Raw genomic sequence first — 55,572 nt, 5'->3', positions numbered from 1 at the left:
TTCCTCCTGCTCACCGGCCTGCTTCTCCGGTTCCGGCGCGGCCTCGTCCCGAGCCCCGTCGGTTTCCTCCTGCGCCTGCTCCTGGTCACGCTGGTCCTGCTGCTTCTGCTCCTTGCGGTTGTCCGCCGCGTCCTTGCGTTCGTCGTCGGTGTCCTTCTGGGCGCCCTGGCCGGCGGTGTTCCGCTCCTGCAGGCGGTCCTGGGAGCGTTCCTGCTGCCGCCCGGCCGACTCCTCCCGGCCCCCGGCAGCGTCTTGCCGGCCGGACGCCGCGCCCTCCGTGTCACCGTTCTTGTCCTTGGCGTCCCGGTCCTGCCGGTCGCCGGACGCGCCGTCGTCCTGGTTCTGCCGGCCGCCGGGAGCCGGCCGGCCGTCGTCCTCCTGTCGGCCGCGCCCCGACCCGGGGGCGCCCGCACGCTCGTCCCCCTCCTGCCGTTCCTCGGCCGAGGCCCGCTCCCGCTCCTCCTCGACCTCCTCGACGGCACCCGGCACGGCCAGCGGGGCCGTGGCGGCATCCGACGGCAGTGGCCCGGCCTGCTCCGTCTCCTCGACAGCCACCACCAGCCGGTCGATCACCGGTGTGGGCAGCCGCAGTTCCAGCCGGTCGAGCACGATGTCCTGCACCTGGGGCGCCATCCGTGCCAACTGGAGCCGGACCCGCCCGGACCGGTCCTCAGGGTCCCCGCGCAGGGAGCGCAGGAGCGTGTTGGCCATGCGGTCGACGACGGTCGCCGGATCCAGTTGCTCCATACGGCGCTGGTCGGCATCGACCGTGGCGTACCTCAGCCAACCGGGCGTGGCCTGCCCCTGCTCGACGTCCACCTGCTCGGCGGCCGCCGGCTCCGGCTGCTCCACGAGGTCCCGCGCCGCCGCCTCCGCCTCCCGCTCGATGGCCTGCTGCGGCAGACTCACCGCCCCCAACTCCCGTCCCGCACGCAGCGCCCCGAGACCGTGCGGGTTCTGCACGGTGTGCAGGAGCTCGTGGGCGAGAAGGCGGCGCCCCTCGTCCGTGCCCGGCTTGAAGGCGCCCTCGCGGAAGAAGACGTCCTGGCCCACGGCCACCGCGTCCGCGCCGAGCAACTCGGTCAGTTGCCCGGCGTCACGGCCGGTGTGCAGCCGCACGCGGCTCAGGTCATGGCCGAGCCGTTCCTCCAACTCCCGCCGTACACCGGGGTCGAGAGGCTGCCCGGCGCCGCTGACGATGTCCTTCGGCTCGGGCGTACGGGACTTGGCGGCGCGCTCCTTGCGCTTGCGGCGGCGCTGTTCGGCGGCCTGCTCGGCATGGGCGTCCTGGGACGGGGAGGTCACCGGGTCACCTCCCCGTGGCCGCTGAGGCCTTCGTGCACCGCGCGGGCGAGTTCCTGGCCGAGGCGGCGGGCGGACAGTCCCGCCGGAAGGGGCGGCAGGCCGGCGAGGGCGTCGACGGCCAGCGCACCGTCCGCCGCCAGGGGGACCCCGTGGGCCTGGATCAGACGGGTCAGCTCCTGTTCGAAGGCCGTGGAGACGCGGGCCGGGTCCGCGCGGAAGCCGGTGAGGGCGAGTTCGCCGATCTCGACCCGGATCTCGCGGGGAGCCTCGCTCAGAGCGTTGCCGTTCACACCCATCCCCGCACCTCCCCCGGGGTCAGCGACCGCTCCAGCTTCTGGTACTCCGTGCGAGCCGCCGCCAGCATGTGCCGCATCTGCAGGCGGTCGCCCTCCTCGGCCGCGAGGAAGGCGCCGGACAGCGCGATGTTGCGGATCGAGCCGCCCGCGACGGTGAGTTGGGCGAGGAGCCCGGGGTCGATGTCCTTGACCGGGGCCCGGGACGGGAGCACACGGCGCCAGATCTCGGCGCGCTCGTGCTCGGCCGGGAAGGGGAAGTCGACGACGAAGCGGATGCGGCGCAGGAAGGCGGTGTCGAGGGCCTTCTTCATGTTGGTGGTGAGGATGGCGAGGCCGCGGTAGGCCTCCATCCGCATCAGCAGGTAGCTGACCTCCAGGTTGGCGTACCGGTCGTGGCTGTCCTTGACCTCGCTGCGCTTGCCGAACAGGGCGTCGGCCTCGTCGAACAGCAGCAGCGCGCCGCCGCGTTCGGCGGCGTCGAAGACGCGGCGGAGGTTCTTCTCGGTCTCGCCGATGTACTTGCTGACCACCTGGGAGAGGTCGACGATGAACAGGTCGAGGCCGAGTTCCTTCGCCATCACCTCGGCGGCCAGCGTCTTGCCCGTGCCGGAGCCGCCCGCGAACATCGCCGTGACGCCGAGGCCGCGGCGCAGGGTACCCGCGAAGCCCCACTCCTGGTGGACGGTGGGGCGTTGCCGTACATGCGCGACGATCTCGCGCAGCACGCCCGTCTGCCGATCGTGCAGGACCAGGTCGCCCCAGCCCGCCCCCGGCTCGATCCGGCGACCCAGCTCGTCCATGCCGATCCGGGCCTCCTCCATGCCCGCCCGCCAGGCGAGTTCGGCGGCGTCGAGGGTGTCCTCGTAGGGGAGACGGCGGCGTACGGTCGCGGCGGCGGACCGGATGACGTGCGGGGGCAGCTGGAACTGGGCGACCAGGGAACGCAGTTCGCCGTCGTCGAGGTCGGCGACGGGGTGGAACGCCTGGGCCCAGAGTTCGGTCTGCTCGTCGTCGTCGAGGCGGGGCACCGCCACCCGTGCGCCGTGCGGACGGTCCGTGCGCAGGGGGTCCTCGCTGGAGACGACGACCGGTACGGCGGCTCCGGCCAGGAACGCCTCGGTCGCCGCCCGCTGGTCGCGGTCCAGCTCGCCGACCTCGACGAGCAGCGCGGAGGGCAGCAGGATCGCCTCGCGCTGCCAGAGCCGGGCGAGCCCGTCGCGCTCGGCGGGGTCGGCCGGGATGTCCTCGGCGCCCATCGCGTACAGCCCGAGCCCGGACCGGGCGGCCGCCGCGGCGGCGATGTCGGCACGGCTGCGCAGATCACCGCCGGTCACCTCGACGAGCAGCGGCGCGTCGGGGCTCGCGCCCGTCGTCCAGCCCTCGGCGACCCGGCTCGCGGCGCCGTCGTACGACGGCGGCAGCTGTTCCGGCGTCGGGGTGCGGCGCAGGCGGCCGTGCAGGCGGGCGTCGAGGTAGGGCGAGCCCAGCAGGAAGTGCAGGATGCGCTCGTCGAGCCGTAGCCGGGAGGTCGTCAGCCGGGACTCGTCGTCGAGCTCGACGATCCGCCACCGCCGCAGCGGCGCGACGGGCGTGAGGGCGCTCCAGTGCGGTTCGGCGAGGGCGGCCAGGGCGAGCGAGAAGGTGGGGTACGCCCGCTGCGGGTCGCCGCAGGCCGCGGCGCAGCGGGCGGCGGTCGTGGGGTCCAGTTCGTCGGCGGCGGCGAGGAGGATCAGGTCGCGTTCGAAGGTGGTGAGACCGAAGCAGGTGAGGAGGGCGTCGAGGGGGGCGGTGCCGGGGGCGGCCAGGGGGGCCGGGCTCGTCGCCGGGGTGGCGTCCGCGTCCGGCTCCTGTCCGGTGCCGGCGGCGTGGGCGTCGATCCGGGACAGGACACGCCTGATCTCCTCGATCAGCTTCGCGCCCACGTCGGGTCCGCCTTCCGCGCCCGCGATGCCCGAAGCAGCCGCCGTGCCCGCCTCGTTCGTCCCCATGTGCTCACCTGCCCCCGTCGTCCCCATCTCTTGTCAGTCCTCCGTGCCCTTCCGGGGCTCCGGCTGCGGCGGCTTGCTCGCCCGGGCGGTCTTGCGGGCCCGTGCCGGAGCCTTGGCGACGGTCTTGGCCGGGGCCTTCGTGGTCTTCCTGGCAGCACCGCCAGCACCGCTGACCGGCTCGGAAGCAGCAGCAGTGACCGGCCCGGAATGAGTCGCCTTCTCCTCAACGGCTCCCGCTTCACCATCAGTTGACGGTGCGGCGGCGGTGGCCGGCCCGGCCTTCGGCTCCACCCCCGGCGGGACCGGCGCACCCGGCGCCCCGAACGGCAGCACCCGTACGCCCGTCCGCTCCACCGGCTTCGCCGGCACCGGCGTCTCCCGTCCGTCGATGAGGACCAGGGCCGCCTGGTAGACGACCGACAGGGAGTACGGCGTCTGGTGGAGCATCCCCCACAGCTTCGACGTCTCGTCGATGTCCATCACCGTGGGTGTGAACCGCACTCGCTGGGCCGCCTCTGCGAGGTCGCTGCCCACCAGGTGCGGAAGGTGACCGGTCTCCTCGATGACGTCCTTCGGCAGGATCGGTATCTCGTGCAGGGTCCGCACCACGGAGCCGATCAGCCGCTGCCCGACCAGGGTCGTCTCGTCGCCGTATGCGGTGATGAGGTAGTGCAGGTCCAGCGCGGCGGCCGGCCGCTTCACGAGCGTGCCGTCGGAGGCCCGGGTCGGCAGGTCGTTGTTGCGCATCGACGTGTTGGGGGTGACCTGGTAGAGGAACACGTTGATGGTCGGGTGGTCCGGCGCCTCCGCCGGCGGCTTGCGCGGCTCGACCTTCACGGCCTCGTCGAACTCCACGCCCACATGGGACGCGAGCAGCAGGGACAGGGCCTGGGTGACATGGGCGATGGCGAGTGCGTTGCTCATGAAGTCGGTTCCTCGGTTCCTCGGTCCGTCATGTCACTCCCGCCCCCGCGCCAGGTAGTCGGCCAGGCTCAGGGCCGCCCCCGGTCGCTCCGCCGACGAAGGCGTGCGCTTCCGTGTGCCCTGGGACGGCGACGGTCCGGCCGTCACTTCCAGCCGCCCGATCTGCACCTGCACCACTTGCTCGGGGGCCCGCGAGGGGCGCCGTGCGGCGGCCTGCCGTACGGCGTCCCGAGCTGCCGCCGTGTCCGCGGCGCTGGGGCGCAGGGCCGCGGATCCGGCGACGGGGGATGCGGCGTCCATGCCCGGGGGGACGGGCACGGACGCCGCGGTCCGGGATGCGCCCCGCTCCGGGCGCACACGGCCCGCCGCCCGCTGAACGGCGTCCGGCGCGGGCCGGGGGCCGGGCGCGACCAGTGCGACGGGACGCAGCAGCGGCGCCTCGGGCACCGCTCGCGGGGCGGGTGGCGGTGCCGGGTCGGTCGGGGCGCGTTCGGTGCGTACGACCGTCCGCTCCCGTTCCGTGTGCAGCCGCGCGGCGGGCGTCGCCGGGTACGGCCTGTCGCCCGGCCGCGCGGCGGACGGCGTGGTGGCGGGCCACAGCAGGTCGGAGCCGTCGTCCGGTTCCGGTGCGGTGGCCCGTACCGCCTCGACCCGCTCGAACGGGCCGGGCAGGCGGGGGCGTACCCGCACCACACCGGGGCGCGGACCGACGGCTGCCGGGGCGTGCCGGGCGATCAGCCGGTCGAGGAAGTCGGGAACCGGTGCCCCGTCCGCGTCAGACATCCGCACACAGCTCCAGGTAGTAGCGGCGCCGCAGCGGGCTGAGCGCCATGATCTCCGGCTCGCTCCAGCCGTACGACGTGGCGAGCAGGTGGACGTCGAGCAGCAGGTCCCTTGCCCAGGCGTCCAGTTCGGTCCACAGGTAGGAGGCGATGTCCAGCTCGGCCCGGGTGGCCGTGCCGCACTCGGGGCAGGCGATGTTGAGCGTGACGTCGGCGCCGGGGTCGGCGGCCTCGACGGCCTCGGCGATCCGGCGCTGGACCGGGACGGGCAGGTCGCCGGCGGGTACGGCCGCCCCGGCGCGCTCCGCCGAGACGAGGCATCGGGCGAGGAGGGCGGCGCGTGGGTCCGCAGCCCGGGCCGCCGCCGTCAGGTCGGCGGTCCCGGGCAGCCGGAACTCCACGTCCCAGCCGTCCTGTTGGACGCGCACCACGGAGCCGCCGGGCCCGATCCGACCGCTCAGCGAGTGCGCGAACTCCCCGGCGTCCAGGTCGAACTCCATGTCCTCCCCGCACGCCGCGCAGCCCAGCCGCACCTGCATCCGCTCCCCGAACAGGGCGCGGCGCAGCGCGAACAGGTCGGCCTCGCGCTCCCCCACCGGCAGCACCGGCAGGGTCGTGGCGTCGACGTCCGGGCGCGCCGCGCGGTGCAGCAGCAGGGCGCGCCCCGTCGGTGCCTCGGCGAGGCCCGCCTCCCAGGTGGCCAGCAGCTCGGCCGCCCCCGTGATCGCCATGTCTTCCCCCCTCACCTACCCGCTGGTCAAGCGGGGTTGAGGAACGACGGCTCCTCAGGCTCGGGCACCTCGTAGTCCCGCTCCCAGCCCTCGCACTCGAGCTTCAGCGACTGGATGGCCACCGCGTTGGCGTTGGCGTCCAACTCGCCGAGGACCTGGTACTCGCTCGGCCAGGTCCGGTACAGCTTGTGCGAGACGGCGACCTGGCCGGCCTCGTTGAGGACCTGGATGACTATGTCCTTGCGGAAGTCGGCGAGGGACACCTCGGAGCCGAGGCCCGCGCCGACCTGCCAGACCTTGTTGGCCCAGCGGTCGAACTCGGGGTCGTGGGTGACCCCGCGCTCCAGGGTGATGCCCTCGAACTCGGAGCGGCCCGGCGACTTGCGCGGGGAGGAGGGGTCGCCGCCGTGGCGGTGCTTGACGACCTCCGTGGTCCGCTTCAGCGGACTGATCTTGCTGATGCCGGCGACCGTCCGGCCGTCCCACAGGACGAGGAACTTGAAGTTCTTGTAGGGGTCGAAGCGATGCGCGTTGACCGTGAACTCAGCCATCGGATTCCTTCAGTTCTCCACGATTCCCCGCGCCTAGAGCGCGAACTGCCCGGACGTCTGCTGGATTTTGACGATCACGAACTCCGCCGGCCGGACCGGTGCGATGCCGACGAGGACGTTGACGACGCCGTTCTCGATGTCCTCGGTCGTCGTCGTGTCGCTGTCGCACTTCACGAAGTACGCCTCGCGCGGGGTGCCGCCCTTGAAGGCGCCCTGGCGGAAGAGGGTGTGCAGGTACGAGGAGGCGGCGAGCCTGATCTGCTGCCACAGGTTCTCGTCGTTGGGCTCGAACACCACCCACTGCAGGCCGCGCTGGAGGCTCTCCTCCACATGGAGGGCGAGCCGGCGCACCGGCACGTACTTCCACTCGCTGTCGAGCGCGTCGGAGCCCTCCAGCGTGCGCGCGCCCCAGACGACCGGTCCGGTCACCGGGAAGGTGCGCAGGCAGTTGACGCCGAGCGGGTTGAGCAGCCCGGTCTCGCGGTCGGTCAGGTTGACGGTGAGCGAGTGCACACCGGCGAGCCGCGCCTCGGTGCCCGCCGGGGCCTTCCACACGCCGCGCTCGGAGTCGGTGCGGGCGATGACGCCGGCGACCGCACCGGACGGCGGGAAGGAGCGCAGCCGGCCCGTGAGCGGGTCGGTGAGCTGGAGGTGCGGGAAGTACAGGCCCGCGTGGTTGCCGCGCACGGCGTCGAAGGCAGCGAGCCCGGCGCGTGCGGTGTCGACACTGGCCCAGGTGCTCGGCGCGTCGACCAGCAGGAAGATCCGGCGCTCGGCGCACAGCCGCTGGGCGGCCGAGATGACTGTGAGGGCGTCCTCGGTCTTCTCGTACGCCGCGAGCTCCGGCAGCGCCAGCAGGTTGACGTCGGCGACGCCGCGCAGCGCCTGGATGCCGCTCTTGTCGCCCTCGGAGCCGATGAGGTCGCGCGGGCCGGGTGCCTCACCGTCCTCGCCGCCCTCCAGCGGGAAGACCGGCGGGTTGACGGAGGCCTCCAGACCGAGGTCGTTGGCGCACTCGCCGAGGAAGCGGACGACGTCCTCGGGGTCGGTGGAGCCGGCGACGACCTGGATTCGGCGGCCGAAGGCGGTGACCTCGGCGCCCGCGAAGGCGTGCTTGCCGGGCGCGTCGGGCAGGGCGCGCAGCTTGCGTTCGAGCAGCAGCGCCAACTCGGCCACGCTGCACGGGGCTTCGCCGTCGCAGTCGGGGTCGTAGAGCGTGAACTCGCGCTCCACCTCGCCGATCTTGACCGTCAGGTCGACCGCGAGGTTCGGCAGCTCGTGACCGAACGGCTTGGAGACGGTGCCGGAGGGATCGGGACGGCCCTCGCCGACGACCTCGACTCGGATCAGCTTCGAGCCCGCGTTGATCACGGTCTGCGCATAGCGACCGTTCGCAGCGTCCATGGACAGGCCGGTGAAGCTCTCACGGGCCTCGCCCTTGGCGTCGTAGACGCGCAGGTTGAAGGTCTCGTCGGGGCACGGGGTGTCGTGGTCGACGGCGACCCGCAGACCGTTGCCCCAGAGGCCGGGTTCCTTGGCGTGCACTTCGAGGACGGGGCCCTCGCTGTGGCCCTCGGTGGACTTGAGGGTGACGCAGGCGGCCTTGCCGCTGCCGGCCTTGGCGACACGGACGATCACCGCGACGGTGCCGCCGTTGCCGAAGAACTGGTGGACCGCGTAGCCGACGGCGCTCTGTGCGCTCAGGCCGCCGAAGCGGCGCTCGAACTCCGTGAAGCTGGTGACGCGTACCGGCTCGTTCAGCGGACCGCGCCGGGTGTGGCCCACGAAGGCGGTCACGGACGTGGTCAGGGTCGAGATCGTGCGGGTGCTGCTGGGAAGCTCTTCGACGTAGACGCCGGGATACGTCGGCCTGGCGGCGCTCACCGCGCTCATCGGCATTCCCCCTCCTACTCCCTGTCTTGGGCACCGGACAAATGCACCAAGAGGTGGCGGAGGGAGGCATTCCCTTTCCGGCACGCGAAGACGCCCCCCACACGAGCGACGCTACGACGCACACCGCATTCAGTTCCCCCGTCTGCACCCAGGACTTGTCGGTCGCCCGGGCCAAGCAACGCGCTTGTGACTCCTGATGCTCAAGTGCTCAATCCACCTTGGGGCGTTGGAAGTTGACGGAACAAGATGCCTTCAGGCCAGCCCGGCAGGGGGTTTGGTGAAGACCCCCTCCCGGCATCCCCACATCGCGCCTGCGTGCCCCGGCCAGGTGGTTCACGGAACCTGCACAGCGCTGTCGCAGCGGAGTGCCTTGAGGGCTCCCGCCGGGACGGAATCCCTTCATCCACCTCGTTCGACTGGTCGCACGCACGTACGACCTCCCCGAGTCGCACACAACACACGGTGGCCGATTTTCCGGGGGTCGACCCCCCTGTCATGTCTTGACATGGGACCAAGGTGTCGGTCAACCCCGGCCTGGGGCCCCTCCCTCACCCCCACCTCCGAGTCCGGCAGCCTCTTCCTGCTGGAGGAGCTGTTCAAGGGCTACTTCTTCTACGGCGCACCCGACTTCAGCTTCACCACGGTGGACGTGCGCGAGGTGGCCGACGCGCACATCGCGGCGGCCGAGAACCCGGACGCGAAGGGCCGTTACATCCTCGCCGCCCCGACCATGACGTCCTTCCACGAGATGTCCCGCATGATCCGGGTCCGCCATCCCCGTGACCTGCGCCTCCCGCGCACCGCGCTTGCGCACTGGCCGGTTCGCGTGCTGGGTCCGGTGTTCGGGCTGAGCCAGGACTACGTCCGCAAGCACCTCGGCATCCGGTTCCGGGTGGACAACAGCCGCAGCGTGAACGAACTGGGCATCACCTACCGTCCGATCGAGGAGACGGTCCTCGATCACTACGAAGCGTGGCGAAGTCAGCGCACGGCGAAGTAAATCCGGTCTCTTTCTCACCCAGAGCGTCGAAGGTCACAAAAACGTATCGGACATTTCACATGTCAATCTTCACGCGGGGCTCACAAGTTGGTTAGGTTACGCATCGGACCGCACGACGACCTCCGGCGAACCCCGCCGGGACGCGCGGCCTCCGCCGAGTCCGGTGCGCGCCCGCAAGGGTCCACTGGAGCCGGGGACCCAACCGAACTTGGGGTGAATCGGCCAGCCGCCCTTCGGGGCACGGGCCGTAGGGCACACCTTCCGGACACGACCGCCCGAACCCTCCCCCAGTGCCTCAACGGCCTGGGAGGGACCCCCACCGCTAACTCGGTAGGCGGAGTACGGAAGGAGTACGTCACCCATGGCGCCGGAACGCACCGCGCGTCCGGGGGCTCTGAGCCTCCCTGGCATGCGCAATTCCGCACTCGCGTCGGCAGCCCTCACCTCTGTGGCCCTGCTCGCCCAGACGGCCAACGCAGCCCCTTCCGCCGCGGACGAGGCGCCGAGCCGCGAGGAGGTCAGCCGGCGGGTCAGCTCCCTCTACGACCAGGCCGAGTCGGACACGGGGACCTTCAACGCCACCCGCGCGGCGGCGACGGGATCGCGGGCGCGCACCGACCGGCCGACGGACACTGCGCGCCGGGCCGCCGCCGCGCCCCGTGACGACGAGAGCAGGCGCAGCGATCCCGCGCTCGACACCATCGCGCGGCAGTGGTTCGACGCCGCCCGCGCGAAGGTGGGACCGACTGTTCCGGCAGTGCTGTCGAGCGACCGGATGCCCGACCGCCCCGCCGGGACGCGGCCCGCGCGCCCGGCGAACGGCCCCGGTCAGGCACAGGAGTCCTCCCGCCGTGCCGCCCTGGAGCTGCCGGCCGCACCGGTCGCCGAGTTGACGTCCGGTGCGGCCCCGCGGACGGCTGCCGTGGCGGAGCTGACGGCCGGGCCCACTGCCGCATCTCCGGCCGCTTCGGAGGCACCGCAGCATACGACCACCGGGAGCGCCCTCGCCCTGCCCGCCCCGGCCGCCGAACCCACGGCCGAGCCGCAGCAGCGGTCCGCGCTGCGCACGACCAAGGAGCAGAACCAGCGCAAGCTCGACCGGGCACGCGCGTTGCTGTCCGCGTACGGCGCGCGGCAGAGCGCGCCGCTCGCGGCGATCGAGGCGGCGCCGGTCACCGACTCCTGGGGTGCTGCGCCGACCCAGGCACAGCCCTCGGCCGACGCACAATGGCAGACGCTGCAGGCACAGGGGCCCGCCGACCTCACCACGGTCCCAGCGGGCACGCCGGCGTGGGCCGCGCCGGCGACCTGGACCACCACGCCGGACCCGCTCACCGACCCCTTCCCGGCACTCACCACGCCGGACCCGCTCACCGATCCCCTCCCGGCACTCACCACGCCGGACCCACTCACCGATCCCCTCCCGGCACTCACCACGCCGGACCCACTCACCGATCCCCTCCCGGCAGTCACCGCGAGCCAGGCCATCGTCACGGGCCGGACCGCAGTCCCCGATCCGGCGACCACCGCCGCAGGCCCGGTTCTCGGCACGGACCCGCTCCTCGACCCGAGCGCCGCCCTCACATCAACGGGCCCGCAGGACACCCGGGCCGTGCGCGCCCTGGACTTCGCCCGCGCCCAGCTCGGCAAGCCCTGCGTCTGGGGCACGACGGGCCCGGAGGCCTACGACGGGCCCGGCCTCACCCAGGCCGCCTGGAAGGCGGCAGGCATCGCCCTCCCCCGCACCGCACCGGAACAGGCGACCGCCGGCCGAGGCATCGCCGTCACCTACGCCGAGCCCGGCGACCTGGTCCTGTTCCATGCAGGCCACGTCGGCATCTGCTCCGGGAACGGCACGATGATCCACGCCCCCGGCCCGGGAGCCTCCATACGCGAGGAGTCGATCTACTACGCCGGGGAGGCGGCGATCCACAGCGTGATCCGACCCGCCTGAGCCGCCGTCACGCCATCAGCGCGGGGCCGGCCCGCTCGTGCCCCGCACGACGAGCTTGGGATCCAACACGGCCTCGCGCGGCCCCGGTTCCGGCTTCTCCAAAACCTGGACATCGGGCAGGGCGAGGTCGACCGGGACGCCTTCTTCGGCACGCCGCGCGAGCTCGACCTCGACCTCGACGGTGTGGCCACGGCCTGCGTCTTCGCGTGGCAGGAGCGGGCCGAGGAGTCCTCTGCGTTCCTGCTGGACCGGATCCGCCAGGAGCTGAGGAAGGTGGAGCAGGCGGGGTTCGCGGCGCCCGGCTCACCCCCGCCCTTCGGACGCACGGCGGTCCGGCCTGCGCTGGGCCAGCCACAGGGCGACCTCCTCCGCGATGGGCTGCCCGGTCTCCAGCTCGACGAAGCCGAACTGGCCGCTCTGGTTGCACTCCAGGAACCACCAGATGCCGTCCTCGTCCTCGGCGAAGTCGAAGGCGGCGTACGCCAGTCCGGCGAGAGTGACGTACTCGTGCACCGCCTTGCCGATGCGGTCGGGAACCGGGACCGGCTCCCACGCGTGCCCGGTGTCGCCGTAGCGTCCGTCGACCTGGCCGGGTTCGGCGGTCTTCCGCGCGGCGAACATCCGGCTGCCGACGGCGGTCAGCCGGATGTCGGCCCGCTTGGCGACGTACTGCTGGAGCAGCGCCGGGCCGGCCGCGACGGCGGAGAAGTCCGCGTCGGGGCCGAGGAGGGTGGTGGGCAGGGTCAGCGCGGGGTCACCGGGCGGCGGCCCCGAGGCGGACTTCACGACCACGTCCCGGTACTCCTCGGCGAACTCCCTTGCCAGCCGGGGGGACGTGGTGAAGACCGTCGGCGGCACGGCGAAGCCGCTGAGGTGGGCGACCCTCAACTGCCAGGGTTTCAGGCGGGCCTGGTCGGCGTTGCGCGGATGGTTCATCCACCGTGCGGCGGCGGAGTGGAGCATCCCGTACAGCGCCTGCCGGGTCTCGGCGGTCAGCCACTCCGAGGAGTGGGCGGCGTGCGCGGCCGGTTCGCCGGGCCTGCGCACCCATATGGAGCGCAGGCCCCCCATGCTGAGCACATGTCCATTGACGGACAGGTGGCCGTCGAAGTCGCCGTGGGCGTAGTCGGCGGACAGCACGGCCTTGCCCGGCAGGTCGGCGGGGTCCAGCCGCATCACGGGCGTCCCCGTCCCGTGCAGCCTGGCCACCACCATGTCGGCGGTCACGTCCTCCTCGGACGTCAGGATCAGTACGGTCATGCGCGCACGTTCGTCAGTCGTCGAAGTGGGTCGCGGAGCCCGCGGTCGAGGTCGTCGTGCCGACCGCGAGCAGGAGGTCCGGGTCACTGACGGCGGGGCGTCCGTCGGGCAGCACGTTCAGCTGCCGGGCCGGGTCGAAGTGATACGGCGTCACGGCGAGCGAGATCCCCTTGGGAAAGGCGTACTTGAGGGTGAACGGTTGCACTTTAAACCTCCGTGGCGTGTTGTTTGAATTACCGTCACTTACGCGCCGCTTGCGTAAGGAATTCATCACTTTCCGCCACATCGGCGTGAACGTAGTCACACCCTTCACAGGAAACCCAAAGGCCTCTGAATCCGTCAGGCCTTGGGCGTACCCGCTCGCAGTTCACGCAGCAATCGCGGTGCCGCCTCGACGAGTTGATCCAGCTGGTGGTCGAGCAGCTGGAGGAACGCGTCGAGCGAGTCGGCGAGGGACTCCGGGATCTCCAGCAGGTAGCGGTAGCCGTTCTCGGCGTCCGGATCGTCGACACCGATGTCCGACTCGACGGAGAACGCCTCCGGCGACATCCCCACCACCAGGCTGCACAACATCTCGCGGCCGTCCTCGAGAGTGAGGGTCACAGCCAGGACCTGCGTCCCCGGATTGGCGCCGTACCTGGCGAACTCCCGCCACCTGACGTCCGGTTGGTGCTCCAGGAACAGTTGGTACCCCAGTTTCCGGAGCCGGTTTGCGGCACTCCACTGGGCGATGGGCAAACGCTGGGCGTCGCGATCGGCTGTGTCCACGGGCCGATCATAGGATCTGCGGCTCCGGCGCGCGCTGGTCGAGCGCCCGCGCCGGCCGGTCACCCGCTCGACCGGCCGGCGGCCTCACGGCCTTCAGCGCAACGCGCGCCTGTCCACGTGCAGCGGGGCCGAGAGCCGGATGGTGATGAACTCGTTGTCGTCCGCCCGGCCCGCCGTACGGCCGGACGAGAAGGGGAAGTTGTTGTCGTTGAGGACCGCCAGCGTGCGGTCGTCGACGAGGTTCACGTCCTCGATCGTCTGGAACGGGAAGCGGAAGGTCTTCCCGAAGCCGCCGAGCCCCTTGGGATTGGCGATGTCCAGCAGGTCGGCGACGAGGGTCTTGTCCATCAGGCCGTCGCCGTCGCGGTCCCGGGTGTCGGCCAGGTAGATGCGCTTGAACTGGGCCGTGTCGCCCTGTCCGCCGTCGCGCTCGATGACCAGGAAGCGGTGCCGGTCGACGGCGATGGCGTCGCCGATGGCGTTCGCGGTCGACTCCAGCCGATAGACGAACCGCTTGCCGGTGTACGCGCGCTTACGCAGGTCGAACTCGCTGAGGCGCAGGTCGCCGGGGTTGTCGCCGGTCACCGTGCCTTCGAGGAGCGGGTAGAGGCGACGGCCGTCCACGGAGCGGACCATGCCCTCGAAGCCCTTGCTGCTCGCTATGTTCGGCTGGGCGCCGTTCAGGTACGGGTTCTCCGGAGCCTTCACCCCGTCGAGCGCGATGGGAGCCTCCAGGAGACGGCCCTTCGCGGAGAAGTGCAGCAGCCAGGGGCCGAACTCGTCGCCCATCCAGTACGTTCCGTCCGGCATCCGCACGATGGACTCGACGTCGAAGTCGGCGCCGGTGAGCACCCGGTCGGCCCGCGTGAGCGCGAACGGCACGTGGCGGTCGGGGTCGCTCAGGTCGAACCCGCCGAGCACCTGGACCTCGCCGGTCCGCGTGTCCGGCTTGATGCGGTGGACGCGGAGCAGGAAGTCGGCGCTGTTGGCCTTGTTGCCGTACCCGTTGTCCGAGAGCACGTCGAAGGTGCCGTCACGCCGGTTCACGACACCGCTGAAGCCCTGCACCGGCTGGTGCGCGAACGGCGCCGCGATCCCGTTGAAGGGGCCGGCTCCGATCGCCGAGCCGGACGGCTCGCTGCCCGGCACGAACGTCTCGGCCGGCAGCGACGCGAAGCCGGTCAGCGTGGCCCGGCCGAAGTCCTGTCCGCCCCGGTCGGCCGCGGCGGGAGAGGCGAGGGAGACGGTCAGCACCGCGGCGCTGACCATGATCGAGGTTCTTCTCATGGCGGGCACAGTAAGAGCACGAGGTGACGGATGTGCCAACGACAGACGTCCCGCCGGTTCAGGGCGTCGGCATCCCACCACCCTGGAGCCGCTCCAGGTCGGAGGGGCGGACCTGGATGACGAGGAGGGCGATCACCGCTGCGATGCCCGTGAAGATCGCGGCCACGACGAAGGCTGCGGAGACGCCTGAGGTGAGGATCTCGTCGGCGTACTGCGACGGCAGCTGCCCGGTGCGTTCGAAGCGCAGCCGCTCCAGCGGCGTCGCCTGGGACAGGAACGCGGGGATCTGTTTGTCGGCCTCGTTGCTGCTGGCCGTGCCGAACGTCGTGACCAGGATGGACAGTCCGAGGGAGCCGCCGACCTGCTGGGTGGCGTTGAGGAGTCCGGAGGCCGCGCCGGTCTCCTGCGTGGTCACGTTGGACAGCGCCATCAGGGTGAGGGACACGAACTCCATGCCCATGCCGAGGCTGAAGACGAGCATCGGGCCCAGGATGCTGCCCAGGTAGGTGGAGTGGATGTCGGTCAGGGTCAGCCAGGACAGGCCCGCGGCGGCCAGGATCGCGCCCGTCACCATGAACGGCTTGGGCCCGTACTTCGGCAGGAGCTGCGAGGCGATCCCCGCGCCCACCGCGATGACCGCGCTCACCGGCAGGAAGGCCAGGCCGGCCTGTAGCGGGCTGAAGTCCAGCACGTCCTGCACGAAGAGCGTGAGGAAGAAGAACATGCCGAAGATCGCGGCGGCCAGGCTCAGCATCATGCCGTACGTGCCCGCCCGGTTGCGGTCGGCGAACATGTGCAGCGGCGTGATGGGCTGTCTGGAGCGCTGCTCGACCAGGACGAACAACAGCAGGAAGACGACGGCCGCCCCGAACGCGGTCAGGGTGAACGCGTCCCGCCAGCCGTCCTGCGCGGCCCGGATGAACCCGTACACCAGCAGCACCATGCCGATGGTGGAGGTCAGCGCGCCGGCGATGTCGAAGTGCCCGGGGTGGCGTTCGGACTCCCGGATCCAGCGCGGGGTGGCGAGCACGATCAGCAGCCCGATGGGCACGTTGACGAACAGCACCCAGCGCCAGTTGAGCCACTCGACCAGCATGCCGCCCGCCAGCAGTCCGATCGCGCCGCCGCCCGCCGAGACCGCGGCGAACACGCCGAACGCCCGGTTGCGTTCAGGCCCTTCACGGAAGGTCGTACTGATCAGGGCGAGGGAGGTCGGGGACGCGATGGCGCCGCCGACACCCTGCAGGGCGCGGGCGGCGAGGAGTTGCCACGAGTTCTGGGACAGTCCGCCGAGCAGCGAGGCGAGGACGAAGAGCAGCACGCCGAAGACGAACACGCGTCGTCTGCCGAGGATGTCTCCCATCCTGCCGCCGAGCAGGAGCAGTCCGCCGAAGGTGAGCGTGTAGGCATTGACCACCCAGGACAGGCTCGTCGTGGAGAAGTCGAGCGAGCTCTGGATCTCCGGCAGGGCGATGTTCACGATGGTGATGTCGAGCACCACCATCAGCTGGCACGAGGCGATGACCAGCAGCGCCATACCGCTGCCACGGCCCTCGCTCCGCTCCGTGTCCTGCGGGGTGGTCCGTGCTTGGGGTGTCGGCTCGGGATTGCTCATGGCATCGCGCCGTGACGGGGGTTCGGTGGCTGGTCCCGCCACCATTCGACGGTACGCCGCTGCCGGACGGGCCTCCAGTCGATCACAGGGCCGGGCGAAGCCACCGCGGCACACGCAGGTCAGCGAGCGACGCGGATCAGGCCCGTCAGATAGCGCCACAGCGAGGAGCGCTGCCGCGCCGACCGGTCCGGCAGCATCGCGTCGTCCGATGCCGATGCGGGTGCCGGTGCCATGTCGGGCGCCGTGCCCGGTGAGGTGATCAGGTCGTCGGCGTAGGCGGTGACGGCCGCCTACAGCCGCTTGGCCGGCGGGTTGCCGGGGTCCTGGAACGGCTTGAGCGCCGCGTCCCACGCCGTGCGCAGCGTCTGGTGTCCGGGGCCGCCCTGGTCAGTACGTGGTTGACCTCCAGGGACGGCCCGAGCGGCCAGTCGCCGGGCAGTTCGCCGTCGGTGCGAGCCCGCCAGTTCTCCAGCCCCTTCGGCCAGCCGTCGTCGTCCTGGAGCACCCGCAGCGCTTCGCGGTAGCCGCGGACGAGCCAGGCGGACACTCCGAGCAGGTCGACCGGTGCGACGGGCCCGTGTTGCTGTCGCAGGCGGTCGTACACGAGCGAGGGGCGCGTGTCGTAGTCGCGGGTCAGCAGGGGTTCGGGAGTCATCTCCTCCAAGCGCGTGCCGTCGACGTCCACGGATCCGCTCTCGCCCACCGGGGATTCCATCGCCCCGCCGCCCTCCGACACTCCCCGCACCGGCGTACTACCAGCCAGTAGCCGACGACGCTCGGGACCCTTCCCCAGCGCTCCCGCACGGGTGCTCGACGCGGGCGGCGGACGTCAGCCGCCCGTCGGCGGGATGTTCTGGTTGGCGTGGAAGAAGTTGTCCGGGTCGTAGGTCTGCTTGGTCGCGGCAAGGCGGTCGAAGTGGCCGCGGTAGGTGGCCCGGACGCGGTCCGTGCTCTCGGCCTCGCCGATGAAGTTGACGTAGGAACCGCCCATGGAGTGCGGGTGCAGGTCGGTCCAGTAGTCGACGCTCCACTGCCGGATCAGATCGGCGTTGGCGGGGTCCGGGTCGACCCCTGCGATCACTCCGGACCAGACGGCGTCCCGGTAGGCCCAGGCCGTGTCGTCGGGGCCGACCTCGTGGGCCGCCGCGTCCACGGGGTACAGGTGCATCAGCGACAGCGCGGTCGGGATGTTCTCGCCGTACTTGTGGTGCACCTCGATCGCCGCGTCGGAGATCGAGTCGAAGAAGTCGCCGCGCCAGTACCACTGGTAGCCCTTGGGGATCAGCTCGTCGAACATGCCCTGCAGCGCGGGGTAGGGCATGGGTGTGGTGAAGTGGAAGGCGGGCGGCGCCGGTTCGTTCACCGCGGTCAGCGTCTGCTCCAGGCGGTCGCCCTGCATGTCACCCGTGTAGCACCAGACGACGCCGCACATCTTCTGCCCGTGGATCGGCTCGGGGAACGGCGGCCCGGGCGGGATCACGAAGACGGTGAAGAAACCGTACAGGTCCTGCGGCGCCGCGGGCAGGAACTCGCGGTACCAGCGCAGCACTTCGGGTGTGCGGTCGACCGGCCACACCGTCACCGCGACCCCGACCGTGTCCACCGGGTTCAGCCGGAAATTGAACGACGTGACGACGCCGAAGTTCCCGCCGCCGCCCCGCAGCGCCCAGAACAGGTCCGGGTGCTCCTCCTCGGAGGCGGTGACGAACGTTCCGTCGGCGAGGACGACGTCGGCGGACTGGAGGCTGTCGATGGTCAGGCCGTACTTGCGGGTGAGATAGCCGTGGCCGCCACCGAGGGTGAGGCCGCCCACGCCCGTCATCGAGATGATGCCGGCCGGCACGCCCAGGCCGAAGGTGTGGGCGGCGTGATCCAGGTCCCCCAGCTGCGCGCCGCCGGCGACCTGTGCCGTCATCGCGGCGGGGTCGACGCGCACCCCGCGCATGGTCGACAGGTCGAGGACGAGCGCGTCGTCGACCAGGCACAGGCCCGGTCCGCTGTGGCCGCCGCCCTTCACCGCGAGCTCGGCCCCGGTCTCCCTGGCGAAGGAGAGCACGGCCCGCACGTCCGCCGCGTCCACGCACTGCGCGAAGGCCGCGGGGCGCCGGTCGATCATGGCGTTGTAGATGCTGCGGGCCGCGTCGTAGCCCGGGTCCCGTTCCGTGATGACGGGCCCCCGCACTGCCTCACGCAGACTTTCGAGTGCCGTTCCATTGATGCCGCCCATGACCGGACCCCTCTGTGTGGCTACGGTGAGCCGCGGACGGATGACGGCGCTTGACGTCCGGGCGGGCAGCGGGGGCGTGGTGCGCGGGTCCGTTCGCACCTCGTGTCGATGTCGGCAGGGCACAGCGGCCCCGCCACATCTCAGTCTTCACCCAGCGATGGACGGCCGCACGTCGGCGGCAGGCGTAGGTTTCCTCGGCCGCCGGTGTCAGAGCAACTCCTCGGCGGACCTCGCCCCTTGATCGCGCAGCCACGCGACCAGCGTGGGGTGACCCGAGCGCTCGGCGGCGTCCAGCGGGGTCAGCCGGTCGTAGCCGATCCAGTTGACGTCACCGCCGCGTCGCAGCAGGTAGTCGGCCATCCCCTGCTGTCCGCCATGGCAGGCGCACCACAGGGCGGCGGTGACGTCCTGCGCGGCCGGCGGCTCGGACTCGGACGTGAAGCATGCGGCTACCCGGTCGGCTTCGCCGAGGGCGGCGGCCTGCCACAGGTTGGCGCGGGCGCCGCGTGCCACCAGCCGCCGTGCGCTCCGCCACTGCCCGAAGGCCACCGCGTCCGCCAGCGGCGTGCCGTCGCCGATGACCCCGCCGTCGGCCTCGATGTCCGCGCCGAGGTCGAGGAGGGTGTCGAGGACGGGCACGTCGTCACTGCTTGCCGCCCAGTGCAGCGGCGTCTCGCGGTGCGCGCCGGTGAACCGGGCGTTGACGTCCGCGCCCGCGTCGACCAGCGCGGTCACCGTGCGGGGACCGCCCGGCACGTGGCCGGGCCAGTCGGTGGCGACGTGCAGCAGGGTCCGAGTGCTCTTCATGTTGCCCACCCGCGCCGTCGCCAGTCCCGGATGCGCGGTGAGCAGGTCCTGCAACGCCGCCACGTTGCCCGTCCGGATCGCTTCGACGGAAGCACGGGCCAGCGGAGCGGTCGTATCGATCAACATCGGGTCACCTCCCAGGTCCCCACCTGCATAACACGCCCGACTGACAACGCCTCGCCCGGCTCCGCACGGCGGCCCTGCCCCGCAGCCTCCGGGCACCCCTCTGTTACGCTCCCCGGGCCTCCCGCGGGGGAAGTCCGGTGAGAGTCCGGCGCTGACCCGCAACGGTGTGCGTGGGGACCTGTGCGGTCCGTCGCGTGAGCCCGATCGCCCGTGGTGGGTGCGACCCGTTGACTGCTCGCCGCGGACTGCGAGAGGGGACCGCGCGGCCTGCACGGTCGTACGGGCTGCCTCCCTGCTCGACGTTCACAGGCGGCCCCAGGCGAAGGACCGCCCGCCCGTGCACCGAAGTCCGCTCCGGACGCCGCTACCGAGATCCGGCCCGTCACGGCTGTCCGTGGTGTCCCTCGTCCCCGGCCTGGTCCTGCTCCTGCTCGTCTCTCTCCTGTGCGGTGTGGGGCTCGGAGCCGCCGGGATCGGGTGGGGTGAGGTCCTGCGGCTGCTCGGGGCCGGGCTGACCGGCGGGACCATCGCCGGCCAGGACGTCGCCGCGTACACGATCGTCTGGGAGATCCGGCTGCCGCGCGTCGTGCTCGGCGCGGTCGTCGGGGCCGGGCTCGCGGCCGTCGGCGTGGCGGTGCAGGCGATGGTGCGCAACGCGCTCGCCGACCCGTTCGTGCTGGGCATCTCCTCCGGCGCCGCGGTGGGCGCCAACGCCGTGATCCTGCTCGGCGCGTTCGCGGGGCTCGGGGTCTGGGCACTGTCGCTGTCCGCCTTCGCGTCGGCGCTCGCGGCGATGGCGCTGGTGTACACCGTGGCCCGGTCAGCGCACGGGCTCACCCCGCTGCGGCTGATCCTGACCGGGACGGCACTGGCGTACGGCTTCGAGGCCGTCACCACCGTCATGGTGTTCGGCGCGGCCCGGGGCGAGGCGGCGCGCTCGGCGATGATGTGGCTGCTGGGGAGCCTGGGCGGGGCGACCTGGGCCCAGGTGCCGCCGGCCGCCGTGACGGTGGCGGCCGGGTGGGCGTGGCTGCGCCGGCGGGCCGAGGCGCTCAACGCCCTCGCGATGGGGGACGAGACGTCCGCCGCGCTCGGCGTCCGACCGGCACGGCTGCGCAGGGAGTTGTTCCTCGTCACCGCGGCCGTGACCGGCACCGTGGTCGCGGTCAGCGGCGCCATCGGGTTCGTCGGACTGATGGTGCCGCATGTCGTACGGATGCTGGTCGGCGCCGATCACCGGCGGGTGCTGGCCGTGGCGCCGCTCGCCGGAGTCGTGCTGCTGGTGTGGGCGGACCTGCTGTCACGGCTGCTGCTCGCCCCCGCCGAACTGCCCGTCGGCGTGATCACCGCCGTGGTCGGAGTCCCCGCCTTCCTGCTGCTGATGCGGCGGGGCGGCTACGCGTTCGGAGGCCGGTGACGATGAGGCTCGACATCGAGGACGTGACGGTCGAGGCCGCCGGTGTCCGGCTCGTCGAGGACGTCCGAATCGCCGCGGACAGTGGTGCGTTCGTCGGGCTCGTCGGCCCCAATGGCAGCGGCAAGTCGTCGCTGCTGCGCTGCGTGTACCGGGCGTTGCGCCCGGCCCGGGGAGTCGTCCGCCTCGACGGGACCGACCTGCACGCGATGGATCCGCGGGCCACCGCGCGGGAACTGGCGGCGCTGCCGCAGGAGTCGTCCGCCGAGTTCGACTTCACCGTCGCCGAAGTGGTCGCGATGGGACGCCTGCCGCACCGAGACCGCACGGCCGCACAGGACCGCGCCCGGTGCGACGAGGCCATGGCCCGCACCGGCGTCACGCATCTCGCCGACCGCGGGCTGCTCACCCTGTCCGGCGGTGAGAAGCAGCGCGTCCTGATCGCCCGCGCACTCGCCCAGCAGCCGCGGGTGCTGGTCCTCGACGAACCCACCAACCACCTGGACATCGCGCACCAGTTGGACGTGCTCGCGCTGGTGCGCGGCAGCGGCCTCACCGTCCTCGCCGCGCTGCACGACCTCAACCTGGCCGCCGCGCACTGCGACGTCCTGTACGTCATCGACGGCGGCCGGATCGTGGCCTGCGGGCCACCACACGACGTGCTCCGGCCTGCCCTGCTCGCCGACGTGTTCGGGGTGCGCGCCCATCAGGTGCGGCACCCGGAAACGGGCGCGCTCCAGCTCCTTTTCGATCTCCTCCCGCCCGTCCAGTGACCCTGTGAATCCCAGTTAGGACCCCATGCGCAAGTTGCTCGCCGCGGCCCTCTGCCTCGCGGCCGCCGCCACCGGCTGCGGTGCGAACGTCGAGTCGTCCACGGACGCGAAGTCCACCTCCGTCACTCTCACCAACTGCGGCCGCAAGGTCACCTACGACAAGGTCCCCGAGCGTGTCGTCACCAACGACGTCGGCATCACCGAGCTGATGTTCGCCCTGGGCCTGGAGGACCGCATGGCCGGGTTCGCCATGCCCGACGACAAGGGCGATCTGAGCTCCGTGCCGTGGAAGGGCGGCTACGACAAGGTCAAGTGGCTGTCCAAGGACCAGCTCACCAAGGAGAACGTCGTCGACGCCCGCGCCGACCTCGTCTTCGCCGGCTGGAACTACGGCTTCCGTGAGGACGGCGGCTTCACCCCAGACGCCCTGAAGAAGCTCGGCATCCCGTCGTACGTCCTCACGGAGTCCTGCCACAACGGCCGGACGGAGACCGCGCGCGGCATCATGCCGCCCCTGGATGCCCTGTACGCCGACCTGACCAACCTCGGGAAGCTGTTCGGCGTCGAGAAGCGGGCCGCCACGCTGATCGCCGGCTTCAAGAGGCAGATCGCCGATGTGCGGGCGAAGGCACCCGCGCCGGCCGACCGGCCGAAGGTGTTCCTGTACGACAGCGGACAGGACCAGCCGTTCACCTCCGGCCGCTACGCCGCCCCGGAGCAGATCATCAGCGAGGCCGGCGGCGTCAACGTCATGCACGACCTCCAAGACTCCTGGACCACCGTGGGCTGGGAGACCGTCGTTGAGCGCGACCCGGACGTCATCGTGATCTGCGACTACGGAGACGTCAGCGCCGAGCAGAAGAGGAAGTTCCTGCTCTCCTACGCGCCCCTGCGCAACGTCTCCGCCGTCAAGCACAAGAAGATCTTCGTCCTCGACTACGTCGACCTGGTCGAGAGCCCCCGCAATCCGTCGGCCGTCGACCGGCTCGGCACTTATCTGCGCAAGGTGACCAAGGAGCGCTGACCGTCGTCGTGTGACCGCTCGAAGTGGCTCGGTCTGCCGTCGCGGTGGACCATGCGGCCGAGCTGCTGGGCGCGGGCCCGCGGCATCAGGGTCCAGCTCCCGTCCGGCTCGCGCAGGGCGGCGGAGTGCCACGGGGTGGTCCAGGCGTCGGGGGCGTCGAGGAGGCGGATACCGAACTTGGGGGCGCCGGCCGGCTGAGGGTGGATCGACAGGCGCACGGCGTGCGCGTGCTGCTCGGCGATCAGCTCGCCCCAGGCCCGGCTGCGCTGGATGACGCCGTATGCCCGCCTCCGGCATTCGCGTTGGAGGGCGGAACGGGTGCCGGTGAAGCCGGCGGTGTCGTCGACGAGGAAGCGTGTGATGCCGCGGTAGAGCGCGAGAGTGGGGGCGTCGGCGCGGACCTCGGCGCGCAGGGCGTCCAGGGTGGGGGCGTAGCGGTCGTGGACGTGGGCGCGTTTGACGTCGTGAGGGAGGTCGCCGAGGACGTCGCGCAGGTCGAAGACGGAGAGACGCGTCAGGCTCAACTTGCCGATGAGTGCCCTCAGTTCGTCGGCATAGGCGTCGATCCGGTCATCGGGCACGCCGATCAGATCACCGAAGACGTGGCCGTCGGAGCAGATGACCACGCGGGCGCCGGGTGGGTGGATCTTCTCGATCTCGCCGCACAGTGAGTCGAGGAAGGTGAGGGAGAGGCGTTCACCCATGTCGGGGAGGTGCCCCAGGGTCTTGGCGGGGTTGGGCGACTTGCACGGGAAGCCCGGCAGGGTGAGGACGACGGGGGCTCCCTCCCGGACGAAGTCGGTGATGCGGTGCAGTTGATCCGGGAAGTCCTCGGCCGAGGCGCGGTTCGGGTCGGTCGTGCGGTGGTGCGGCAGGAGCAGGTTCAGGATCTCGGCGCCGATGGTCGTGGGCGCTGTGTCCGGAGCGGTCATCAGCGGCATGTCGTTCCTCCGGGGGCGTGTGGGCATGGCGGAAGGGCGCCTCGGCGGGTGAGGCGCTGTCGGTGGGGGGCTCGGCTCAGCCGGAGATCGGCTTCACAGGCGTCGGTCGTAGCCGACGGGCAGGCGGTTGGTGCCGCGGCCCAGGACGGCCGGGATCCACTCGATGACCTCGTCGCCGATGGCGAGGTGCAGGCCGGGCAGGCGGCGCAGCAGGGTGGCGAGGGCGATCTGGAGTTCGGCGCGGGCCAGGGCGGCGCCGGGGCAGAAGTGGATGCCGTGGCCGAAGGCGAGGTGGGGGTTGGGCGAGCGGTCCAGGTCGAGTGCGTCGGGGTCGTCGAAGCGGCGCGGGTCGCGGTTGGCCGCGCACAGGGAGACGATCACGGAGTCGCCGGCCGGGATCCCGGTGCCGTGCAGGTCGCTGTCCTGGTCGAAGAAGCGCCAGGTGGTCAGCTCGAAGGCACTGTCGTGGCGCAGGAGTTCCTCGACCGCGCGAGGCATGAGGGCGGGGTCGTCGCGCAGCAGGTCGAGCTGGTCGGGGTGGCGGAACAGGGCGATCAGGGCCGTCGTGATCTGGTTCGTGACCGGTTCCTGGCCGGCGACCAGCAGCTGGAAGATCATCGAGTCCAGCTCTTCCTGGGACAGTTCTCCCTGGTCACGGGCCACGACGAGGCGGCTGAGCAGGTCGTCGTCCGCGTGCTCCCGCTTGTGGGCGACAACCTCGGCGATGTAGCTCTGCAGCCCCTTCAGTCGGGCTTCGTACAGCGGGCGCCCCGGGTCCGCCGGCCCCACGGGCTGCACGACCTTGCCCCAGTCGCGGTCGAAGCGTGCCGCCAACTCCCCCGGCAGGCCGATGACTTCGGCGAGGACCCGGAACGGGAAGTGAGCGGCGAAGCCGGCCACGAGGTCGGCGGGCCCGGCCTCCGGCAGCGCGTCGACGAGAGCGTCGGCCAACTCCTGGAACCGGGGCACGAGTTGCTCGACTCGGCGTGGTGTGAAGGCGTCCGTCACGAAGCGCCGCATGTGCGTGTGCTTCGGCGGGTCCTGGTGGAGGAGATGGACCTGGAGCTGCGAGTGCTGCGGCTCGGGCATGATCGAGGCGCGGGCCCGCCAGCGGTCGTTGCCCCGGTCGTGGTTCTTGCCGAGCCGGTCGTCGTTCAGCGCGGCGAGCGCGGCGTCGTATCCGGTGACGAGCCAGGCCTGTACGCCGCTGGGGAAGAGGACCCGGTGGACCGGCCCGGCCTCGCGCATCCGCTCGTACAACGGATAGGGGTCGGCCTTGTACGGGCACCCCTTCAGCGGGACCGGGTCGGTGAGCGGCTGCGCGTCCACGGCCGGAAGGGGCTCCTGGATGGTCATGGATGAGGCTCCTCAGAGGGCGAGTTCGGGCTGGTGGTGGTCCAGCCACAGGGCGAGGTCGACGACGCGTTCGAGGCGGAGGCGGTGGCCCCACTCCAGGTGCTCCGGCGGGGTGTCGAGGCAGGGCTTGATGCGGGTCTCGTCGGCCAGCGCCCGGACCTGCTCGACGGACAGGGCATCGCGGGCCAGGTCCTGCAGGCCGCGGTTGTAGTCGGGGTGGTGCGTGGCCGGATAGTGGTTCTTGGGGCGTTGCAGCACCGAGTCGGGAGCCAGGCCCGCTCCGGCGGCGCGCAGCAGGCTCTTCTCGCGGCCGTCGAAGCTCTTCAGCGCCCAGGGCGTGTCGAAGGCGTACTGGACGAGCCGGTGGTCGCAGTAGGGGACGCGGACCTCCAGTCCCTGGGCCATGCTCAACCGGTCCTTGCGGTGCAGGAGTTGGCGTAGCCAGCGGGTGAGGGACAGGTGCTGCATCTCGCGTTGCCGATGCTCGGTGGGCGTCTCGCCGTCGAGGTGCGGGACGGCGGCCAGGGCGTCGCGGTAGGTGTCGTCGCGGAACTCACCGATGTGCAGCTCGAGTTCGGGGTTGAGCGGCATGGCCGCCTCGTCGCCGGTGACCAGCAGCCAGGGGAAGGTGGCAGCGGCCAGTGCCCTGGGGTTGTGGAACCAGGGGTAGCCGCCGAAGACCTCGTCGGCGGCCTCGCCGGACAGGGCGACGGTGGAGTGCCGCCGTATCTCCCCGAACAGCAGGTACAGCGAGGTGTCCATGTCGCCGACGCCGATCGGTGAGTCGCGGGCGACGACCACGGCCTTGCGGTGCTCGGGGTCGAGCAGCGCACGAGGATCGAGTACGACCGTGCTGTGGTCGGTGCCGATGAACGCGCCGGCCTCGATGGCGTACGGGGTGTCGTGGCCGGTGCGCAGGACGTCGCCGGTGAACTGCTCGGCCTGGTCGCTGTAGTCGACGGCGTAGGAGCGGATACGGGCGTCGGGCCCGTCGCGCAGGCGGAGTTCGTCGGCGAGCAGGGCTGTCAGGACGGTGGAGTCGATGCCGCCGGACAGCAGGCTGCACAGCGGGACGTCGGCCTCCAACTGGCTGCGGGCGGCCGCTCCGACGAGGCTGCCGATCCGGTCCACGGTGACGTCCTGGTCGTCCTGGTGGGCACCGGCCTCCAGCTGCCAGTAGCGGCGCTCGCGGATGCCGTCGCGGTCCAGGACGAGCAGCCCGCCCGGCTCGACCTCCCGTACACGGGACCACACCGTCGGCCCGGTGTTGAACAGCAGGCTGTACGCCTCCCGCAGCCCGTCCGCGTCCACCCGGGGCCGTATCCCGGGGTGCCGGAAAAGCGCCTTGGGCTCGGAGGCGAAGGCCAGGCCTCCGTCGACGGCCGCCCAGAACAGCGGTTTCACGCCGAGCCGGTCGCGCACGAGGAGCAGCCGTTCGGCGCGCTCGTCCCAGACGGCGAACGCGAACATGCCGTCCAGGTGCTCGGCCACCGCCTCGCCCCACTCGGCGTAGGCACGCAGCACGACCTCGGTGTCGCTGCGGGTGCGGAACACGTGTCCACGGCCTCGGAGTTCGGCGCGCAGTGCGTGGTGGTTGTAGATCTCACCGCTGTGACTCAGCACGGTCGTCGGCTCGTTCGGCCGGTCGGTCATCGGCTGTACGCCGCCTTCGAGGTCGATGACTGCGAGGCGGCGGTGGCCGATCGCGGCACGCTCGCCCAGCCAAACGCCCCCGGCGTCGGGGCCGCGCCGGGTGAGCTCGGCGGTCATGGCCTCGATGACCGGGGCCTGACTGCGTGCGTCCTGGTGAAAGGACGCCCAGCCGGTGATTCCGCACATGGGGACTCCTGGATCAGGTCGAGACGGTGTCGGTGGTGCGCTCCTGCGCGGCGGCGTTCCGTCGGCCGGGCAGGGCGAGCAGCGGTACGGCGAGACAGGCGGCCACGGCGGCGAGCGCCAGCCCGGCCCGCGCCCCGTCGCCGGGGCCGGGGCCGGGGCCGGCGAGGGCCCAGGCGGCGGTGGCCATGGCGGGGCCCAGGGTGAAGCCAAGGCCACGGGCGACCTGCACCGTCGAGCCGACGGTGGCGGTGCGCTCCGCCGGGGCCGCGCCCATGACCAGAGCCTGGGTCGGGCCGCCGTTGAGGCCCATCCCGACGCCGGCCAGCGCCAGCCGCCACGCCACCTCGGGCGGGGACCAGGCGTCGCCGAGCGGGATCAGCAGCAGGAGCCCTGCCGCGGTGAGGGAGGCGCCGGTGACCGCGACCCGTCGCAGGCCGTACCGGTCGGCGAGCCGTCCGCCCAGGGGTCCGGCCAGCGCCATGCCGAGCGGGAAGGCGAGCACGGTCAGCCCGGTCGCGGTGGCGCTGATGCCGTCGTCGCGCCGGAGGTGCAGGGCGACGACGTAGTGCATGGCGGCGAACCCGGCCGCCAGCGTCAGCACCGAGCCGTGTGCCCGGAACAGCCCCGCCGCCCGCAGGACGCCCGTCACCGGACGGCCGCCCGGTCCGCGCAGCCACCACCACAGCGGCGGCACGGCGGCCACCGCGAGCAGGAACCACGGCGGCTCCCCGGACCCCAGGGTCAGGGCGAGCAGCAGCGCTGCCAACCCACCGGCCACCGCCGACGCGTCGGCCAGGGCCCGCCGATCGGGCACGCGCATCCTCCCGTCCTCGGGCATCGCCCTCCAGGCCACGATCAACGCCAGCAGACAGAACGGGATCTTGACCAGGAAGACCCAGCGCCAGCCCAGATGGTCCAGCAGCAGCCCGCCCACCGCGGGGCCGGTCACGGCGCCGAGCGGGCCGAGCGTCGCGGGCACACTCATGGCACGGGCGCGCACTGCGGGCCGTACGGCACGGACCACCAGTACCGGCATCAGCACGAACAGCACGGCCCCGCAGGCGCCCTGGCCGATCCGGGCCGCGATCAGCCAGGCCGCCCAGGGAGACAGGGCGGCCAGGGCGCTGCACAGCGCGAAGCCGACGGTGGCCGCCAGCAGTGCGGGCCGCGTGCCCGCGCCGTCCAGCCACCGGCCGACCGGCAACAGCAGGGCGACGACCGGGAGTTGATAGCCCAGCGCCGCCCACTGTGCCGTGGCGGCCGAGACGTGCAGGCCCTCGGCGATGTCGGCCAGCGCCACGTTGACGATGTTCATGTCGAGCATCGCCACGAACGACAGCGCGCCCGCCACGGCCACGAGAACCCAGCGGTCCTTCACTCTCGCGCCCCTCCCCCTCACGGTCGACTGCGGTCAGCAGCCTCGTTCCAGAGGTCGGGAGCACACGGGGCCGAGTTCCCGAGCATGGCCGGAAATATGATGAAATACAGAATCAGTTCGTGGCGAGGCCGTCCAGCTTGCCGGACTTGGCCTCCGCGACCAGCGACGAGAACTGGTCCGCGCTCATCTGCACCCGCTGCCCGAAGTCGTCCGTGAGGACCACCCGGCGCTCTGCCGGGGCGGCGGGGTCGACGAAGAGTTGCGGACAGCCGCAGTCGCAGTTGCCGCAGAAGGTGGCCACCGGGTCCAGGCCGGAGATGCCTTCGATGTCGCTCATAGTGCGAACCTTTCGCGATCGTGGGCGCTCACCGGTGTGACCGCCCGGGTCCGGTCCCCGAGACGCCGCTCGGGGCCGACACGGGGACATCCCTGTTGTTGTGCCCGTCGGACTCGTCCGCCGGCGCCCGGTGATCGAAGGCGATCAGCGGATCACCGGTCAGCGGATGGTCCACGACGGTCGCCCGTACGCCGAACACCTCTGCCAGCAGGGTGGGGTGCAGCACCTCGCGGGGCGGCCCGGACGCGACCACCCGGCCGTCGTGCAGCACGTGCAGCCGGTCGCAGACGGAGGCGGCGGCGTTGAGGTCGTGCAGAGAGACCAGGGTCGTACGGCGCCCGGCGCGCAGCAGGGCGAGCAGCTCCACCTGGTGGCGGATGTCGAGGTGGTTCGTGGGCTCGTCCAGGACCAGGACGTCCGGCTGCTGGGCGAACGCCCGGGCCAGCAGGACGCGTTGGCGTTCCCCGCCGGACAGTTCGGTGAACCGACGCCCGGTGTGGTGCTCCATGCCGACGTCCGCGAGGGCACGGGCGACGACGTCCCGGTCGGTGGTGTCCTCCCCGGCGAAGGCCCGCTTGTAGGGCGTACGGCCCATGGCGACGACCTCGCGGACGGTCAGCTCGAAGTCGCCGCCCCGCTCCTGCGGGAGAGCCGCGACATGGCGGGCCGTCTCGGCGGGGGTCAGCCGGCGCAGGTCGGCGCCGGACAGCAGGACCCGGCCCGCGGCCGGCTTCAGATGCCGGTAGACGGTACGCAGGAGCGTGGACTTGCCGCTGCCGTTCGGTCCGACGAGGCCCGTGATCTCGCCCTCCGCCGCGATGAGTTGGGCACCGGCGACGACCGTACGGCCGGCGTACGCGACGTGCAGGTCCTCGATGTCGATCCTCAACTGCCGCTCCCCAGGCGCCGGTCCAGCAGATACAGCAGTGCCGGAGCACCGATCAGCGAGGTGACGACACCGACCGGCAACTCCTGCGTGTCCATGGCCGTACGGCAGACGATGTCGACCACGACCAGCAGCAGCGCCCCGAACAGTGCCGAGACTGGCAGCAGGCGGCGGTGGTCCCCGCCGACGACCAGCCGGCAGACGTGCGGCACCATCAGCGCGACGAAGGCGATCGCGCCCGAGACGGCCACCAGCACACCGGTGAGCACGCTGGTCACCGTGAACAGTTCGCGCCGCAGCCGGGTGACGTCGATGCCGAGCCCGGCCGCGGTCTCGTCGCCCATCAGGAGGGCGTTCAGTCCCCGGGCTCGCGCCTGAAGGCACAGCCACCCGGCCGGTACCGCGACGGCCGGGACGGCCAGCAGGTCCCAGTTCGCGCCGCTGAGGCTGCCCATGAGCCAGAACAGCACGCTGTGGGTCTGCTGCTCGTCGCCCGCCTGGAGCACGAGGTAGCTGGTGAACCCGGACAGGAACTGCCCGATCGCGACCCCGGCCAGCACCAGCCGCAGCGGCGCGAACCCACCGCCCCTGCGGGCCACGGCCCACACCAGCGCGAAGGTGGCCAGGGCCCCGGCGAAGGCCGCCCCGGACAGCCCGAGGCCCAGCGCGCCACCGGCCCCGAGCCCGAGCACGATCGCGGCGACGGCGCCGAGGGAGGCACCGTTGGAGATGCCCAGGAGGTACGGATCGGCCAGCGGGTTGCGCACCAGCGCCTGCACCGCCGTACCGACGAGACCGAGCCCGGCGCCGACGAGGGCCGCCAACAGGGCGCGTGGGACGCGGAGTTGCCAGACGATGAGGTCGTTCGTGCCGGGACGCGGCGCCTCGCCGGACAGCCGGTGCCACACCGCACTCCACACCTCTGCGGGCGGGACGGACGTCGAACCCCAGGCCACGGCGGCCGTCAGCGCGGCCAGGAGCACGACGCCGAGTGCCGACGCCAGCGGCCCGACGGGCACCGTTCGAGCCTCAGGAGCCGTCTCGCGCCGCGACAGCAAGGCCGTCACGGCCGGGCGACCTTGCCCGGGTGGAGGGTCTTCGCGATCTCCTCGACGGTGGCGGCGTTCTCGACCCCGGCGATGGTGGTCTGCTCGGAGCCGATGCGCAGGAAGCGGCCCTTCTTGACGGCGTTCAGGCCCTTGGTGGCGGAGTTCGACTCCAGCCACTCGCGTGCCTCGTCGAAGGCCTTCTTGTTCGCGGCCTCACTCCCCCGGTTGCGCACGCCGAGCTGGATCCAGTCCGGGTTCTTGGCGATCACGTCCTCCCAGCCGACCTGCTTGTAGTCGCCGTCGCAGTCGGCGAAGACGTTGCGGGCCCCGGCGAGGGTGATGACCGCGTTGGCGACCTGCCGGTTGCAGACGGCCATGGGCTGCTTGGTGCCGGCGTCGTAGTCGAAGAAGAAGTAGGTCGGCCGCTCGCTCTCGGGTGTGCCGGCCACCGCCTTGCGGACGGCGTCCACCTTCTGCTTCATCCCGTCGACGAGTTCCTTCGCCTTGCCGCGCGTCCCGGTGACGGCGCCCAGGGAGGTGATGTCGTCCTCGACGGCGGACAGGTCGGTGACCGGGCTCTTGCTCATGGCGGCGCAGGCCGTGGACTTCAGGTAGGCGTGCTTGATGCCGGCCGCCTCGAACTCCTCCTCGGTCGGCGCGTCCCCCATGCCTGCGCCCATGTTCATCGAGGCGAAGGTGTCGATGTACAGGTCGGCGCCGGAGCCGAGGAGTTTCTCCTTGGGGATGACGGTGTCGCTGAGCACCTTCACCTGCTGCGCCTGCGCGTCGAGTTCACCGGGCAACGTGCCCTTGCCGGGCGGGAAGCCGGTGCCGACCACCTTGTCCCCCGCACCCAGCCGCAGCAGCAGTTCCAGGCTGGAGGCGTTGCTGGTGACGATGTTCTCCGGGGCCGAGCTGAACGTGGTCCTGGCGCCCGCGCAGTCGGTGACGGTGACCGGGTAACCCGCGGACTCGCCCTTCCCGGCGGCCCGGCTCGCGCTGTCGCCGCTCCCGCCGCCACAGCCCGCCGCCAGTAGGCCGCCGACCACCGCGGCCGTCGTAGCCCGCCCCACACGAGAACGCATCGAAACTCCCCAGATCCACTAGATGCACGGGCGGAACTCCGCCGCCCGATTCAGTAGTCGGGGCGAACCCGGTGTCAGTTCCCGGCAGGGGGAACCGACACCGGGCAGCCGGTCACGCGGCCGCGACGGCCGGTTCGACGACGGCCGGTTCGACGACGACCGGTTCGGCGACCGCCATGGCGTCCTCGGCCTCGGCATCGGCCTCGGCCTCGGTCAGTTGCTCTACGAGAGTCGCGCGGGCCCGGGCCACGCGCGAGCGGACCGTCCCGACGGGGCAGTCGCTCATCTCGGCCGCCTCCGCGTACGGCAGGCCCACCATCTGGGTCAGGACGAACGCCTCGCGGCGCTCGTCGGGCAGCGCGTCGAGCAGGTCGAGCAGCGCGATGCCGTCGTCGAAGCCCGGCAGGCCGGTCGGCTGGGCGCGTTCCGCCACCAGCGTCCAGTCGTCGGTGTCGCACAGCCGCGGCCGTGCGGCGGCGTACCGGTGACTGTCGATGACCGCGCGACGCGCGATGGACAGCAGCCATGCGCGCGCCGAGGAACGGCCCTCGAACCGGTGGAGACTGCCGAGCGCGCGCAGGAACGTGTCCTGGGCCAGGTCGTCGGCGGCCTGCGGATCGGCGGACAGATGCGCCACGTACCGCACGACGTCACGGTGCAGCGAGCGTACGAAACGGTCGGTGGCATCCGGGTCACCACCACGGGCGGCCAGTGCCCACGCGGTCGTCGACTCGTCGCAGGACGCCGTTCTGGAACTTTTTGCTGCCTTCGGCTGGCTCACGCGGGTCGCGCGTGAGGAGGGCAGGGCAGGAGTGATCACCTGAGTCCTTCTCGGTATTCCGGACTCCGGCACGGCGGCCGACACGACGGCGGCGAGCGCTGCGGCGTCGCCGCCGGGCGCCGGGCACGCAGGTGTACGGCGTACGGGCGCTCCGTATGCGCACTCCGTACCGCAGGAGTCCGGGGATGCAGGGGACACGGCCGTACGGCAGGTACGACCGGGGCCCGAGGCACGGCCGGCGTCGACGTGTCGACGTCCGTGTCCGTACGGCCTCGGGGAACCGGCTGTCTCAGACGACAGCGATCCCCGCCGGAGGCCCCCGAGAGGTGATCGTGTGGACGAGCGGAAGCAGCCTGGGCGCACGCTCGGAACGCCCGCGCCGCGGACGCGGGAGCGGGCGGTGCGGTGGTAGTGGCAGAACGAACGACAGCCGCAGCGGGGCGGCAAGCCATCCGGCGACGGCCCGCAGGATGCGGAACGCGGCACGCTCACCCTGCCCCAGCCACAGGCCGCACAGCAGCGCGGCGAGGGTGTGGGCGGCGAACATGCCGAGCGAGGAGGTGCCGGCCAGGTCGTGGCCCATCCCCATGTGGCCCGGGTCCATGTGGCTCATGCCCATGTGGCCGCTGCCCATATGGGCGGTGGACGCGTGGTCTGCGGACGTGGAGCCCATGGATCCCATCGACATGTGGTCCATGGAGCCGGTCTGCCCGGACGTGGAGCCGGACATGGAGCCCATGGCACCCATGTCGTGCCCGACGCCGACGGAGGACTGCGCGAACTCGAAGGCCGCGTGCAGCCCGCCCTGGGCGGCGACCACGACGGACACGACCAGCGGGAGTCCCCGCTCCCGGCCCGCAAGGCACCAGCCCGCGCCGCCCGTGACGGCGGCACCGGCGGCCAGGGTCCACCACGGGACGGCGGCGCCCGACATCAGCACGTGGCCGAGGGCAGCGAGCAGCACACAGACGGACGCGAACACCGCGGCCCGAATCGCGCGCACACACCACCCAGCAGTCATGACGGCCCTCATCCTCGCATCCGGGGCCCACTCGTCACGGGTGGGTACGCACAACACCCCCATCCCGCACTCAAGCCCAGAAGAGTGATACAGGACACGTCACGAAGAGGGAACTGGGCGCGCTCTCCGACCGACAGTTGGAGTGCGGCGGCTATGGGGGCGTCCCGAGCCGTGGACTGCCTTCACCGCTGCCCGCCGGGGCGGATCACCACCGCCTGCACCTCGATCCGCCCGCCATGCTCAAAGTGGAGCGTGAAGGGCACGTAGATGCCCGTCTGCCACTCCGGGTCGGCCCGCAGGGTCACGTCCAGGCCGTACGGCGACATGGCCAGGCCGCCGCCGGCCTGCACCCGGGCCGAGTCGACGGTCTCCGCATACGCCATCCGGCCGTTGGTCATCCGGTACCGGCTGAGCTCCAGGTCGCCGTCGACGGCGGACGATGTCACCTTCAGCAGCCGGTCGTCCGCGCCCCCGGAGTTGGTGATCCGGAAGAACGCGGCGGTGTCGCGGACGTCGCCGTACGGCAGGAAGACCCGCCCGTCGGTGACCGCGATCCGCGCCGGGCTGCCCGCGTTGCCGGAGCCCACCCAGGTGGTCAGACCGGCCAGGGCGACGCCGCACGCCGCGACGGGAGCGAGTGCGGCGAGCAGGCCGTCGGTGATCCGGCGACGGGTCCGGCGCCAGGCTCGGGGGTCGGTCGTGCGCCCCCTCGTCGGCTCGGTCGTCGGCTCGGCCGTTCGCCGGGCCGTGGGCACGCTCATCGGGTACGACCTCCAGTGCTGACGGGCTTGCGGCCCCGGTCTTGGCCCTGCGCGCCCGCCCGGGCCGGCGTCGGCGCCGGCTGCCAGGCCCGTAGCCGCAGGCTGTTGCCCACCACGAGCAGTGAACTCACCGACATGGCCACCGCGGCGACCATTGGGTTGAGCAGGCCCACCATGGCGAGCGGCACGGTCACCAGGTTGTAGCCGAAGGCCCACAGCAGGTTGGCGCGGATCGTGCCCAGGGTGCGCCGGGCGAGCCGGACCGCGTCGCCGAGGGCCTCGATCTCGCCGCGCACCAGGGTCACGTCAGCGGCCCCGATCGCGACATCCGTGCCCGTGCCCATCGCGATGCCGAGGTCGGCACCGGCCAGCGCCGCCGCGTCGTTGACGCCGTCGCCGACGACCGCGACCCGGCGGCCCTGTGCTCTCAACTCCCGTACGAGGTCAGCCTTGTCCTCCGGTGTGCGGCGGGCGTGCACCTCCTCGATGCCGAGGGCGGACGCGACCGCCCTGGCCGGTGCCTCGCGGTCGCCGGTGGCGAGGACCGGGTGCACGCCGAGCCGCCGCAGCCGGTCCACGGCGCGGTAGCTGCCCGGTCGTACGACGTCCCCGATCTCGATCAGCGCCACCGTCACCCCGTCGACGCGGACGAAGACGGGCGTGTGCGCGGCTGCCTCCGCTGCCGGGAGCGCCTCGGCCAGCGCCGCGGGCATCTCGTCGTCCGGCGCGAGGACTTCGACCAGCCGGCCCTCGACCCGGCCGCGCACGCCCCGGCCCGCCTCCGCACGGAAGTCGCCCACCTCGGGCAGCGGCCCTTGCAGGGTCCTGCGCGTGTACGCGACGATCGCGCGGCCCAGCGGGTGTTCCGAGCCCTGTTCCACCGCCCCGGCCAGCCGCAGCACGGCTTCCTTGCCGAGCCCGTCGGGCACGGTCGTGACGCGGGTGACGCTCATGTGCCCGGACGTCAGGGTGCCGGTCTTGTCGAGGACGACGGTGTCGATGTGCTGGAGCCCCTCCAGGGCCTGCGGGCCCCTGACCAGGACGCCGAGCTGCGCGCCGCGTCCGGTGGCGGCCATCAGCGCGGTCGGGGTCGCCAGGCCCAGCGCACAGGGGCAGGCCACGACCAGGACGGCCACGCACGCGGTGATCGCGGCCTGTGGCTCGGCCCCGGCACCGAGCCAGAACCCGAGCACGGTGGCGGCGAGTGCCAGCACCATGGGCACGAACACCCCGGCCACGGAGTCGGCCAGTCGCTGCGCCCGCGCCTTCCCGGCCTGCGCCTCGGTCACCAGCCGTGTGATGCGGGCGAGTTGAGTGTCCGCGCCCACTGCCGTGGCCCGTACCAAGAGCAGACCGCCCGCGTTGACGGCGCCGCCCACCACCGTCGAGCCGGGTCCGACCTCGACGGGCTCGCTCTCCCCGGTGACGAGCGAGAGGTCCACGGCGGAGTTGCCCTCCGCCACCTCTCCGTCGGTGGCGACCCGCTCGCCGGGACGTACGACGAAGACCTGCCCGAGCGTCAACTCCTCGATGGCGATGAGGCGTTCGGCGCCGTCGTCCTCGCGTACCGACACGTCCTTGGCGGCGAGCCGGGCCAGTGAGCGCAGTGCCGCGCCGGTGCCGTGGCGTGCCCGCGCCTCCAGGAACCGGCCGGCCAGCACGAACAGCGGGACGCCGACGGCCGCTTCGAGGTACACGTGCGCGACGCCGTCCGAGGCGGCGGGCAGCAGGCTGAACGGCATCCGCATCCCCGGCGCACCCGCGCCGCCCAGGAACAGGGCGTACGCCGACCAGGAGAAGGACGCCACGACTCCCAGGGAGACCAGCGTGTCCATGGTCGCCGTCGAGTGCCGCAGGCCGCGCAGCGCCCGCACATGGAACGGCCAGGCGCTCCACACGGCGACCGGCGCGGACAGGACGAAGCACAGCCACTGCCAGTTGCGGAACTGCCAGGCAGGCACCATCGACAGTACGAGTACCGGCACGGCGAGCAGCGCGGTGACCAGCAGCCGCTCACGCTCCTGTCGGACGTCCTCGGCCCCCTCGGGCTCCTGCTCGCTCCGGCGCCCCTGTCCGTCCCGACGCTGCCGGGCCTTCGGCGGTTCGGGCAACGCGGCCGTGAATCCGGCCTGTTCGACGGTCGCCACGAGTTCCTCGGGGCGGACGTCCGGCGGATGGCTCACGCGGGCGCGCCCGGTGGCCAGATTGACCGTGGCGGTCACGCCCTCCAGCTTGGCGAGTTTCTTCTCCACCCGCCGCACGCAGGCCGCGCAGGTCATCCCGCCGACGGTGAGGTCCGTGGTGGTCATCGGGGGTGCCGGTTCGGTGGCCATCAGCCGCCGCTCCCGTGCCGCATGTCCATGTCCCCCATGTCCATGTCCCCGGAATCCGTGCCGCCGCCGTCACCGCTCGTCCCGGAGCGGTGCATGCCGGGCGCGACGGGCCCGGTGGCTGCTCCGACGGCGTACGACGCCGTGAAGATCAGGGCGAGCAGCAGCAGAAACCCGCAGAGGGCGGGTGGTGGCACAAGCTTGCGTGGTTCTTTCATCACCGGCCTCCTGAGGTGCGTTCCGCTTCAGGAGTCGGGCCCGGAGGGCAGGGAGTTCCCGGCCCTCCGGTGGTTCACCTCATACGGATGCCTCGCCAGCCGCCGTTTCAGGAAGCTCCGCTCCGACGGCTCCTCAACCACCACGCCCCGGCGCCGAGCACGACGACGGCCGCGCCGATACCGATCGGCAGGGCCACCGGCATGCCGTCGTCGCCGTCCGTGTCGTCGGCCGCGGCCTGTGCCGACGGGGACGACGGTGCACCGGTCGGGGGTGTGGACGTCGCCGGCTTCTCGGCCGTGGGCTCCTCGCTGGGCGTGGGGCTGACGGCCTTCGCGCCCGGTGCTGCGGCCTTCAGATCCAGGCGGGGCGCGGGGTGGCCGTGCCCGTGGCCGTCGCCGCCACTCTCCTCCTCCAGCTCGATCCAGCGGTCCACCTTGCCGTCGCTGTAGCTCTGCAGGGTCTTGAAGACCAGCGACTTGGCGTCGGGCAACTGCCGTACGGCGACGACGTACTCGGCGTCCTCGCCGACCGCGAGCTTGTCCCCGGAGACGGTGTAGCCCCGGCTGGTGGGGGCGAACTTCCAGCCCTTGGGGCCCTCCTCGAAGGTGATGTCGGCCGGGGTGAGGCCCTCGGGCAGGATCACCTCGAGCTTGCTGATCCCGGCGGAGGCGGACTCCGACTCCGCGGTGAAGGTCAGGGCGACGTTCTGGTCGAGTGCCCGGGCGCCCTCCGCCTCCACCTCGGTGTGCGCCGCGGCCGGTCCCGCGAAGGTTACGGCGACCGCGAACGCGACCGCGGTCAGGGCGCCGGTGCGGCTCAGGCGGCGGGTCAGCAGGGTGGGGCGGGGCACGTGCGACTCCCTCGTACCGGTGATGTGGTCGCTGCATTCAAGCGCAGGGGACGGCTCAGCGCGAGGGGCTCTCGTCGGGAGGGTGGCGGAGGCAGGAGGCGACGACCACGAAGGGCCACAGGGACTGAATGGCCGTCACAAGGCGTTCGGCGACGCCCGCGGGACCGTCCTGAAACATCTCGATCATGAACCAGGCCGCGCTGACGAGCATCAATGCGGTAGCTGTGAGGGCGGGTCCGGGCCGCAGAGCCCACGGTCCGGCGACGCGGTGATCGGCGGCCAGTACGGGCCAGAGTGCCAGGAGGGCGAAGCCGACCCCGACGGCCGTACCGTGGCGCAGTGATCCCCCGCTGCTCGGCGGCGGGATCATCGCCACCACCACGGCCACCACGCCACCGGCGCCCAGCGCCACCCGCCCGGGCAGCGCGGCCGGCCGCAGCCCCCAGGCGGTCACGAAATGGCAGACGCCCAGGGCGGCCAGGGCTCCCGTCATCACCCAGAAGCCCGCGGCGCCGTAGGCCGCCAGGACACTGATGGTCTGGGTGGCGGGGTCGTAGCGGGGCCCTTCGAGCTGCGCCGCGATCGCCCAGCCCGCGATCAGCACGACCGGCGCACATCCCGACGAGAACAGGGCCCATCTCGGGACAAGTCGCATCAAACTACGGTAGAACGTCACCTCGGTCAGCTCGCCGCGCACACGCAGAGGACGGGCACATGACACCCCCGGAAACGAACTGACCTGCGACTTTCGAACGAAACGACCGCAAACGCCAGGCCGCGCCACCCCTTCCGGCGCATAGAAATATCCACCAGCATGAGGGGCCCTGCCCGGGTCGGCAGGGTCGGCGAGTGCTGGGGGTAGGACAGACATGCAGCGCACCATGGGGAAGCAGGCCGTCGATTGGCTGGCCGCGGCCGCCGCGGATCCTCGGGCGTGCAAGCAGCAGTGGGACGACGGTGCGGATGCGGTGCTGCTGGAGGCCGGACGGCTCTGGAACGTGCTCAGCGTCCCCGAACTCCTCGGCCTGAGCGCCCTGGATCTGCTCAGACGGGCGCAGCCCCGGGCGTCCGGCCCCGTGCTGGTGAACTGCGGGGCGCGCAGGGTCGGCTTCTTCCTGCCGCCCGATCCGGCAGCCGAGTGGGTCGGACCGGGCGTGCGCCATGTCGGCAGGGGGTCATGGGTCGCCGTACCACCGCCGTACCTGCGCGCCGGATGGCGCCTGGAGTGGCTGCTGCCACCCGACGGGACCGGCGCCCTCTACGACCCCGCCGTCGTGGCGCCGGCGCTGCGCGAGGCGGGCCTGGCGGGGTGCGGTCCGGCGCGCGTCAGTCGTCCGTACGCGGGGCGGCCACGCTGACGCGTCCGTTGCTCCCGCTCCACTCCCACAGCCCCAACGGTCCGGGCAGGCCCCGGGGAACGACGACGGCCGGTACACGCTCGGCCGACTCGACGTGCTGCTCACGCGCCGGTTCGGCGCCGACGGCCCGGGCCAGTCCGGTGAACCGGCCGACCGTCCAGGAGGTGACCGCCTGCTCCTGGCCGTAGGCCGTGGCCAGGGAGTCCCGCCGTGGGGCATGACGCCGGGGCACGGCCCGGCCGTGGGCCTGCCACTCCGCGACCAGCGCCGCGTAGATCGACGGCTGGCCCCGGACGCCGGTGACCGGTACGACGTACGACACGTGTGCGGCGTCGCCTCCGAGGAAACGCCGCGCCGCCTCAGTGCTGTCCATGCCGGGGCCAACGCCGAGGCGTGCGCCGGTGGTACGCCCATCGCGCCCCCTACCACCCAGTCGGGTGAGCGCATCCCCCGGATGGAGCCATGGTGTGGCCGACGCGCACCACCCCCGCACCCCTCCGGCGCCGCCCCGACCATCCCCGCAGCGTCCGTGGCGGGAGACCGTCCGGCACCGCCGCGACACCGTTCGCCTCGATCGAGACAGGAGCCGCTTCCATGGACCGGAACGACAGCGAGGACACCGCCGACTGCCCGTGGTGCGCCGCACTGCACGAGGCGGGCCTGCCGCCGGCCGCCCAGCCGTCCGGATCGCCGGGACGGCGGCATGACCCGTACGTCTCGGGCGCGCAGTACGACGGCGACGACTGGTGAGCGCGGGACGGCTCAGCTCTGCGCCTCACCGGGGAGCGGGGAGCGCTCGTGCAGCTGGGCGGCGAGTACGGCGACGTCGTCCTCGGCGTTCACGGCATCGAGGCGGGCGAGCACCGTGTCGATGACGCCCTCGACGCCGACGCCGGACTCGAAGCCGACTCCGGCCAGCCGGTCCAGGGAGTGGTCGATGTCCTCACCGCGATGCTCGACGAGTCCGTCCGTGAACAGCAGCAGGGTCTGGGCCGGCGAGAGCTTGTAGGTAGCGGGCTCGTAGCCGCCGAGGCCCGTGCCCAGGGGCGGGCCGACCGGCACCGGCAGCAGTGAGGTGCGCCCCTCTCCGTCGATCACGGCCGGGGGCAGGTGGCCGGCGCTGGCCAGGGTCACCTGGCCCCGGTTGGGGTCGAGGCGCGCGATCAGACACGTGGCCGGCCGGCGCTCCGGTTCCGTGGCGGCGATGTCGTCGAGCTGGCGCAGCACGCGGTGTGGCGGCAGGTCGGCGGAGGCGATGTAGCGCAGGGCGGAGCGGTAGGCGGTCATGTCCACGGCCGCCTCCAGGCCGTGCCCCATGACGTCGCCGACGACGAGCAGCGTCCGGCCGAAGTGCAGGCGGACGGTCTCGCACCAGTCGCCGCCGACGAGAGCGCTCTGCCCGACCGGCATGTACCGGATGGCGACATCCAGGTTCGGGTGCGGTCGCCCGGGTTCGGCGAGCAGGGCCCGCTGGAGCTTGCCGACGATGCCCTTGACCCGCTCATGCTCCCGGGCGTGCCGGATGTGGGAGGCGGCGCGTTCGGTGAGGAGAGCGAGGAACTCCGCCTCCGCCTGGGTGAACGGTGGCCGGTCGCGGGTGCAGACCAGTACGCCGTACCGGAGCCCGTCGGTGACCAGGGGGACGCAGAGCACGGGCCGGGGGCCGCCGGACGACATGACCGCGGCCCTGCCCTCGTCCGGGCCGGTCGCCTGCCGTGCCGCCTCCTTGGCCGCGGCCCGGGCCCGCCGGATGTCGGGCAGCACCGCCGGGTCTCCGTGGACGGCCACGTACCCCGCACCGGCTCCGCTCCCGCCCCGCAGGACCGCCGCCGTGCCGCCCGTCTGCGCGGCCGCCTCCCGGGTCAGCTCGGCGTACGTGACGCCCTCGTCCAGCGTGGTGCCGATCCGCTCCACCGCCATGCGCGGCTCGGTCAGCCGGGACGGCATGCCGACGTCCTGCTCGGGTACGCCGGGGGACGCGACGGGCTGCACCGTCGCCGGTCTGTGAAATGTCTGGAACCAGCGCACCACACCAAACACTCTAAAAGAGTGACAAACCTACACAGGTGACGCACAGGTTGCCGAGCGCCCACCACCCGCCCGACGAGGATTTGCCCTGCGTAACGGGGGCACGGGCGGCGCACGGATGGTGACCCGGCTGCGACTGGCGGCAACGGGCGGGCACAGGGGCGCACGCCCCGCATATATCTGCCTGTTTGATGCGCGGGCGCTCGCCCCATACGGGGAATTGAGCCCCGGCGTATGGCCGCGACCCCGGGCACCCGCTGCACTGAGGCCTCCACCTCTCGGTCGTCTGCGCACCTCAAGGAGGCTTTACATGGCACTCACGGAGTGGACGAGGTCAATGGAGTGGCTGGCTGCGGCATCGGAGGACCCCGGTGCCTGCAAACAGGAGTGGCAGAACGGCAGCACCGGCGTCACGCTCCTGGCCGCCGGACGCTTCTGGGACGTGCTGATCGTGCCGGAGGACCTCGGGCTGCGCGTCGCCGACCTGCTGGACGAGCTGCCCCTGCTCGACCGCGGCCCCTGCCTGCTGGACACCCGACGCCGGCACGTGGGCTTCCTGCTGCCCCCGGAGCCGCAGACGGTGTGGATCGGCACCGGCGTGCGCCTCCTCGGCGCGGGCACGTGGATCACCGCCCCCGCCCCGCACTGCCGCTGGGGCTCGCTGCGCTGGCTCGTCCCGCCGGACGGCACCGGCACCCTGAACATGCCGGAGATCCTGGAGGTGGCCCTGCAGCGCTGCGCGGCCGAGCTGTCCCGCCGGCAGGGGCTCTGCAAGCCCGCCGCCGCACACGGTGAGGCCGCGCCGCACGCCGGTGAGGAGACCGGGCCGCAACTGGTACGCCAGCACGCGTCAGGTGCACGCCTACGGGCATGAGCGGGGCCAAGGGGGACCCTTGGGGCAGTCCCGGGCCCGCAGCCGGGGACGCATACTCTCGGAGTGGGCTCCGGGGAGGCCGGAATTCCAGGAACGGGAACTCCCAGGAACCGGGACCGGTACAGGTCCAGGCCCAGGCCCAGGTCCAGGTCAAGGCCCAGGTCCAGGTACAAGAACAGGGGGCAGCTGCGCATGGTGACAGCCCGCCGGTTTCCGCTCGGCTCCGCGACCACGCTCACGGAGCTGGAGGACCACCCCCACCCCCGGCTGGCCCTGCTGCGCGCCCACGAGCCGGTCTCGTGGGTTCCCGTGCTGGGCGGCTGGCTGGTGACCCGGCGTGATCTCGCCCTGCGGGTGATGCGCGACGCAGCGACCTTCACGGTCGACGACCCCCGCTTCTCCACCGCCCAGGTGGTCGGCCCGAGCATGCTCTCCCTGGAGGGCGCCGAGCACAAACGCCACCGCGCCCCCTTCACCGACCCGTTCCGCACGCAGGATGTGCACGACCGGTTCACCGGGTTCGTGGCACAAGAAGCCGCCCGGCTCGTGGAGCGCATCAGGCCGCGTGGCAGCGCCGAACTGCGCCGGGAGGTGGCCGGGCCCCTGGCCGTCGCCGTCGTCGCCGAGTCGCTCGGATTGGTCGACGCGGACGCCGAGGCGGTGCTGTCCTGGTACGACGCCATCGTGGGCGCGGTCTCCGACATCACCGCCGGCCTGCCTGCGAACCCCGCGGGGACGGTGGCGTTCGACCGGCTGCGGGGAAGCGTCGAGGCTACGGTCACGGCAGGAAGCGGGGCATCCCTGCTCGTCGCGGCGGCCGAGAGCGAGCGCCTGACGTTGCCGGAGGTGGTCGCCAACGCCGCCGTACTGATGTTCGGCGGTATCGAGACTACCGAGGGCATGATCGCCAACGTCGTACTGCACTTGTTGGCCCACCCGGAGCAACTCGCCCTCGTACGTGCCGATCCGGGCCTGGCCGACGCGGCGATCGAGGAATCGCTCCGCCTGGAACCCGCAGCGGCGGTCGTGGACCGCTACGCCACCGCCGACGTGACGATCGGCGGGGCCGACGTACGGCGCGGTGATCTGGTGGTCGTCTCGCTCGCCGGCGCGAACCGCGACCCCGAGGTCTTCCAGGACCCCGACCGTTTCGACCTGCGACGGGACAACTCCCGCCTGCAGCTGGCCTTCGCGCACGGTCCGCACTTCTGTCTGGGCGCCCACCTCGCGCGTCTGGAGACCCGCGTCTGTCTCCTCGCGCTGCTCGACCGCCTGCCCGGCCTGCGGCTCGACCCTTCCTCGTCCACGGCCGCCGGCGGCCTGGTCTTCCGGAAGCCCCCGGCCCTGCGCGTGCGCTGGGACGTGCCCGCGCAACGCTGACGCGACGCCGGGTCACTCCCTTTCCCTGACATGGCGATCAGGGCTTGCAGTTGTACGAGGGGGTGTTGCCGCTCACTTATGCGCCACGGCGGACCCGGGCGGCCTTGCGGGCCTCGGCGATCTGGCGGGCCTCGGCAGACCTGCGGGACTCGCCACCACCGGACCGACCCGGGCGGGTGCCCAGACCACGGAACGGGGCACCGCCGCGCTTCGGGCGCTCGGCGGCCGGCCCGCTGCCGCCGACGGGGACATCGGAGGGAGCCTGGGCACCGGTGATGCGGCTCAGCTCGGCCTCGCCGGAGCGGACCTGCGTGATCTGCGGCCTGATGCCCGCGTCGGACAGGAGACGGGCCATGTCCCGGCGCTGGTTGGGGAGGACCAGCGTGACGACCCTGCCGGACTCGCCGGCGCGGGCGGTACGGCCGCCGCGGTGCAGGTAGTCCTTGTGGTCGCCGGGCGGATCGACGTTGACGACGAGATCGAGGTCGTCGACGTGAATGCCCCGGGCCGCGACGTTGGTGGCCACCAGCGTCGTGACATCGCCGGTCTTGAACTGCGCCAGGGTGCGGGTGCGCTGGGGCTGCGGCTTGCCGCCGTGCAGGGCCGCGGCCTTTACGCCGCTGCTCAGCAGGTGCTTGGTGAACTGGTCGACGGCATGCTTGGTGTCCAGGAACATGATCACGCGGCCGTCGCGGGCAGCGATCTCGGTGGCGGTGGCGTACTTGTCGGCACCATGCACCTGCAGCACGTGATGCTCCATCGTGGTGACCGCGCCCGCCGACGGGTCGACCGAGTGGACCACCGGGTCATTGAGGTAACGACGGACCAGGAGGTCGATGTTGCGGTCCAGCGTGGCCGAGAACAGCATGCGCTGGCCGTCGGGGCGCACCTGGTCCAGCAGTTCGGTGACCTGCGGCATGAAGCCCATGTCCGCCATCTGGTCGGCCTCGTCCAGGACGGTGATGCTCACTCGGTCCAGGCGGCAGTCCTTGCGCTCGACGAGATCCGCGAGGCGGCCAGGAGTAGCGACGACCACCTCGGCCCCGGCGCGCAGCGCGCCGGCCTGCCGGCCCATCGACATGCCGCCGACCACCGTGGCCAGCCGCACCTTCAGCAGCCGGGCGTAGGGGGTGAGCTCGTCGGTGACCTGCTGGGCCAGCTCACGCGTGGGAGTGAGGACCAGGGCCAGCGGCTTCCGCGCCTCGGCACGCCGGCCGGCCGTGCGCACGAGGAGCGCCAGGCCGAAGGCGAGCGTCTTGCCCGACCCGGTGCGCGCGCGACCCAGCACGTCCCGCCCTGCGAGGGAGTTCGGCAGTGTGGTGGCCTGGATCGGGAACGGCTTGGTCAGGCCGCGGCCGGTGAGCATCTCCAGCAACGCGACGGGCATGTCCAGTTCGCCGAAGGTCGCTGCGGCAGGGAGGGCGGGGGTGACGGTGGCCGGCAGTGCGAACTCCCCCGGTGCTGCGGAGGAACGACGCCCGGTGCTGACTGAACGGCTCAAGGAGAACCTTCCTGATGAGGGCGCGCATCAAGAAATCCCCGACAGGAATGAGCCGGACAAATTGCAAGAACGAGCCGAATGCAAATCCAAAGAATAACGAATTCCGACGAAATGCCGGAAAAAGCAAGCTGAGGCCCCGCCGCAAGGCGGGGCCTCAGCTACTCATGCGTTTCGACGTCAGGCGGGAGTGATGTTCTCCGCCTGCGGACCCTTCTGGCCCTGCGTGACGTCGAAGTTTACCTTCTGACCTTCCTGAAGCTCACGGAAGCCCTGGGCGGCGATGTTCGAGTAGTGGGCGAAGACGTCCGGGCCGCCGCCGTCCTGCTCGATGAAACCGAAGCCCTTTTCCGCGTTGAACCACTTGACGGTGCCGGTAGCCATATCTTTTCTCCTTTGGGGGCAGTACCCGGGGACCTACGCCGTGCGAACCCCTGCGGTGCCAAATAAGCCCCGTCCGGATAAGCACCTGAAGTTTCGGGAACCACAACTACAACTGTCACCAAGTTTAGCACGGCACCCGCATCCGGCATTACTCGAGGAAAGCCAATCGCGCCTGAGGAATCGGTGCCCTTGCCAGGCACCTAACCGAGGAAGCTCAGTCGCACCTGCCGGTTCGGGTTGTCCCGGTTGGTGTCCACGAGGCACACCGACTGCCACGTCCCGAGCTCAAGCTGCCCGTTCAGCACAGGCAGCGTCGCATGCGGCGGGACGATCGCCGGGAGGACGTGGTCACGACCGTGGCCGGGACTGCCGTGGCGGTGCTGCCAGCGGTCGTCGGCGGGGAGCAGGGTGTGCAGGGCGGCCAGGAGGTCGTCGTCGCTGCCGGCGCCCGTCTCGATGATCGCGATGCCGGCCGTGGCGTGCGGCACGAAGACGTTCAGCAGACCGTCGCGGCCCTGGGCCACGTCCCGCAGGAAGGCCTCGCATTCGCGGGTGACGTCCACGACCCGCTCCGAGGAGCCGGAGGCGACGTTCACAACTCGGGTGGTGAAGGCGTCTGACATGTTCTCCATCCTGGCCCATCCATGGGAGTTCACGCGCGAGGACACGTGGCGGTGTCGGAGTGACGGCCGGGCCGCGATACGAGAGGTCCACTTCGCGAGACACCGTTGACCGTCACGGCGCCATCTGGCTAATTTCAGCGGCATGTTGCGTTCAGCCCTGCTCACCACGCGCGGTCACATCGACCTGCTGCGGGTGGCCTCCGCCGCGTGTCGCCGCGGCTGCTGACGCCCTTTCCTCGCTTCTCCCGCGTTCCTCGCGCCTGCACGCCCCCCTGCCCGCACGCCTGATGCCCTGATCGCGCATCCGGCGCGGCGGGTCCGCGGCGCGGCGCGGCTCATCACCTGCCGCTCTCCCCCGTGGAGCATTCATGAGCATCAGCCATGCCCCGCCCGACTCGGTTGAATCCGACATTTCCGATATAGCCGATCCCGTCGGCGTCGCTGCGGGCCCCTCCCCCGACCTCGTCCCGCTCGTCCCCACCTCCTCCCGCCGCACCCGCGTGCCCCGCTGGCTGCGTCGCACCACCGGACCGCTGCTGCTGCTCGCCCTTTGGCAACTCCTCAGCGGCACCGGTGTGCTGACGGCGGACGTGCTCGCCTCACCCGGCCGGATCGCGCAGGTCGGGGGTGACCTGATCGCCGACGGCTCGCTGACGTCCGCCATGGCCACCTCGCTGCAGCGCGTCGCGCTCGGGCTGCTGCTCGGCACGGTCGTCGGCACCGGACTCTCCCTGTTGTCCGGGCTGTTCCGGATCGGTGAGGACCTCGTCGACGCGCCCGTGCAGATGCTGCGGACGGTGCCCTTCGTCGGGCTCATCCCGCTGTTCATCATCTGGTTCGGCATCGGCGAGGCACCCAAGGTCGCCATCATCACGCTCGGCGTGACGTTCCCGCTCTACCTCAATGTGTACGCCGGAATCCGCGGCGTGGACGCCCAGTTGATCGAGGCCGGGGAGTCCCTGGGCCTGTCCAGGTGGGGGCTCGTGCGGCACGTCGTACTGCCCGGCGCGCTGCCGGGTGCCCTGACCGGCCTGCGCTACTCGCTCGGCATCGCCTGGCTCGCCCTCGTCTTCGCGGAGCAGGTCAACGCCGACTCCGGCATCGGGTTCCTCATGGTGCAGGCACGGGACTTCCTGCGGACCGACGTGATCGTGGTCTGCCTGATCGTCTACGCCTTCCTCGGCCTGTTCGCCGACTTCATCGTCCGCTCCCTCGAAAGGCTGCTGCTGCAATGGCGACCGACGTTCACCGGCCGGTGAGCCCCCAGGCCACCGAGGCCGTGTCGACCGCCCGCGCCGCCCAGACCGCCCATGTCGCCGCACAAGCCGTCCAGGCCGTGCACGTCGAGGGGCTGACCCGCTCCTTCGACGGGCGAGCCGTCATCGACCGGCTCCGCCTGGACGTCCGCCCGGGCGAGTTCGTCGCGCTCCTGGGCCGCAGCGGCTGCGGCAAGTCCACGCTGCTGCGCATCCTCGCCGGCCTCGACCGCGACATCGAGGGCACCGTCCTGGTACCGCGCCGCAAGGCCGTCGCCTTCCAGTCGCCGCGGCTGATGCCCTGGAAGAAGGTATGGCGCAACGTGCTGCTCGGCCTGCCGGGCAAGCCCGGTCGCGCCGTCGCGGAGCAGGCGCTCAAGGAGGTCGGCCTGGACCACCGTACGGACGCCTGGCCCAAGACTCTCTCCGGCGGCGAGGCCCAACGGGCCTCTTTCGCAAGGGCGTTGGTCCGCGAGCCGGATCTGTTGCTGCTCGACGAGCCGTTCGGTGCGCTCGACGCGCTCACCCGGATCAAGGCCCAGCGCCTGGTCGGCGAGTTGTGGCAGCGGCGCGGCTGCGCGGTGCTGCTCGTCACGCACGACGTGGAGGAGGCCGTCCTCCTCGCCGACCGCGTCCTCGTGATGGACGACGGGGTGATCGCGCACGAACAGCGCATCGACCTCGACCGGCCCCGCGACATCGCAGACCCCCGGTTCGCGGAACTGCGCGCCGGACTCCTGGAGCGGCTCGGCGTCGACACCGCCGCCGAAGCCGCCTGAACCGCCCACGTCAGAACGGAACCATCATGCGACGACGCCTCGTCCCCGCCGCGCTTCTCCTCCCCCTCGCGCTCCTGCTCACGGCCTGCGGCGGGAACTCGTCCGCCGGCACGGGGTCCGACACCGACGGCCAGGGCTCCCTCACCCTCAACGTCGGTGACCAGAAGGGTGGTTCGGAGGCGATCCTGCGCGCCGCCGGAGAGCTCAAGAACCTCGACTACAAGATCAAGTGGTCCACCTTCAGCTCCGGCCCGCCGCTTCTGGAGGCCGTCAACGCGGGGGCCGTCGACATAGGCAGTGTCGGCAACACGCCGCCCGTCTTCGCGGCCGGCGCGGGCTCGAAGATCAAGGTGGTGGCCGCCTGGCACGGCACGTCCAAGGGCGACACCATCCTCGTCCCGAACGACTCCAAGCTGTCCGGGACCACACAGCTCAAGGGCAAGTCGGTCGCCGTGGCCCAGGGATCCTCCGCCCACTACCAACTGGTCGCCTCCCTCAAGAAGGCCGGGCTGAGCCTGAGCGACGTGAAGGTCAAGTACCTCCAGCCGGCCGACGCGCTGGCCGCGTTCACCTCCGGCAAGGTCGACGCGTGGGCGGTGTGGGACCCGTACACCTCGCAGGTGCTCAAGGCGAAGCAGGGCCGTGTCCTGACCACCGGCGACGGCATCACCAACGGGCTGACCTTCCAGGTGGCGGCGCCGAGCGCGCTGCAGGACAAGAAGAAGGCCGCCGCCGTCAAGGACTACCTGGAGCGGCTGCGGCGCGCCCAGCAGTGGGTCTACTCGCACGAGGACGACTGGGCGAAGGTCTGGGCGAAGGACACCGGGCTGTCCGAGGACGTGGCGCTGGCCGCGGTGAAGCGGACGTACACCACCCGGGTCGCGGTGGCCGTCGACAAGCCGCTCATCGCCTCCGAGCAGGAGATCGTCGACACCTTCGCCGATCTGAAGCTCATCCCGAACAAGGTCGACTTCGGCGGCTTCACCGACACCCGCTTCAACGGTGACCTCCCGCCGTCGACCGCGGCGCCCCGTCCCTCGGAAGGCTCGTGACATGACCGTACGTCTCCACTGGTTCCTGCCGACGGGCGGCGACGGCCGCACCCTCGTCGACCGGCACGCCTACGGGTCCAACCAGGGCGGGCGGCCGAGCGGGGTGCGCCCGCCGGACATCGACTACCTGGCCCAGGTCGCCAAGGCCGCCGAACAGTTGGGCTTCGAGGCGGTCCTCACGCCGACCGGCACCTGGTGCGAGGACGCCTGGCTGACCACGGTGGCCCTGGCGCAGCACACCCAACGCCTCAAGTTCTTGGTGGCGTTCCGGCCGGGACTGATCTCGCCGACGCTCGCCGCGCAGATGGCGGCCACGTACCAGCGCGTCACGCGCGGGCGGCTGCTGCTCAATTCGTCACCGGCGGCGACTCGGCCGAGCAGCGCCGCTTCGGCGACCACCTCGACCACGATCAGTGCTATGCCCGCACGGACGAGTTCCTGTCCGTCGTACGCGGGGTGTGGCGCGGTGAGCCGTACGACTTCCACGGCGCCCACTACCAGGTCGACGGCGGGCTGACCGCACTGCCGCCGGAGCCGGTGCCGCAGCTGTTCTTCGGGGGTTCCTCCCCGGCGGCCGGGCCGGTCGCGGCGCGGCATGCGGACGTCTACCTGACCTGGGGCGAACCGCCGGCCCAGGTGAAGGAGAAGATCGACTGGATCCGCTCGCTCGCCGAGCGGGAGGGGCGCACGGTGCGGTTCGGGATACGGCTGCACACCATCTCGCGCGACTCGTCGGCGGAGGCCTGGTCCACCGCCGACCGGCTGCTCGACGGCCTCGACGCGGACACGGTCGCTGCCGCGCAGGCGGCACTCGGCCGCAGCGAGTCGGTGGGCCAGCGGCGCATGCTCGCCCCGCACGGCGGTTCCCGCTCCGACCTGGAGATCCACCCGAACCTCTGGGCGGGCGTCGGACTCGTCCGGGGTGGTGCGGGGACGGCGCTGGTCGGCAGCCATGCCGAGGTCGCGGATCGGATCGAGGAGTACCACGCGCTGGGGGTCGAGCACTTCGTGCTGTCCGGGTATCCGCATCTGGAGGAGGCGTACTGGTTCGGGGAAGGGGTGATTCCCGTACTGGCGTCGCGCGGGTTGATCGGCGATATCGCCGATATCCCCGCTGCGGCCTCGGAGGCCGTGGCCGGGGTTCCGCTGCTGGTCGCGGGCGGGCGCTGAGCTCTCGGGGCCGGCGTCGCCGGCCCGCTCCGGTCCCTCGGGAAGATCCACGGCCTCGATGCGGTTGGTAGAACCGTGAATGATGCCGAGGCGGTCAACATCGTCGACGTGGTCGTCATAGGCGCTGGTCAGGCCGGTCTGTCCAGCGCCTATCACCTGCGGCGCACCGGGTTCGAGCCGGAACGCGACTTCGTCGTGCTCGACCACTCCCCCGGTCCGGGCGGCGCCTGGCAGTTCCGTTGGCCGTCCCTGACGTACGGGAAGGTCCACGGGATGCACGCGCTGCCCGGCATGGAGCTGACCGACGCCGACCCCGAGCGGCCGTCGTCCGAGGTCATCGCCGAGTACTTCGACCGCTACGAGCAGACCTTCGACCTACGTGTCCGACGGCCCGTCGACGTGGCGGCCGTGCGCGAGGGTCCGGACGGGCGGCTGCTCGTCGAGACCTCGGCGGGGACCTGGTCGACGCGGGCGCTGATCAACGCGACCGGCACCTGGGACCGGCCGTTCTGGCCGCGCTATCCCGGCCAGGAGACGTTCCGGGGACGGCAGTTGCACACCGCCCACTACCCCGGGCCGCAGGAGTTCGCCGGGAAGCGGGTCGTCGTGGTGGGCGGAGGCGCCTCCGGTACCCAGCACCTGCTGGAGATCGCCCGGTACGCGGCCGCCACGACGTGGGTCACCCGGCGCCCGCCCGTGTTCCGCGAGGGCCCCTTCACCGAGGAGTTCGGCCGGACCGCCGTCGCGCTCGTCGAGGAGCGGGTCCGGCAGGGGCTGCCGCCGAAGAGCGTCGTCTCGGTCACGGGGCTGCCCCTCAACGACGCCATCCGGCAGGGGCTCGCGGACGGCACCCTGGACCGGCAGCCCATGTTCGACCGGATCACACCGGACGGCGTGGAATGGAACGACGGGCGCCGCGTGGACGCCGACGTCATCCTCTGGGCGACCGGCTTCCGCGCCGCCATCGACCACCTCTCCCCCCTGCACCTGCGCGAGCCGGGCGGCGGCATCCGCGTGGACGGCACACGCGCGGTCGCCGATCCCCGCATCCACCTGGTCGGCTACGGCCCGTCCGCCAGCACGATCGGCGCCAACCGAGCCGGCCGCGCGGCAGTACGCGACATCAGGCGGTTGCTGGCCGAGGAGCCGGTGGCGGCGGCGTGACGGGCGGACGGGCGCGCGTCCGGCCCGGCCGGCGCGCCGTTGCCCGAGGCGCGGGTGTCCGCCGCACGCGCCCGCCCGCCCGCCGGTCCACGCCCCCCACCGGGCCGCACAAGACACTTCGTCGGCTCACTTCGTCGGCTGCGGGCTCGCCTTCTGCTTCTCCTGCTGCTTCTGCTTCTTCTGCTGCTTCTGCTTCTTCTGCTCGGCGTTGAACTCGGCCACGTTGCGCTGGTGTTCCGAGTAGTCGGCCGTGAAGCGGGTGTCGCCGGGCTTGACGGTGACGAAGTAGAGCCAGTCGCCCGCGGACGGATTGATCGCTGCGCGCATCGCCTCCTCGCCCGGGTTGGCGATCGGCGTGGGCGGCAGCCCCATGCGCTGGTACGAGTTGTAGGGACTCTCGATCCGTGTGTCGGCCTCGGTGGTCCTGAGCGTGGAGCGGTTCAGGGCGTAGTTGATGGTGGAGTCCATCTGCAACGGCATCCCGCGTTCGAGCCGGTTGTAGACGACCCGGGCCACCTTGCCCATGTCCGGCCTGGTGGCGGCCTCGGCCTGGACGATGCTCGCGATGGTGACCGCCTGATAGACGTTCATCGAGTTGCGCTGCGCGCCGGCGGCGATCGGGGCTCCGCTGAACTTCTTGTTGGCGGTGTCGACCATGGCCGACAGCAGGGAGTCGGGCGTCGCCCTCTTCCCTTCGCGCTCAAGCGGATACGTCGCCGGGAAGAGGTAGCCCTCGGGGTTGCCCTCGGCGTCGTTCGGCAGTTTGAGGTCGAGCTTCGCGAGCGATTTCTTCGTGGTCCCGGCAGGCAGGGTGAGCGCCTTGTCGACGGCGGTATAGATCCTGCTCGCGCGCCAGCCCTCCGGGATCACCAGCGTGGTGGGCTTCGCCTCCTCCTCACCCACGCTCAGCAGCGGCACCGCCACGGCGGTGCCGGCCACGACGGCGCCGGCGGCGATGAGGGCGATACGGCCCCGGCGCGTCAGTCGAATCGTGCTCCGTGACGGAGTGTTCATGTGCATGCGGGCACGGTAACCCCCACATGCTCACAAACTCGGCATAACGTCACCTGGTCGGCTCCAGTTGGGCGTCTCGGCGGACCAGCCCCGCATACCGCCCCTCCCGCTCCAACAGCTCCTCGTGGGTGCCCCTTTCAGCCACACGCCCCGCATCGAGTACCACGATCTGGTCGGCGCCCCGAATGGTGGACAGACGGTGCGCGATGGTCACCGTGGTGCGGTTGGCGGACAGGGCGTCGATGGCCTGCTGGACGGCGTGTTCGGTGCGGGTGTCCAGGGCGCTGGTCGCCTCGTCGAGGATGAGGACCGGCGGGTCACGCAGGATGGTGCGGGCGATGGCCAGCCGCTGCTTCTCACCGCCGGAGAAGCGATGGCCGCGCTCGCCGACGACCGTGTCGTAGCCGTCGGGCAGGGCCGCGATGTGGTCGTGGATCTGGGCCGCCTTCGCCGCCGCCTGCAGTTCCTCGTCGGTGGCCTCCGGCTTGGCGAAGCGCAGGTTGTCCGCGATCGACGCGTGGAAGAGGTACGTCTCCTGCGAGACGACGCCGACCGCGCGGGCGAGGGTGTCGAAGTCGAGGTCGCGCACGTCGACCCCGTCGAGGGTGACCCGGCCGCCCGTCACGTCGTACAGCCGCGGCACGAGGTGGCCGAACGTCGACTTCCCGGCGCCGGTCGGGCCGACGACCGCGAGGCTGCCGCCCGCCGGGACGGTCAGGTCGATGCCCTCCAGGATCGGGCCGCTCTTGCCGTCGTACCTGAACTCGACGTTCTCGAAGCGAACCTCGCCCTTGATGCTGTCGAGGCGGGCGGGGTTCTCCCGCTCGGTGATGTCGATGGGCAGGTCGAGGTACTCGAAGATGCGCTGGAAGAGCGCGAGCGAGGTCTGGATCTGGACGCCGGTGGACAGCAGGCTGACCGCCGGGCGGAACAGGCCCTGCTGGAGCGAGACGAAGGCGACGATCGTGCCGATCGACACCTGCGGGCCGCCGAGCTGGAGGGCCATCCCCGCGGTCCAGTAGATGATGGCGGGCATCGCGGCCATGACGATGGTGATGACGGCCATGCGCCACCGGCCGGCCATGTTCGACCTCACCTCGAGGTCGACCAGTCGCTCGGACTCGTCCGCGAAGGTGTCGGTCAGCGAGTCGGAGCGGCCCATCGTGCGGCCGAGCAGGATGCCGCTGACCGAGAGCGACTCGGTGACCGTGGCGGCCATCGCGGCCATCTGCTTCTGGCGCTGGGTGGTGATCTTCTTGCGTTCGTTGCCGACGCGGCGGCTGATCCAGACGAAGGCCGGCAGCAGGAGCAGCGAGACGACGGTCAGGCGCCAGTCGAGGGCGAGCATCGCGACGATCGTGGCGACCACGCTGGTCAGGTTGGAGACCAGGGAGGTCGCGGTGGAGGTGACGGTGGCCTGCATGCCGCCGATGTCGTTGGCGATGCGGGACTGGACCTCGCCGGTGCGGGTGCGGGTGAAGAAGGCGAGGGACATGCGCTGGAGGCGGCCGTAGACCGCGGTGCGCAGGTCGTGCATGACGCGCTGGCCGACCGTCGTGGAGATCAGGGTCTGCAGCACGCCGAAGACGCTGGTCAGGACCGCGCTGAGGATCATGCCGAGCGCGAGCAGGCTGAGCAGGCCGGTGCGGCCCTCGGGGATGGCGACGTCGAGGATCGCCTTGAGGAGGAAGGGCGTGGCGACGCCGACCAGCGACGAGGCGCCGACGAGGAGGCCTACGACGGCCAGGCGGCCGCGGTAGGGACGGAAGAGCTTCAGGATGCGGCGCACCTGCCGGGGCGGTTCCTGCTGCTCGGCGAGTGGCGTTCTGACGGGTTCGTGCTCGGGGTGCATGGGCTCCTACGGAGGTGTGGTGATGCGGACTGACGGAGCTTAGCTCATTGTTACCTATGCTCACAATGAATGTAGTCCTGATATTGTTCCCGTATGACCACCCCCGATCCCGACGGCCCGCTCGCCGACCAGCTACTGCGCTTCACCCGCCGGGTGCACCGGATCCAGAAACGCCACCTGCACGAGTGCGGCCTGGGCGTCACCCCGGCCCAGTCCCGCCTGCTGCGCACGCTCGCGCACTACGACTCGCCACCCCGGATGGCCGATCTCGCCGAGCGCCTGGAGGTGGTCCCGCGCGCGGTGACGACGCTGGTCGACGGGCTGGAGGCGAGCGGGAAGGTACGGCGGGTACCGGATCCGACGAACCGGCGGGTGATCCGGATCGAGCTCACCGACGACGGGCGGGGGGCCCTGCGGGAGCTGCACGGTGCGCGCCGGTCGGCCGCGGAGGAGATTCTCGCGCCGCTGACGGACGAACAGCGTGGGTTGCTGGGCGAGTTGCTGGACACGCTGATCGACGGGGCTGCCGAGTCGCGGTGTTGAGCGGGCTTTGGCGAGAGGGCACGTGACGCCGAGAGGGCGCGTGGGGCGAGTCGGACATCCTCCGCTATGACGCCTACCGCGTCAGTGCGGGCGCTTCAGGTCACCCCTGTCCCCCATCACCACCACGGGATGCCGATCGGGGTCGAGCGTGCGCAGCAGGTACTCCATCGCCGATCCGGACAGACTGACGCAGGCCGACGTGCCGCTGCCGTGGTCCATGTGCAGCCAGATGCTGCCGCCCTTGTGCCGGCCCTCGGGACGGGTGGGGTCATTGGGCGGGGTGCCCTTGACGCGGTTGTAGTCGATGGCGATGACGTAGTCGAAGTCGTGCCAGTACGACTTCGCCCACCAGCGCGGCGCGGCGAAGGCAGCTGACCGCGTGTACGGCAACTTGGACCCGGGGTTCTTCCGTACGCCGCCCGCGTCGCTGAGCGTGAACACCCCTACGGGGCTGCGGTTGTCGCCCTCGCGGTGGTCGGTGGTCCAGCCCTTCTTGCCGTTGTGCGCGGGCCAGCTGCGCATGCGCTCCCAGGCGGAACCGTGCTTGGTGTAGAGCGCGACCGTGGCGTCCGGGGAGTTCTTGCCGTCGCCGTAGACCGCCACCACCTGGCGCGACTCGGCCGGGATGCGGCGCTGCCACCGGTCGCCGACGCCCGGGATGCGCGTCGGGTCCACCGTGGCGGCCGGCCGCGTGGGCGCAGCCTTGCCGCCACCCGAACCGGCGCCATGCTGCGCGCCGCCGCACGCGGTCAGGGTCGTGAGGGCTGTCAGGAGAGAGCCAAGGGCCGCCGCCGCGACCATGGCTCGCCGTAGTCCGCCGTTCCGCATCGGTCCATGGTCGCACCGCGGTCGAGCCGGTGGCGGGAGCGACAGGTGCCCCGTAGCGACGGCTGACCGGGGGCGAGCACAGCGGCCGACGGGGAGTGCGGGCAGCGCGGGCAGCGCGGGCAGCGCGGGCAGCGCGGGCAGCGCGGGCAGCGCGGGCAGCGCGGGCAGCGCGGGCAGCGCGGGCAGCGCGGGCAGCGCGGGCAACGCGGGC

Annotated in this window: 52 protein-coding genes and 4 pseudogenes (1 of these 56 running past the window's edge); 17 read left to right on the top strand and 39 right to left on the bottom strand. The window is 71.8% G+C overall.

All coding sequences use genetic code 11. The annotated features are described in order from the left end of the window. The 8 genes in view from ACZ7L5_RS34965 to ACZ7L5_RS34930 are tightly spaced (at most 33 nt apart) and all read right to left on the bottom strand, a layout consistent with a single transcriptional unit that may run on beyond the window. Positions 1 to 1,305: the 5' portion of an eCIS core domain-containing protein gene (locus ACZ7L5_RS34965; protein WP_471521990.1), read on the bottom strand. It extends 5,589 nt beyond the left edge of the window; 1,305 of the gene's 6,894 nt are visible here — the first part of the coding sequence; the start codon lies at positions 1,303 to 1,305; its stop codon lies beyond the left edge, outside the window. Continuing rightward, positions 1,302 to 1,601, bottom strand: a complete 300-nt coding sequence (locus ACZ7L5_RS34960) for a hypothetical protein (protein WP_471521988.1) — start codon at positions 1,599 to 1,601, stop codon at positions 1,302 to 1,304. The genes ACZ7L5_RS34965 and ACZ7L5_RS34960 overlap by 4 nt, the downstream gene beginning before the upstream one ends. Next, a complete protein-coding gene (locus ACZ7L5_RS34955) occupies positions 1,592 to 3,589 on the bottom strand; it encodes an ATP-binding protein (RefSeq protein WP_471521986.1) in 1,998 nt (665 codons plus the stop codon). The genes ACZ7L5_RS34960 and ACZ7L5_RS34955 overlap by 10 nt, the downstream gene beginning before the upstream one ends. 33 nt (positions 3,590 to 3,622) lie before the next feature. After that, positions 3,623 to 4,513, bottom strand: coding sequence for a Pvc16 family protein (locus tag ACZ7L5_RS34950; RefSeq protein WP_471521985.1), 891 nt, complete (start codon positions 4,511 to 4,513; stop codon positions 3,623 to 3,625). Between the two features lie 33 nt (positions 4,514 to 4,546). Next, positions 4,547 to 5,296 (bottom strand): hypothetical protein, encoded by a 750-nt coding sequence (locus tag ACZ7L5_RS34945; protein WP_471521983.1) that lies wholly within the window; start codon positions 5,294 to 5,296, stop codon positions 4,547 to 4,549. Continuing rightward, positions 5,289 to 6,026, bottom strand: a complete 738-nt coding sequence (locus tag ACZ7L5_RS34940; protein WP_471521981.1) for a T4 family baseplate hub assembly chaperone — start codon at positions 6,024 to 6,026, stop codon at positions 5,289 to 5,291. Before ACZ7L5_RS34940 ends, ACZ7L5_RS34945 begins: the two co-directional genes overlap by 8 nt. 26 nt (positions 6,027 to 6,052) lie before the next feature. Then, a complete protein-coding gene (locus ACZ7L5_RS34935; RefSeq protein WP_004003113.1) occupies positions 6,053 to 6,577 on the bottom strand; it encodes a phage tail protein in 525 nt (174 codons plus the stop codon). A gap of 33 nt (positions 6,578 to 6,610) precedes the next feature. Next, positions 6,611 to 8,476, bottom strand: a complete 1,866-nt coding sequence (locus ACZ7L5_RS34930; protein ID WP_471521979.1) for a phage tail sheath subtilisin-like domain-containing protein — start codon at positions 8,474 to 8,476, stop codon at positions 6,611 to 6,613. Positions 8,477 to 9,008: 532 nt separating this feature from the next. Between ACZ7L5_RS34930 and ACZ7L5_RS34925 the strand changes: the two are divergent. The 3 genes and pseudogenes from ACZ7L5_RS34925 to ACZ7L5_RS34915 all read left to right on the top strand — a co-directional run. Beyond that, positions 9,009 to 9,470, top strand: a pseudogene (locus tag ACZ7L5_RS34925) (NAD-dependent epimerase/dehydratase family protein); the annotation flags it as partial. 409 nt (positions 9,471 to 9,879) lie between these two features. Further along, complete coding sequence (locus tag ACZ7L5_RS34920; protein WP_471521978.1) at positions 9,880 to 11,424, top strand: C40 family peptidase; 1,545 nt, start codon at positions 9,880 to 9,882, stop codon at positions 11,422 to 11,424. Between the two features lie 90 nt (positions 11,425 to 11,514). After that, positions 11,515 to 11,691, top strand: a pseudogene (locus ACZ7L5_RS34915) (sugar phosphate isomerase/epimerase); the annotation flags it as partial. A 36-nt stretch (positions 11,692 to 11,727) separates the two neighbouring features. On the opposite strand, the gene tgmB reads toward ACZ7L5_RS34915, so the two are convergent. The 8 genes and pseudogenes from tgmB to ACZ7L5_RS34875 all read right to left on the bottom strand — a co-directional run bounded on the left by tgmB (position 11,728) and on the right by ACZ7L5_RS34875 (position 19,514). Beyond that, complete coding sequence (gene tgmB, locus ACZ7L5_RS34910) at positions 11,728 to 12,684, bottom strand: ATP-grasp ribosomal peptide maturase (RefSeq protein ID WP_471521976.1); 957 nt, start codon at positions 12,682 to 12,684, stop codon at positions 11,728 to 11,730. Positions 12,685 to 12,697: 13 nt separating this feature from the next. Beyond that, positions 12,698 to 12,889: a putative ATP-grasp-modified RiPP gene (tgmA, locus tag ACZ7L5_RS34905; protein ID WP_328883330.1), complete on the bottom strand. Its 192-nt coding sequence runs from the start codon at positions 12,887 to 12,889 to the stop codon at positions 12,698 to 12,700. A 134-nt stretch (positions 12,890 to 13,023) separates the two neighbouring features. After that, positions 13,024 to 13,452 (bottom strand): hypothetical protein, encoded by a 429-nt coding sequence (locus ACZ7L5_RS34900; RefSeq protein ID WP_471521974.1) that lies wholly within the window; start codon positions 13,450 to 13,452, stop codon positions 13,024 to 13,026. Positions 13,453 to 13,545: 93 nt separating this feature from the next. Next, positions 13,546 to 14,739 (bottom strand): esterase-like activity of phytase family protein, encoded by a 1,194-nt coding sequence (locus ACZ7L5_RS34895; RefSeq protein WP_471521973.1) that lies wholly within the window; start codon positions 14,737 to 14,739, stop codon positions 13,546 to 13,548. Positions 14,740 to 14,797: 58 nt separating this feature from the next. After that, positions 14,798 to 16,276 carry an MFS transporter gene (locus tag ACZ7L5_RS34890; RefSeq protein WP_471522117.1) on the bottom strand — a complete coding sequence of 493 codons (1,479 nt, stop codon included), beginning with the start codon at positions 16,274 to 16,276 and terminating at the stop codon, positions 14,798 to 14,800. A gap of 266 nt (positions 16,277 to 16,542) precedes the next feature. Further along, a pseudogene (locus tag ACZ7L5_RS34885) lies at positions 16,543 to 17,069 on the bottom strand (cytochrome); the annotation flags it as partial. A 114-nt stretch (positions 17,070 to 17,183) separates the two neighbouring features. Continuing rightward, on the bottom strand, positions 17,184 to 18,581 hold the full coding sequence (locus tag ACZ7L5_RS34880; protein WP_471521971.1) for an FAD-binding oxidoreductase: 1,398 nt from the start codon (positions 18,579 to 18,581) through the stop codon (positions 17,184 to 17,186). Between the two features lie 207 nt (positions 18,582 to 18,788). Beyond that, entirely contained in the window at positions 18,789 to 19,514 is a 726-nt protein-coding gene (locus ACZ7L5_RS34875) for an ankyrin repeat domain-containing protein (protein WP_471521969.1), read from the bottom strand. 394 nt (positions 19,515 to 19,908) lie between these two features. Between ACZ7L5_RS34875 and ACZ7L5_RS34870 the strand changes: the two genes are divergently transcribed. Genes ACZ7L5_RS34870 through ACZ7L5_RS34860 form a run of 3 tightly spaced genes read left to right on the top strand, consistent with a single transcriptional unit; the run spans position 19,909 to position 22,725 of the window. Further along, positions 19,909 to 20,931, top strand: a complete 1,023-nt coding sequence (locus tag ACZ7L5_RS34870) for a FecCD family ABC transporter permease (protein ID WP_471522115.1) — start codon at positions 19,909 to 19,911, stop codon at positions 20,929 to 20,931. Between the two features lie 2 nt (positions 20,932 to 20,933). Further along, complete coding sequence (locus ACZ7L5_RS34865; RefSeq protein ID WP_471521968.1) at positions 20,934 to 21,701, top strand: ABC transporter ATP-binding protein; 768 nt, start codon at positions 20,934 to 20,936, stop codon at positions 21,699 to 21,701. A gap of 25 nt (positions 21,702 to 21,726) precedes the next feature. Then, positions 21,727 to 22,725, top strand: a complete 999-nt coding sequence (locus ACZ7L5_RS34860) for an ABC transporter substrate-binding protein (protein ID WP_471521966.1) — start codon at positions 21,727 to 21,729, stop codon at positions 22,723 to 22,725. On the opposite strand, the gene ACZ7L5_RS34855 is transcribed toward ACZ7L5_RS34860, so the two are convergent. From ACZ7L5_RS34855 to ACZ7L5_RS34785, 15 genes are all read right to left on the bottom strand, one after another. Further along, on the bottom strand, positions 22,695 to 23,666 hold the full coding sequence (locus ACZ7L5_RS34855; protein WP_471521964.1) for an L-tyrosine/L-tryptophan isonitrile synthase family protein: 972 nt from the start codon (positions 23,664 to 23,666) through the stop codon (positions 22,695 to 22,697). The two genes, ACZ7L5_RS34860 and ACZ7L5_RS34855, sit on opposite strands and share 31 nt — an antisense overlap. Positions 23,667 to 23,759: 93 nt before the next feature. Continuing rightward, complete coding sequence (locus ACZ7L5_RS34850) at positions 23,760 to 25,022, bottom strand: cytochrome P450 family protein (protein WP_471521963.1); 1,263 nt, start codon at positions 25,020 to 25,022, stop codon at positions 23,760 to 23,762. 12 nt (positions 25,023 to 25,034) lie between these two features. Continuing rightward, positions 25,035 to 26,861, bottom strand: coding sequence for an asparagine synthase (glutamine-hydrolyzing) (gene asnB, locus ACZ7L5_RS34845; RefSeq protein ID WP_471521962.1), 1,827 nt, complete (start codon positions 26,859 to 26,861; stop codon positions 25,035 to 25,037). A gap of 13 nt (positions 26,862 to 26,874) precedes the next feature. Then, positions 26,875 to 28,239 (bottom strand): MFS transporter, encoded by a 1,365-nt coding sequence (locus ACZ7L5_RS34840; protein ID WP_471521961.1) that lies wholly within the window; start codon positions 28,237 to 28,239, stop codon positions 26,875 to 26,877. Positions 28,240 to 28,351: 112 nt separating this feature from the next. After that, the gene (locus ACZ7L5_RS34835; RefSeq protein ID WP_471521959.1) at positions 28,352 to 28,576 is read right to left on the bottom strand and encodes a hypothetical protein; all 225 of its coding nucleotides are present in this window, start codon (positions 28,574 to 28,576) and stop codon (positions 28,352 to 28,354) included. Between the two features lie 28 nt (positions 28,577 to 28,604). After that, a complete protein-coding gene (locus tag ACZ7L5_RS34830) occupies positions 28,605 to 29,465 on the bottom strand; it encodes an ABC transporter ATP-binding protein (protein ID WP_471521957.1) in 861 nt (286 codons plus the stop codon). Next, positions 29,462 to 30,529, bottom strand: a complete 1,068-nt coding sequence (locus ACZ7L5_RS34825) for a FecCD family ABC transporter permease (protein WP_471521955.1) — start codon at positions 30,527 to 30,529, stop codon at positions 29,462 to 29,464. Before ACZ7L5_RS34825 ends, ACZ7L5_RS34830 begins: the two co-directional genes overlap by 4 nt. After that, the gene (locus tag ACZ7L5_RS34820) at positions 30,526 to 31,596 is read right to left on the bottom strand and encodes an ABC transporter substrate-binding protein (RefSeq protein WP_471521953.1); all 1,071 of its coding nucleotides are present in this window, start codon (positions 31,594 to 31,596) and stop codon (positions 30,526 to 30,528) included. Before ACZ7L5_RS34820 ends, ACZ7L5_RS34825 begins: the two co-directional genes overlap by 4 nt. Before the next feature lie 112 nt (positions 31,597 to 31,708). Beyond that, entirely contained in the window at positions 31,709 to 32,416 is a 708-nt protein-coding gene (locus tag ACZ7L5_RS34815) for a sigma-70 family RNA polymerase sigma factor (RefSeq protein WP_471522113.1), read from the bottom strand. Positions 32,417 to 32,666: 250 nt separating this feature from the next. Continuing rightward, complete coding sequence (locus ACZ7L5_RS34810; protein ID WP_471521952.1) at positions 32,667 to 33,398, bottom strand: hypothetical protein; 732 nt, start codon at positions 33,396 to 33,398, stop codon at positions 32,667 to 32,669. Positions 33,399 to 33,580: 182 nt separating this feature from the next. After that, entirely contained in the window at positions 33,581 to 34,159 is a 579-nt protein-coding gene (locus ACZ7L5_RS34805) for a copper chaperone PCu(A)C (RefSeq protein ID WP_471521950.1), read from the bottom strand. Continuing rightward, positions 34,156 to 36,492, bottom strand: coding sequence for a heavy metal translocating P-type ATPase (locus tag ACZ7L5_RS34800; RefSeq protein WP_471521948.1), 2,337 nt, complete (start codon positions 36,490 to 36,492; stop codon positions 34,156 to 34,158). Before ACZ7L5_RS34800 ends, ACZ7L5_RS34805 begins: the two co-directional genes overlap by 4 nt. After that, a complete protein-coding gene (locus ACZ7L5_RS34795; RefSeq protein ID WP_471521946.1) occupies positions 36,492 to 36,707 on the bottom strand; it encodes a hypothetical protein in 216 nt (71 codons plus the stop codon). Before ACZ7L5_RS34795 ends, ACZ7L5_RS34800 begins: the two co-directional genes overlap by 1 nt. A gap of 107 nt (positions 36,708 to 36,814) precedes the next feature. Then, a complete protein-coding gene (locus ACZ7L5_RS34790; RefSeq protein ID WP_471521944.1) occupies positions 36,815 to 37,558 on the bottom strand; it encodes a DUF1775 domain-containing protein in 744 nt (247 codons plus the stop codon). Between the two features lie 55 nt (positions 37,559 to 37,613). After that, positions 37,614 to 38,213, bottom strand: coding sequence for a DUF998 domain-containing protein (locus ACZ7L5_RS34785; protein ID WP_471521942.1), 600 nt, complete (start codon positions 38,211 to 38,213; stop codon positions 37,614 to 37,616). A 214-nt stretch (positions 38,214 to 38,427) separates the two neighbouring features. Here ACZ7L5_RS34785 and ACZ7L5_RS34780 point away from each other — a divergent pair, with 214 nt between their 5' ends. Continuing rightward, the gene (locus tag ACZ7L5_RS34780) at positions 38,428 to 38,916 is read left to right on the top strand and encodes a hypothetical protein (RefSeq protein WP_471521940.1); all 489 of its coding nucleotides are present in this window, start codon (positions 38,428 to 38,430) and stop codon (positions 38,914 to 38,916) included. Here the strand turns inward: ACZ7L5_RS34780 and ACZ7L5_RS34775 are convergent. Further along, a complete protein-coding gene (locus ACZ7L5_RS34775) occupies positions 38,885 to 39,289 on the bottom strand; it encodes a hypothetical protein (RefSeq protein WP_471521938.1) in 405 nt (134 codons plus the stop codon). The two genes, ACZ7L5_RS34780 and ACZ7L5_RS34775, sit on opposite strands and share 32 nt — an antisense overlap. Positions 39,290 to 39,510: 221 nt before the next feature. Between ACZ7L5_RS34775 and ACZ7L5_RS34770 the strand changes: the two genes are divergently transcribed. Further along, positions 39,511 to 39,666, top strand: coding sequence for a hypothetical protein (locus tag ACZ7L5_RS34770; RefSeq protein WP_365054996.1), 156 nt, complete (start codon positions 39,511 to 39,513; stop codon positions 39,664 to 39,666). 12 nt (positions 39,667 to 39,678) lie between these two features. Here ACZ7L5_RS34770 and ACZ7L5_RS34765 read toward each other — a convergent pair whose 3' ends face one another. Then, on the bottom strand, positions 39,679 to 40,908 hold the full coding sequence (locus ACZ7L5_RS34765; RefSeq protein WP_471521935.1) for a PP2C family protein-serine/threonine phosphatase: 1,230 nt from the start codon (positions 40,906 to 40,908) through the stop codon (positions 39,679 to 39,681). A gap of 346 nt (positions 40,909 to 41,254) precedes the next feature. Between ACZ7L5_RS34765 and ACZ7L5_RS34760 the strand changes: the two genes are divergently transcribed. Next, positions 41,255 to 41,818 (top strand): hypothetical protein, encoded by a 564-nt coding sequence (locus tag ACZ7L5_RS34760; RefSeq protein WP_328883303.1) that lies wholly within the window; start codon positions 41,255 to 41,257, stop codon positions 41,816 to 41,818. 192 nt (positions 41,819 to 42,010) lie between these two features. Further along, the gene (locus ACZ7L5_RS34755) at positions 42,011 to 43,198 is read left to right on the top strand and encodes a cytochrome P450 (RefSeq protein WP_471521934.1); all 1,188 of its coding nucleotides are present in this window, start codon (positions 42,011 to 42,013) and stop codon (positions 43,196 to 43,198) included. 76 nt (positions 43,199 to 43,274) lie between these two features. Here the strand turns inward: ACZ7L5_RS34755 and ACZ7L5_RS34750 are convergent, their stop codons facing one another. The 3 genes from ACZ7L5_RS34750 to ACZ7L5_RS34740 form a co-directional block, all read right to left on the bottom strand. Further along, positions 43,275 to 44,699, bottom strand: coding sequence for a DEAD/DEAH box helicase (locus tag ACZ7L5_RS34750; RefSeq protein ID WP_471521932.1), 1,425 nt, complete (start codon positions 44,697 to 44,699; stop codon positions 43,275 to 43,277). Positions 44,700 to 44,876: 177 nt separating this feature from the next. Then, entirely contained in the window at positions 44,877 to 45,080 is a 204-nt protein-coding gene (locus ACZ7L5_RS34745; protein WP_062705208.1) for a cold-shock protein, read from the bottom strand. Positions 45,081 to 45,280: 200 nt separating this feature from the next. After that, positions 45,281 to 45,703: a secondary thiamine-phosphate synthase enzyme YjbQ gene (locus ACZ7L5_RS34740; RefSeq protein WP_384188400.1), complete on the bottom strand. Its 423-nt coding sequence runs from the start codon at positions 45,701 to 45,703 to the stop codon at positions 45,281 to 45,283. A 142-nt stretch (positions 45,704 to 45,845) separates the two neighbouring features. On the opposite strand from ACZ7L5_RS34740, the gene ACZ7L5_RS34735 reads away from it, so the two are divergent. From ACZ7L5_RS34735 to ACZ7L5_RS34710, 6 genes and pseudogenes are all read left to right on the top strand, one after another. Next, entirely contained in the window at positions 45,846 to 45,929 is an 84-nt protein-coding gene (locus tag ACZ7L5_RS34735; protein WP_349817350.1) for a putative leader peptide, read from the top strand. 142 nt (positions 45,930 to 46,071) lie between these two features. Then, positions 46,072 to 46,962: an ABC transporter permease gene (locus ACZ7L5_RS34730; RefSeq protein WP_471521930.1), complete on the top strand. Its 891-nt coding sequence runs from the start codon at positions 46,072 to 46,074 to the stop codon at positions 46,960 to 46,962. Continuing rightward, the gene (locus tag ACZ7L5_RS34725; RefSeq protein WP_471521928.1) at positions 46,935 to 47,738 is read left to right on the top strand and encodes an ABC transporter ATP-binding protein; all 804 of its coding nucleotides are present in this window, start codon (positions 46,935 to 46,937) and stop codon (positions 47,736 to 47,738) included. Before ACZ7L5_RS34730 ends, ACZ7L5_RS34725 begins: the two co-directional genes overlap by 28 nt. Positions 47,739 to 47,764: 26 nt before the next feature. Continuing rightward, the gene (locus ACZ7L5_RS34720; RefSeq protein ID WP_471521926.1) at positions 47,765 to 48,790 is read left to right on the top strand and encodes an ABC transporter substrate-binding protein; all 1,026 of its coding nucleotides are present in this window, start codon (positions 47,765 to 47,767) and stop codon (positions 48,788 to 48,790) included. A 1-nt stretch (position 48,791) separates the two neighbouring features. Continuing rightward, positions 48,792 to 49,960 (top strand): annotated as a pseudogene (locus ACZ7L5_RS34715) (LLM class flavin-dependent oxidoreductase). A 75-nt stretch (positions 49,961 to 50,035) separates the two neighbouring features. After that, entirely contained in the window at positions 50,036 to 51,124 is a 1,089-nt protein-coding gene (locus tag ACZ7L5_RS34710) for an NAD(P)-binding domain-containing protein (protein WP_471521924.1), read from the top strand. A 126-nt stretch (positions 51,125 to 51,250) separates the two neighbouring features. Here the strand turns inward: ACZ7L5_RS34710 and mltG are convergent, their stop codons facing one another. Both mltG and ACZ7L5_RS34700 read right to left on the bottom strand, forming a co-directional pair. Then, entirely contained in the window at positions 51,251 to 52,144 is an 894-nt protein-coding gene (gene mltG / locus ACZ7L5_RS34705; RefSeq protein WP_471521922.1) for an endolytic transglycosylase MltG, read from the bottom strand. 43 nt (positions 52,145 to 52,187) lie between these two features. Continuing rightward, the gene (locus tag ACZ7L5_RS34700) at positions 52,188 to 53,990 is read right to left on the bottom strand and encodes an ABC transporter ATP-binding protein (RefSeq protein WP_471521920.1); all 1,803 of its coding nucleotides are present in this window, start codon (positions 53,988 to 53,990) and stop codon (positions 52,188 to 52,190) included. 93 nt (positions 53,991 to 54,083) lie between these two features. On the opposite strand from ACZ7L5_RS34700, the gene ACZ7L5_RS34695 reads away from it, so the two are divergent. Then, positions 54,084 to 54,533, top strand: coding sequence for a MarR family winged helix-turn-helix transcriptional regulator (locus tag ACZ7L5_RS34695; RefSeq protein ID WP_471521918.1), 450 nt, complete (start codon positions 54,084 to 54,086; stop codon positions 54,531 to 54,533). Positions 54,534 to 54,614: 81 nt separating this feature from the next. Here the strand turns inward: ACZ7L5_RS34695 and ACZ7L5_RS34690 are convergent, their stop codons facing one another. Then, positions 54,615 to 55,361 carry a hypothetical protein gene (locus tag ACZ7L5_RS34690; RefSeq protein ID WP_471522111.1) on the bottom strand — a complete coding sequence of 249 codons (747 nt, stop codon included), beginning with the start codon at positions 55,359 to 55,361 and terminating at the stop codon, positions 54,615 to 54,617. Positions 55,362 to 55,572 lie beyond the last annotated feature (211 nt).

It is taken from the genome of Streptomyces sp. NPDC107528 (genome assembly GCF_055639295.1).
This window is presented reverse-complemented; position numbering and strand designations above follow the sequence as displayed.

Coding starts and splice junctions, on each gene's coding strand:
- ACZ7L5_RS34960 (WP_471521988.1), bottom strand. CDS start 1,601: ATGGGTGTGAACGGCAACGCTCTGAGCGAGGCTCCCCGCGAGATCCGG.
- ACZ7L5_RS34955 (WP_471521986.1), bottom strand. CDS start 3,589: ATGGGGACGAACGAGGCGGGCACGGCGGCTGCTTCGGGCATCGCGGGC.
- ACZ7L5_RS34950 (WP_471521985.1), bottom strand. CDS start 4,513: ATGAGCAACGCACTCGCCATCGCCCATGTCACCCAGGCCCTGTCCCTG.
- ACZ7L5_RS34945 (WP_471521983.1), bottom strand. CDS start 5,296: ATGTCTGACGCGGACGGGGCACCGGTTCCCGACTTCCTCGACCGGCTG.
- ACZ7L5_RS34940 (WP_471521981.1), bottom strand. CDS start 6,026: ATGGCGATCACGGGGGCGGCCGAGCTGCTGGCCACCTGGGAGGCGGGC.
- ACZ7L5_RS34935 (WP_004003113.1), bottom strand. CDS start 6,577: ATGGCTGAGTTCACGGTCAACGCGCATCGCTTCGACCCCTACAAGAAC.
- ACZ7L5_RS34930 (WP_471521979.1), bottom strand. CDS start 8,476: ATGCCGATGAGCGCGGTGAGCGCCGCCAGGCCGACGTATCCCGGCGTC.
- ACZ7L5_RS34920 (WP_471521978.1), top strand. CDS start 9,880: ATGCGCAATTCCGCACTCGCGTCGGCAGCCCTCACCTCTGTGGCCCTG.
- tgmB (WP_471521976.1), bottom strand. CDS start 12,684: ATGACCGTACTGATCCTGACGTCCGAGGAGGACGTGACCGCCGACATG.
- ACZ7L5_RS34895 (WP_471521973.1), bottom strand. CDS start 14,739: ATGAGAAGAACCTCGATCATGGTCAGCGCCGCGGTGCTGACCGTCTCC.
- ACZ7L5_RS34890 (WP_471522117.1), bottom strand. CDS start 16,276: ATGGCGCTGCTGGTCATCGCCTCGTGCCAGCTGATGGTGGTGCTCGAC.
- ACZ7L5_RS34880 (WP_471521971.1), bottom strand. CDS start 18,581: ATGGGCGGCATCAATGGAACGGCACTCGAAAGTCTGCGTGAGGCAGTG.
- ACZ7L5_RS34875 (WP_471521969.1), bottom strand. CDS start 19,514: ATGTTGATCGATACGACCGCTCCGCTGGCCCGTGCTTCCGTCGAAGCG.
- ACZ7L5_RS34865 (WP_471521968.1), top strand. CDS start 20,934: ATGAGGCTCGACATCGAGGACGTGACGGTCGAGGCCGCCGGTGTCCGG.
- ACZ7L5_RS34860 (WP_471521966.1), top strand. CDS start 21,727: ATGCGCAAGTTGCTCGCCGCGGCCCTCTGCCTCGCGGCCGCCGCCACC.
- ACZ7L5_RS34855 (WP_471521964.1), bottom strand. CDS start 23,666: ATGCCGCTGATGACCGCTCCGGACACAGCGCCCACGACCATCGGCGCC.
- ACZ7L5_RS34850 (WP_471521963.1), bottom strand. CDS start 25,022: ATGACCATCCAGGAGCCCCTTCCGGCCGTGGACGCGCAGCCGCTCACC.
- asnB (WP_471521962.1), bottom strand. CDS start 26,861: ATGTGCGGAATCACCGGCTGGGCGTCCTTTCACCAGGACGCACGCAGT.
- ACZ7L5_RS34835 (WP_471521959.1), bottom strand. CDS start 28,576: ATGAGCGACATCGAAGGCATCTCCGGCCTGGACCCGGTGGCCACCTTC.
- ACZ7L5_RS34820 (WP_471521953.1), bottom strand. CDS start 31,596: ATGCGTTCTCGTGTGGGGCGGGCTACGACGGCCGCGGTGGTCGGCGGC.
- ACZ7L5_RS34810 (WP_471521952.1), bottom strand. CDS start 33,398: ATGACTGCTGGGTGGTGTGTGCGCGCGATTCGGGCCGCGGTGTTCGCG.
- ACZ7L5_RS34805 (WP_471521950.1), bottom strand. CDS start 34,159: ATGAGCGTGCCCACGGCCCGGCGAACGGCCGAGCCGACGACCGAGCCG.
- ACZ7L5_RS34800 (WP_471521948.1), bottom strand. CDS start 36,492: ATGGCCACCGAACCGGCACCCCCGATGACCACCACGGACCTCACCGTC.
- ACZ7L5_RS34795 (WP_471521946.1), bottom strand. CDS start 36,707: ATGAAAGAACCACGCAAGCTTGTGCCACCACCCGCCCTCTGCGGGTTT.
- ACZ7L5_RS34785 (WP_471521942.1), bottom strand. CDS start 38,213: ATGCGACTTGTCCCGAGATGGGCCCTGTTCTCGTCGGGATGTGCGCCG.
- ACZ7L5_RS34780 (WP_471521940.1), top strand. CDS start 38,428: ATGCAGCGCACCATGGGGAAGCAGGCCGTCGATTGGCTGGCCGCGGCC.
- ACZ7L5_RS34775 (WP_471521938.1), bottom strand. CDS start 39,289: ATGGACAGCACTGAGGCGGCGCGGCGTTTCCTCGGAGGCGACGCCGCA.
- ACZ7L5_RS34770 (WP_365054996.1), top strand. CDS start 39,511: ATGGACCGGAACGACAGCGAGGACACCGCCGACTGCCCGTGGTGCGCC.
- ACZ7L5_RS34760 (WP_328883303.1), top strand. CDS start 41,255: ATGGCACTCACGGAGTGGACGAGGTCAATGGAGTGGCTGGCTGCGGCA.
- ACZ7L5_RS34755 (WP_471521934.1), top strand. CDS start 42,011: ATGGTGACAGCCCGCCGGTTTCCGCTCGGCTCCGCGACCACGCTCACG.
- ACZ7L5_RS34745 (WP_062705208.1), bottom strand. CDS start 45,080: ATGGCTACCGGCACCGTCAAGTGGTTCAACGCGGAAAAGGGCTTCGGT.
- ACZ7L5_RS34740 (WP_384188400.1), bottom strand. CDS start 45,703: ATGTCAGACGCCTTCACCACCCGAGTTGTGAACGTCGCCTCCGGCTCC.
- ACZ7L5_RS34735 (WP_349817350.1), top strand. CDS start 45,846: ATGTTGCGTTCAGCCCTGCTCACCACGCGCGGTCACATCGACCTGCTG.
- ACZ7L5_RS34730 (WP_471521930.1), top strand. CDS start 46,072: ATGAGCATCAGCCATGCCCCGCCCGACTCGGTTGAATCCGACATTTCC.
- ACZ7L5_RS34725 (WP_471521928.1), top strand. CDS start 46,935: ATGGCGACCGACGTTCACCGGCCGGTGAGCCCCCAGGCCACCGAGGCC.
- ACZ7L5_RS34720 (WP_471521926.1), top strand. CDS start 47,765: ATGCGACGACGCCTCGTCCCCGCCGCGCTTCTCCTCCCCCTCGCGCTC.
- mltG (WP_471521922.1), bottom strand. CDS start 52,144: ATGCACATGAACACTCCGTCACGGAGCACGATTCGACTGACGCGCCGG.
- ACZ7L5_RS34700 (WP_471521920.1), bottom strand. CDS start 53,990: ATGCACCCCGAGCACGAACCCGTCAGAACGCCACTCGCCGAGCAGCAG.
- ACZ7L5_RS34695 (WP_471521918.1), top strand. CDS start 54,084: ATGACCACCCCCGATCCCGACGGCCCGCTCGCCGACCAGCTACTGCGC.
- ACZ7L5_RS34690 (WP_471522111.1), bottom strand. CDS start 55,361: ATGCGGAACGGCGGACTACGGCGAGCCATGGTCGCGGCGGCGGCCCTT.